Here is a 57,671-nt window from a genome sequence, read left to right as displayed (position 1 = left end):
GCCGCAAGGCGCTTTTTTATTGGCTGAAATTTAATCCCTCCCAACCTCCCTTTTCTAAAGGGAGGAGCTACAGGCATTCTATTTATTCATAAAAGTATAAAAAAGTCCCCCTTTAAAAAAGGGGGACTTAGAGGGATTCATGCAAAAGGGTAATTAAATTTGTGGCTTAAAATAAGGCTTCTTGGTTTTTACTTTCTTTTGAAAGCGGCTCACGCTGAGTTTTTTAACCAGACTTGCCGGAACAGGATAGGCTTCACCCAGAATCTGGGCGGCCAGAATTTCACTACAAAGGGGTGCAAATAAAAAGCCTTTGGAGCCTAGACCGGCAAAACTATAAATTTCCTGTTCAGGCTGCATTTTACCGAGTAAAGGAAAGTAATCCTGACTTTGGGCACGTAGCGCTGCACGGCCATGCCAGGTGTCCATCGGTGCTAATGACGCGGCATAATCTGGAAAGACGCTCTGGAGCAGCTCATGATTATGTGCATGATCTTCTGGGAGCACCTCTGTATCCTCCCGACCAGGATGGAAAGATGCACCGAGAATTAAATGTGTATCATCCAGTTGCATACAATACCCACCGTAGTTATAAGCAGTCTCTTTGCTTAAAGGCTGAGCGCTATTGTTTAGCCAGCTCACTTGTCCACGAATTGGCTTGAGTGCCGGATAATGCTCAAAGAATTGTGCTGTCTCGCGCGCGCTACAAACCAGCACATGATCAAACTGACCCAAACAATTTTCATTTTCAAAAAGTTTGGGTTGAGATAGCTGCTCAATTTTGGTGATTTTTGCTTGGATATATTTAATATTCGGATGCTGTAAAATTTCATCACGCAATTGATGCGGAGAAATAGTTCCTGCTGCTAAAAGTTTTAAACTTGAATATTCAGTATGCAGTTTCTGCTCATCCGCCGTTTGCACTGAAAGAATATGTGCTGGATATTCATTTGCCAGACTTAAAAGAGTCTCGGGATGTTTGAGTGCCAATTGACTGACCTGAATCGGTCGAAAGGCTTTGAATTTTGCATAATGAGTCAGCGCATGTTGCCAAGCCAAGGTCATTAAATGTTCTGCACTCTGCTCAATCGGGCAGAGTTTTGGGTTCAGGAGCGCAAGCGGGTTACCAGAACCACCAGCAAGTGGCGCTGATTGATCGTAAATCGTGACTTGGTGGCCACGCTGCGCAAAGGCCCAGGCAGCACTTAAACCTGCGATTCCGGCACCAATAACCGCAATCTGGCGTACATTAAATTCAAGTTCAGGATTTAATGCTATTTTTTTTTGAGTAATATCCTGATCTGCATCCGAATTGGCTGGTTCAGATAGTTTCCAGATGGCTTTGAGCATTTCACGTTTATGCCCAAAACCTCTTGGACGTGAAATGGAAATCCCATGATTCTTTAGGCCACGTTTCAGGACACCTGCGACACTAAAAGAAGCGAAAGTGGTGCCGATCTCGGATAAACGCACAATATTATTTAAAACATTTTCTTCCCACATGTCTGGATTACAAGACGGCGCAAAACCATCCAGAAACCATGCATTCACAGGTGCGGTTTTTTCCATGATGGGAAATACATCATGGGCATCTCCAAGCCACAAGTCGATTGAGAAACATTCTTCCGGGAAGCTTAAGCGGTGGCAGCCTGCAATTGGCATCGGATATTGGGAAATCAGTTGATCTGCCAATGGCTTGAGTTCAGGCCAGACATTTAAAGCGCGAATCAGATCGGGTTTAGAGAGCGGAAATTTCTCCACTGAAATCGCATGCAAATGACTGTGATTGTCCGGACGGGTCTGCTGCCAGAGCTGCCATAACGCCAGAATATTCAGTCCTGTGCCAAAGCCGGTTTCGCCCACACAAAAATATTCAAACGGTTTTAAGTCAGTCAGGCGGGTCGGCAGGTCATTGCCATTTAAAAAAACATGGCGGGTTTCCAGCAAACCATTGTCTTTAGAAAAATAAACATCGCCAAACTGTTTAGAGACAGGCACTTCAATGCCATCCACCAATTGCCAATCGAGATCGGCGGTTTGAATTGCATGCGACAAAACGACTACAACCTTAAATAAGTCCGAAAGGGGAATAGATTACCATTGACGGCGACGTTTGGTATAAACGTAACTGGCAATCAGAAAGCCCAGCAAAACGCCTACGGCCAACGTGGCAGCACCATACAGGAACATCTGCGCACTGCGTTCGCTTTGTAAAACCTGTACTTGCACGCCAAGATTGTCATTTCTGAGCTGTAGTTCCTGATTTTGTGCTAACGCTTCCAGATTGGCTTTTTCCAGCTGTTGCAGACGTGTCGCCTGATCTTTCACCAAGGCTTTTACTTTGGCATCTTGCTGAGCTTTATTTCTGGCGAGTTCTTCAGCAGTCAGTGGCTTATTTCCAGTTGCCGGAAGGGCTTGAGATGCTGTTGCAGCCACAGGGATGATTGCAGGTTTTGGCGTAGCAGTGGGGGGTGCGACTGCAGCTTGTACAGCGGCGGCGGCGACACTGTTCGGTGTTGTCTGAACTGTGGCAACTTCTACTGCCCATACAGAATGAAAGGTACAACAGAGGCCAATAACACTGGCAAGAACAACACGCATAAACCTTATCCTTGAGGGAATGCTTTGTTAAACGGTTTCACATCAATCTGTGCATATACACCTTCTTTCAGGAAGGGTTCATCCTCTAACCAGGTATCCAGGTCTTCACGGCTGTCAAAATCGACAATGATGGTACTGCCATAAAAGCCGGCTTGTGGATTACTCGGATCTTTCGGCATCGCGCCTGCAACAATCAGACGGCCTTCATCATTCAGCTTTTGCAAGCGGGCAAGATGTTGTGGACGAATGGCAAGACGTTTCTCCACTGTACCTTCCTGATCGGTACAGCTAACGACAAATAACGGCATGATGATTCTCAATCGTTTGTAGTTGGATTTATTCAGCAGTCTTAAAGTATTTACGCAATACAATAAACTGGATAATGATAAAGGAAAACATCACGATCATGTCACCGAATGCCGTAAATTCGCCCCAATATTTTCCATCCAGCCACAAGTAGGCAAAGAAGGTATGTAAAAATGACATCAGTGCAAACATGGCGACCCAGGCATAGTTCAGTTTGATCCAGCCTTTTTCACTTAAGTTGAAAACCGGGCCAAACAGACGCTGAATCAGTGGCTTTTTATCTTTACTAAACCAAGGCGACAGCAGGAATACGCCCGCAAAGACCAGATTCAGCAATACCGCCTTTAAACGGATATAGAAATCGTCGCTCAGCATCAGAGTGATCCCACCAAAAATCACGGTCATAAACAGTACAATCCATTGCTGCTTATCCAGGCGGAATTTTTGCATGACAAATAACGCACCATAGACCACCAGCATAGCAATAATCAGACCAGTGGTTGCCACAAGAATATTATTATTGTCGACACCCCCCGCAGAACCGATCAATTGCAAAAGTTGATGGTCAGTGTCTTTTGGATCTACAGTTTTATATAAATAAAAGAAAATAATGAGTGGCACAAAGTCTAAAAGTGCTTTCATGTTAGAGTATCTAAATCTGATTAAATAAATGTCATAGTATAGAGATGCACGGCGTAGATTTACATACACATAGCAATATTTCTGATGGAACTTTAACTCCACAGCAATTGGTCGAGGCTGCCGTAGAGAAATCGGTGCATACTTTGGCATTGACAGATCACGACACTATGGATGGCTTGGAACTGGCACAAGAAGCCGCTAAAAATCATGAGATTAAGATCATTTCTGGGGTGGAAATCTCCAGCCAGTGGTCACGTCCAGCCACCAAGAAAAATTATGGCGTGCATATTGTTGCATTGGATATGCAAAATCCTGAGCCTTTACAAAAAGCCCTCAATCAGCAGAAGAAAATCCGGGCGGAACGCTCGAAACAGATCTGTGACTTACTGATTCCTTTAATTGGTCAGGATATTTATGCCGATGTACTGGTCAAAGTCGATAATATCCCTGATCGGGTAACACGGACGCATATTGCCAAAACCTTAGTAGAAAAGGGCATTGTGACTCGCCCGCAACAGGCTTTTGATAAGTACATCAAGGAAGGTAAGAAAGCCTATGTCAAATTTGATGGCTTGAGTCTTGAAGACACGGTTCAGGTGATTCATGAAAGTGGCGGTTTTGCAGTGCTGGCACATCCGACCAAATATGACCTATCTGCAACCAACATTCGTTACCTGATCGAGATCTTTGCCAAGTTTGGTGGCGACGCCGTTGAACTGCCGCCAGCGGTAGATCCAAGTTCTACTCGCCAGATGGTCGATCGGATGATTGCGGAGCATCGTCTGAAAGTTTCGATTGGCAGTGACTTTCATGGCGACCATATGCCATGGATCAGACTCGGGAATGTGCCGAGCCTAAAACCGGGACAAGTCGGGATTTGGGAGAGTTTTGTTGATTGAGTGCTTTACTCGAACTTTGTTCTTGCAAAGCAGAAGTGCCCTTTGCTGATAGAAAAGGGCAAGAGAAAAATAAATTACAGTAGGTTATGATCTTTGGCCTGAATCGGTGGTGGCGTCGGTTTACCTAAAGTCCCTAACAGTTCAATTTCAATAGTACGTACCATCGAATCGAGTGGCAAGTCATTGCTTTGGGTGCCGAAAGGTTCCTCAATTTCTGAACTTAAGGCATCTAGTCCTAAAAAGGTATAAGCCAAAATTCCGACCAGCAAAGGCGTAAATAAACCCAATGTTGAACCCAGGCTAAAAGGCAAAATAAAACAGAAAAAATAGACGGTACGATTCAGCAAGACCGAATAGGCAAAAGGCAAAGGCGTTGTCGCAATCCGGTCACAACCAGTCTGGACAATACTTAGTTCTGCCACATGATTATTCATCTGCATATAGATGATGTCTGAGATTTCACCTTCTTTGAGTGCTTGCATTAACTCCCATTGAATCAGGCTTAAGGTATATTGCGGCGCGTTGGCCTGCTGATAGAGTTGAGTCACAGCCTGCTGGCTCATGCCGCTGGTTTCAACCAGTTCAGTTGGATTGGCTGTCTGGTGGCGTAAACGATCGCGGAGTACATTGGCAAAGACAATCACGTGCTGAATCACACGTTCACGGCGACCTTGAGACAGCATCCTGCAATCACGGTCAAAATGACGTGAATTGGCAATCAAAATGCCCCAAAGTTTGCGCGCTTCCCACCAGCGGTCATAACAGGCTGAGTTCTTAAATCCGAGAAAGATCGACAGCACCACTCCAATCAGGGTAAAGCCAACCAGGGGTAATTCTGGAAAATGAAAATAACCAATATGCGACAAGCCACCAATGATGGCTGACATCAGCATCACCACGCCTAAAGGCGGTAAAACTTTAGGTAAAATCGTCCCCCGCCAGGAAAACAGCAGTTTAAAAACAGTCGGCTGGTCACGTACGATCATTTATTGGAATCATCACAGTTTTTTCATGATCTTCTTGACTTGTGCCAGCTTTGTCAAGTGCTAATCACCTGTGTATTTCGGGTTGAATGAGTTGCTGCTCGGCAAAAGAAAAACTGCCCTCTAGGGCAATGATACAGTGGTCGATTAAATAAATATCGACCAGTTGACAGGCTTGCTGAATCTGGCGAGTCAGATGCAGATCTGCTGAAGATGGATAGGCCCGGCCGAGTGGATGATTATGCGCAATTACAATTGAGGTTGCCTGCTGGGTAATTGCATAGCGCAGTAATTGATTAATCGAAATATCACATGCATTCACCGAGCCATAAAACAGTTTTTTAAAGCTGATTTTTCTTAAACTGGCATCCAGACACAGCACTGCAAACACTTCCTGAGTTTCACCGAGCAGTTCAAAACGTAAATAATCCCGTAACCGTTTGGAATTATTGAGCTCCAGTGCATCCTGTTTCAGATGTTCGGAAATATAACGCCGTCCGAGTTCCTTGACGGCCATGAGCTGGGTATATTTGCTAATGCCCATGCCATGAAAGCGACTGACGTCCTCTAAGGGGGCATCCAGTAAGGCAGTGAGATGACCGAAATGCTGAATCAAGAGTCGGGCAAGTTCGACTGCGGAATGTTGCTGTGAGCCGGAACGCAGGAAAATTGCCAGTAGTTCGGCATCGGATAAACTTTCTGCACCATATTGAATTAAGCGTTCGCGCGGGCGTTCTTGTTCAGGCCAGTTTTTAATAGAAAATTGCATAGTTATTAGACTTATTTATTATGAATTATGAGTTTTCCCTGAAGCTGATCTCTTGGGAATGCCATTATTTAATGCTATTGTGAGCCCCACTGCAACAGAAAGGTAGCCTGTTTGTGAGCTTCGACGTAAGTGTAATTCCTCATAAAAATATCATTTTAGCTGTGACTGGCGGCATTGCTGCCTATAAAAGTGCGATTATGGTTCGTCGTCTGAAAGATGCCGGATTTAATGTGCGGGTGGTGATGACCCAAGGGGCACAGGCTTTTATTACACCTTTAACGTTTCAAGCCTTATCAGGCAATCCGGTCCATACGGCATTACTGGATCCTGAAGCGGAAGCAGGTATGGGGCATATCGAGCTGGCACGTTGGGCGGATCTGTTACTGGTTGCACCTGCAAGTTGTGACACCTTGGCAAAGTTTGCAGCAGGTCTGGCAGATGATTTGCTCAGTACTTTATATCTGGCGACCAAGGCACCGGTCTGGGTAGCGCCTGCCATGAACCAGCAAATGTGGGCAGCTAAGCCAACACAACGCAACTTGGCCACTTTAATTGAAGATGGTGTGCATGTGATCATGCCGGATGCCGGATCTCAAGCCTGTGGCGATGTGGGTTTAGGCCGTATGCCTGAGCCGGAAGATCTGGCACGACAAGTCACAGAATATTTCCATCAAGCACAGCGTGCGATCGCAGAAAAATTTGGTCAGCTTGCGGGTAAACGTGTCACCATCACCGCCGGTCCAACCCGTGAAGCGATTGATCCGGTACGTTATATTTCCAATCACAGTACCGGTAAAATGGGCTTTGCTCTGGCAGCTGCCTGTTATGCCGCTGGGGCAGATGTGACCCTGATTGCAGGGCCAGTGACTCTGGATACACCAAATGGTGTCAAACGCAAAAATGTCAGTTCTGCCGTAAAAATGCTCAATGAAAGCATGCAGATGCTGGAAGATGGCTGTGATATTTTTATTGCAACTGCTGCGGTGGCGGATTACCGCGTGGCCGAAGTTGCAGAACACAAAATTAAAAAATCTGGCGATGAGCTGAATGTGGCGCTTGTGAAAAATCCGGATATTGTGGCGACTATTGCCCAGCAAGAGAAACGTCCATTTATGGTCGGTTTTGCGGCGGAAACCCGCAATATTGAAGAATATGCCGCGGGCAAACTGGTCGCGAAAAAACTGGATATGATTGCCTGCAATGATGTCTCACGTGCCGATATCGGTTTTGCGTCGGATGAAAATGCCATGACCGTATTCTTTGCCGAACAGTATCAGATGGATAAACGTGATCTGGAAAAAGCCTCCAAGCAGGAAATTGCCCAGCAACTGATCGAAGCAATTCATGATGCCTTGCATCGTGATCCATCCAGTGATGACGATTTTTAAAAGAATCTTCACAAAAAAAAGCCCTGTTAGACTCAGGGCTTTTTTATGAGTAAATTTTTATCATTTATTTAAAAAGCTGTAGAAATCTTAAATAATTTAGTCATGATTCATGCACTGCTTATTTCTTGTTTTTTCAAAAAAGCATAAAATAGGTCACAGAATAAGCAAGCATAACAATACTGCATATATCAGCTATAAGCAGGAACAGGAAAGAAAAAGAAGGAGGCGCTATGAGAACAATCATTGTGTTATGGATGATCGCCTGTCTGGCTGGATGCAGTTACTTTGTCTCGATGGATGAATTGGCCAGAAATATTCAAGCGCAGATGCAACAGGAATTTAATTCCAATCAGGATTATCAACGCTATCGTTTTACTGTGCAGAAGGTCAAAATTGTCCAGCGGCAGGGCAATCAATTTAAAGCGATTTCTCATCTGAATTATCAGGGGGAGGCATATCCGGTCAATGTCAAAATTTTTAAGGTCGATGGAGGCTATAGGTGGGCGATCGAAGAGGATGCCTTTGCTTTTATTGATGAAATTGAAATAGAGCAATACCGGCAGCAACTGGATCGGGAGTTACAGCAGCTGGCTGCAGCCTTAGATGACCTGGAACCTGTAGATGAGTCAAAAGAACATGAGCGCGGTTCTCTGGTCACACCCATTGCCGAGCCAGAATTTCAAGGTGTTTCTTATCAGGAAGAACCGGTTCCGGTCGGTAATATCACCGCATATACTCAATAACGTCTTCGCTCATCTCTATAAAAAAGCACCGATGATCGGTGCTTTTTTATATCGATTAGACTTTTAAATTCTTTAGGATTCAACTTGCTGATGTTCACGCACATAGTCTTCAGTACGTTGCATTGCTTCTTGAATATTAAACAGCGCATTTTCCACATCTTTCAAGGTTTTGGCATTGCCACCGCTTAGTGCCTGACGCCATTTACGTGCACCCGGCAAGTTCTGGAACAGTCCTAAAATATGACGGCTAATAATTGACAATGGTGCACCTTCTGCCATGCGCTGGGCAATATAAGGTAGCATTTGTTGCATGATCTCGAAACGATCCGGTGCATCCAGATTCCACAATTGGCCCAGTTCAGCCAATAAGTACGGATTATGATAGGCTTCACGACCAATCATCACGCCATCGACATGTTTGAGATGTTCCAGCGTTTCGGCATAGGTCTTGATCCCGCCATTGATTTCAATCAGCAGATCAGGACGATCCTGCTTCAGGCGATAAACATCTTCATAACGCAGGGGCGGCACATCGCGGTTTTCTTTAGGCGATAGGCCTTTTAATAAGGCAATTCGCGCGTGTACGATAAAATTATTGCAGCCGGTTTTGGCTACGGTATCGACAAAATGCAGCATTTCTTCATAAGACTGCATATCATCAATCCCGATCCGGTGTTTTACAGTCACTGGAATATCCACCGCATGCTGCATTTCAGCAATACATTCCGCGACTAAATCGGGTTCAGCCATGAGGCAGGCCCCAATTTTATTATTCTGTACCCGGTCACTCGGGCAACCCACATTTAAATTGACTTCGTTATAACCCCAATCCTGTGCCATCTTGGTACAGATCGCGAGATCTTTAGGATTCGAGCCACCAAGTTGTAGCACGATCGGCTGTTCTTCGGTGTTAAAGTCCAAATGCCGTTTGGCATCCCCATAAATGATGGCACCTGTGGTGACCATTTCAGTGTACATAATCACATTTGGGTTAAACAGACGGGCAAAGAAGCGATAGTCTTTGGTGGTCCAATCCATCATCGGCGCGACACTGATTCGTGGTTGAAGTTTATTTTCAATGGTGGTCAGATCAGTCATTCAAAATTACGCCTTAACGAAATGGAAGAAGAAGGGATGAATAAATCGCCCAAAGATTATTTTTTTGCCCAAGCCCGCTAGGCCAACATCGCAAAAAACGAGGGCGTAATACTAGCATAAAATCAGCAGAACGACCCGGCGAACTTGAGTCAAGCCAGTAAGTCCAGGACATGAAACAAGAAATAAAATTAGAATTCCAAGTCATTCCAGAATGGTATATTTTGATAGTAGAAACACCAATATAAAAAATGATAGAAATAAGGAGAATAATTATGCTGTTATTGGAGGAGATTTATAAAAGCCATAAAGCACAAAATTCAGCACATTTTAACTTAAAAATTCATCGTGGCTTAGGCTGGTTTAAAAAAGCGCTAGACTTGGATCAAGATCTGGATTTTAAATTCATCAGTCTATGGATTGGTTTTCAGGCTATTTATGCAGAAGAGGATGATCGGGTTCAGGGAAAGGATAAGCTGCGTCAATTTCTAGAAATACTTTGCCAAAATGATCTGGACCAGAAGATTAATCATATTGTCTGGGAAAAGTACAGTCAGCCAATCCACTCACTCTTAGTGAACCCCTATATGGAACAAAGTTTTTGGGATTATCGTCACCAGAAAATTAGTCTGGAACGCTGTAATGCTGAACTGGAAACGCAGAAAAAAATCATACAGCATGCTTTAAATGAGCGAAATTCTGTCGAAATTTTAGTCGGGGTATTTCGTCGTTTATATACATTACACCATCAGCTCATGCAGGGCGGAGTTACCTATCATAGTTCCCTGAATCACAAGTCACTCGAGGAAAGCTGCCGGATTCTGGCCGCTTTTCTGCCGGTCTTTATCTGTATTTTATTGGAAAATTCAGTTGCTCTAGATTTAAATAAACCTTTCTATCCAGCGGCTCAAGTCAGCTAAGTATAGTTAAGCATCTAGGCTGCTGTCCGGGCGTGATGCCATTGATCCAGTAAGGCGAATAGGGTAGCGCCTAGGGCCAGCCCGAGTCCTGCAATACAGGTCATGCTCCAGCCCCCATGATGCCAGGCATAAACCCCTAAGGCTGAACCACAGGCACCGCCAATAAAGTACAGGGTCATATACAGTGAATTGACCCGTGATTTGGCATCCGGGCGCAGGCGGAAAATCACATTCTGATTACAGCTATGCGTAATCGCCAACCCCAGATTAATCAGTCCATAGCCCAGAATATAGCTCAGCAGCGATACCGCACCAAAATATAGGAACAGCCAGCTCCCAATCAGGATCGAACAGCCAATCCAGCTCAAGGTTTTGATATGGCCCCGATCGGCCCATTTGCCAATAAATTGAGTCGACAATGCACCAAAGACGCCGACCAGTGTCACCAGACCGACCATGACATCAGACAGCTGGAAAGGTTCTTGGGTCAGCAGCAGGGCAATGGTCGAGAACAGCATGCTCATGGCGGCAAAAGCACAGGCACCGGTAAGAGAGCGCAAGACCAGTCGTGGTTCATGTGTTAATAAGCTCGTCATAGATTTGAAAATCGCTGCATAGCTGATTCTTAGACGTGGCAGACTCGGTAATTTTCCTCGCAGATAAAAACTTAAAGCCAGCATGCTGATGCCACTGACGATATAGATCATTTTCCAGTGAAACAGGTCGGACAATAATCCCGCAATACTGGTCGAGAGCAGAATACCGACCAGCAAGCCGCTCATCAGGAAACCCACTACTTCTCCAGTTTTTTCCGGTTTGACCGCCATGGTGGCCAGGGGAATCAGAATCTGTGCAGCCACGGAAAACAACCCGGCAATGATGGTGCCAACCCACAGCATCGGCAGGTTTATTGCACTGGCACAAATAAATAAACCTGCAGCTGCACCCAGCATGAGAAAGGGAATCAGCTTGGTTTTATTCAGCATATCGCCCAAAGGTACAATAAACAGCAGGCCTAATGCATAAGAGATTTGAGCAAAGGTAACGGTGAGTGCCACTTGTGATTCCGGCACCTGATAATATTGCTGAATCGATGAAATCAGTGGCTGGCAATAATAGTTGGCGCCGGCACATAAACCACAGGCAATCGCCATCAGCCATAATAAGGGCTTGTTTTGACTGATATCGAGGGGCGTGTTCATAGCAGCAACCTTATCTAAGCCGAGGAGAATTTAAAACAAGCAGCGCATTGATGCAGGAATGAAAGGCACTATAAGTGAGAACTTTAGGCTTTAAAAGTAGAAAAATATTACAATGACTCAATGAAAAGATCTTAGAAAACCAGTCAGGAATAATCAGGTTGCCAGATTTTTGATCAATAGCTGGCTTTATTACAATGCATAGGACAAAGAAAGAACGGAAAATCCCCTGAAAATGAAAAAAATTAAATAATGGCTCTCATTTTATGCGCAGATATGGTGCATAAACTTTATTTTAGTCACTTATTCGGTTTATGACATTAATATAATAAATGGTCAGCAAGATTTTTGTTCCTCTTGGTCTGATCATTTTAGAGATAAGTGACCCTTAGACCCACAGATCTCGTTGTGTCACATCCATCAATTCAACCCTAGCTCGATGGGTGTTAAATCATAACTAAATTGAATAAAAGGTATTACTTTACAGATCAGATAGCTTATCGGGAATAAGTTCTTTATTTGTCAATAAAGTCAAATTTAGAAAACTTGGAGAGCTAAAGTGCCGCTGTCCTTAGCAGAGAGACCTATTCAGAAACGGGTAGCATAAAGAACCAAAACAGGAATTTTGGTCAGAAAGATCAATGTAACAAAAAAAATCTCAAGTAGGCGGCTTATCAGCCGAGCGCATTTTCAGGTTTTCATTCAGGTGAATGAATATCGTTTATAAAATAATCAAATATAAATATTTGGCGTATATAAGCCACGCACCAGTACAGCAACATTTTTATGAATCATCAGTTCAATATATAGGCATTTATTAAATAAATAGTAGGTAGTAATTTCAAACAGTTTGATTAGAATCCAAAAATTCAACAAGAACACATCCTGAGGGGAAGCATCGTTTAAGCGATGTTTACTTAAGAAAAATTAGCTTGAGGAACGCTCATGCAGATCGGAATTCCAGCCGAAACTGTTGTCGGTGAAAATCGCGTCGCTGCGACGCCAGAGACAGTAAAGAAATTGATCAGCGCAGGACATAGCGTGATTATCGAACGTAGTGCAGGGCTTAAAGCTGCCTATATCGATAGCGCCTATGAACAAGTTGGTGCCAAAATTACGGATGATGCCTACACCGGCAGTCAATTGATTTTAAAAGTTCGTGCACCGAAAGGTGAGGAAATTCAAAAACTCAATCCGAACACCGCCATCGTGGCGATGTTTGATCCTTACCGTAATACTGAGCTTGACCAATTTGCGGCACAGAACGTGTCTGCATTTGCATTGGAACTTTTGCCACGGACCTTGTCTCGTGCGCAGAACATGGATGTCTTGTCTTCTCAAGCCAACCTTGCAGGATACAAATCGGTGCTTTTGGCTGCGGCTGAATACCAGCGCATGTTCCCGATGCTAATGACGGCTGCGGGGACGGTCAAACCGGCCCGTGTGGTGATCATGGGGGTCGGTGTCGCGGGTCTGCAAGCGATTGCCACTGCAAAACGCTTAGGCGCTATTGTGGAAGCCACAGACTTGCGTCCAACAGCAAAAGATCAAGTGGAATCATTGGGCGGTAAATGGCTGGACGTGCCGATGTCTGCCGAAGAGCAGCAAAAAGCGGCGGATGCGGCCAAGAATGGTTATGGCTGGATGCCGGGTGAGGAATACATCCGCGATCAGGCTGCCATTGTGGATAAAGCCGTATCAAATGCTGACATTGTGATTACCACAGCGCTTTTACCCGGCCGTGATGCACCGCGTTTAATCCGTGCTGAAACAGTGGCGAAAATGAAACCGGGTTCAGTCATTTTAGATATGGCAGTGGAATCGGGCGGTAACGTTGAAGGTTCGAAATGCGGTGAAACTGTGCATACCGGCAATGGTGTCAAAATTCTCGGTATTCCCAATATTCCTTCGACAGTCTCGACTGAAGCATCGGCTTTATATGCACGTAACGTGTTTAATTTTGTCGAAACGCTGTTTGATGCCGATAAGAATTTTGTCCTGAATCCAGAAGAAGAAATTCAAAAAGCCCTACTTGTCACTCATGCCGGCCAAGTGCTGCTGAAACGTGGTTAAGGAGAAGACTCATGGTTGAAACAATTACGATTTTTGTCCTTGCCATTTTCGTAGGTTACTACGTGGTGTGGGGGGTAACGCCAGCATTGCATACGCCGTTGATGGCGGTCACCAATGCCTTGTCATCGATCATTATTGTCGGTGCAATGATCCAGACTGTTGGTCTGCCGGTGATCGGCGTTGAAGGCAGCGTGGATTTCCAGACCATTAACGTGGTGAGCGTACTTGGCGCAATTGCAGTATTCCTGGCGAGCATTAACATTTTCGGTGGCTTTGCCGTGACTGCTCGTATGCTGGAAATGTTTAAACCTAAGCAAAAGAAAAAAGAGGGTTAATCCATGGAAATGATTCGAGAATATGCGGATTGGTTCTACCTGATTGGTGCTGTTCTTTTTATCCTGACGCTACGTGGTTTATCAGGTCCTAAAACTGCAATCCAAGGTAACCGTTACGGTATGATCGCCATGGCGATTGCAGTATTGACCACCTTCTTTGTTGCAGATAATCCTGTGGTGTGGATGATTGTGGGCGCAATGGTAGCAGGTGCGGTGGTGGGTATTGCCCGTGCGCGTACTGTCCCTATGACCCAAATGCCAGAAACTGTGGCGCTGATGCACTCATTGGTGGGTCTGGCTGCGGTCTTGATTGCGATTGCTGCAATTATTCATAACAACAAACTGATTGAACTCGGTCCAGACCTTTTGGCGGCCAATGGCGTCAATTTCCATGAAATGAGCCGTGTTCATTTATTTGAACTGTTCGTGGGTTGTTTTGTCGGTGCAATTACCTTTACAGCATCAGTCTTTGCTTATGGAAAACTGGCTGCGAAGAAATGGGCAAAAACCATTTCTGGCGCATGGGTAAAACCTGTTCAGGCCATCATCTTTATTGCCATGTTGGTGTTTGGTTTCATGTTCTTCTCAACAGGGAATATGACCGCATTCTGGGCAATGACAGCACTTGCACTGGTCTTTGGCTGGGTATGGATTGCACCTGTCGGCGGTGGTGATATGCCGGTGGTGGTCTCGCTACTCAACTCATTCTCTGGTTGGGCTGCAGCCGGGATTGGTTTCACGCTTGAAAACAACATGCTGATTGTGGCAGGTTCACTGGTCGGTTCTTCAGGTGCGATTCTGTCTTATATCATGTGTAAAGCCATGAACCGTTCAATCATCAACGTTCTGTTTGGTGGCGCAATGGGCGGTACAGCTGCGCCGACAGCAGGTGCGGGTGAGCAGGTACAACGTAACCACCGTTCTGGTTCAGCAGATGATGCGGGCTTCCTCATGTCAAATGCGGACAGCGTGGTGATTGTACCGGGTTATGGAATGGCGCAAGGTCGTGCACAGAATGCGGTCAAAGAACTTGCGAACATCTTAAAAGAGCAGGGCGTAACCGTACGTTTTGCAATTCATCCGGTGGCAGGTCGTATGCCAGGTCATATGAACGTATTGCTGGCTGAAGCTGATGTGCCGTATGAAGATATTTTAGAGATGGATGAGATCAACTCTGACTTCCCGGCAACGGATGTGGTGCTGGTGATTGGTGCAAACGACGTTGTCAACCCAGCAGCCAAAGATGATCCAACATCGCCGATTTATGGCATGCCGATTCTGGAAGCGCATAAAGCACGTACTATTATGGTAATCAAACGTTCAATGGCGACCGGTTATGCAGGTCTGGACAATGACTTGTTCTATAACGACAAGACCATGATGATCTTCGGTGATGCCAAGAAAGTGGTGGAAGATATGACCAAAGCGATTAATGGTACGGGTCACTAATCATTTAAATCCCCCTAAGTCCCCCTTTAATAAAGGGGGATTTTTTATTTTATATTTTATATTTTATATTTTATATTTTGGAAAAAAGATGATTGAGCGGTCATCGAACGTCTATGTTTATGATGAATTTATCCTAAAATACCCATCAAATCGGTGCATAAGACAAGATGAAAATTAAAGAAAAATAGCTGTAGCTTGAGTTGTATTAACGCTTATAAAGTCCGATGAACAGGCAATAAAAAAGCGACCTACACAGGTCGCTTTTTTGAATATTCGATTTTACGCTACAGAGTTTGTATCTGCAGGATTGCGCCATAAGCTTTCTAGATCATAGAATTTACGCGCTGTTGGAAGCATACAATGAACCACTACATAACCGAGGTCGATGAGGATCCATTCAGCATCACGTTCGCCTTCAATACCAAGCGGACGGAAGCCAGCTTTACGTGCTTCTTCAGCAACGTTATTGGCCAGTGATTTGATATGACGTGTCGATGTGCCGCTTGCAATGACCATAGCATCAGCCACATTACTGATACCGCTGACATCAAGCTCAACAATTTCTTTTGCTTTTACATCTTCAAGTGCAGCATGTACGACTTTTAAGCAGTCCTGTACAGCTTGAGAATTTGAATTCATAGTAAGATCGTGAGAATTAGAAGCGCTGGGCGATGGTTCTAAATTCATGGGGTGTGTAATTTCCTAACAATTATGCATGGTCTAATATAGCGGTTTTAGTGCTGAATTTCAAATGAAGCCGCAGTCCACTCAGTCATGCTCCGGAAAGAACTCAGCTTTCCAGACAAAGGAGTCATTGGAATGCTGCATCGGCTTATATTCGGCAGCGACATAAGCTTGATATTGACTATGTTTTAACCACTGAAATATATCATGATATTGAATAGACGCCGTATTGGGTTGATGTCGTCCCGGACAATCCGCAAACTGGATATGACCAATCAGGTGAATATTTTCTTTTAAATTTTCCAGTACATCTTCGCCCATCATCGCCATGTGATAGCAGTCATACTGCATTTTTAAGGCCGGATGATTGACCGCTTCCAGCATTTCCTGAGCTTGTGCAACATTTTGAATCAAAAAATGTGGCATATCGGTGCCATTGACCATTTCAAAGACCGGTTCAATTTGATGCTCGAGCAGCATTGAACAGGCTATTTTCAGATTACTTGCCAGCGTATTCAGGCAGGGCAACAGGTCACAATCCAGAGGCTGTTTGCCGGCCAGAATATTGACCCGAGGTACATTTAAGGCCGTGGCATACTGGATAGCTTGTTCAACAGCATGACGGAACTCGATTTCCCGCCCCGGGATACCGGCCAGGCCATGGCCGCCCTGCATTAAATCACCGGCAGGCACATTAATCAGGCATAAGTTCAGTTGATGGATGCTGAGCTGATTTTGAATCTGGCCAATCGTCAATTCATAAGGAAACTGGATTTCGACATGATTAAAGCCCTGTGCTCGAGCCAGCGCGAAGCGTTCGATGAGTGGCACTTCGGTAAAAATCATCGACAGGTTAACGGCAAGTTTAATCATGTATTTTCCTTATACATTCAGGGTATTACAAAAGTAAAAATTATGCGTGCTTGAGCTGTTGAATCACAGTGGCCAGATCGGCCTCGGCAAAGCCCTGGGCCTGATGGATTTGCAGCTGTGATAAGGCCTGAGTCGCGACCGGAACATTCAGATCAAAGCTTTGGGCCAGTTGCACGGCATTGTTCAGATCTTTAGATAAGGTCTGCACTTTCCATTGCACCGGTTCGAAAGTTTGTGTGGCCATACGTGGTGCCAGAATCTGGAAAGGTTTGGAATCGGCAAAACCACCTGCCAAGGCAGGTGCCAGTAGGCGTGTATCTACACCTGCAAGGCCCGCCAATGCCACTGCTTCCGCGATCAGGGTACTATTGGCTGCGACAATGAGCTGATTACAAATTTTGGTCGCCTGACCAGTACCGGTGTCGCCCATACGGGTGACGCGCTGTGAAAGTGCTGCATAAATTGGGTCAAGATGTTCAATCATTGCGGCATCACCACCGGCAAAAATCACCAGACTGCCTTGTTCAGCACCTGCGGTACCGCCTGAAACTGGGGAATCAATCCAGCTCACCTGTTTGGCCTGTGCTTGTGCTGCAAGCGCGTGAGTTTGCTGCACCGAAAGGCTGGAAAAATCCACAATGATTTGATCGGCAACCAAATACGGCGCGATCTGCTCAAAGACCGATTGCACCGCCTGATCATCTGCCAAGCAAGTCAAAATCACTGGATAATCCGCAATCTGATTCAAAGACAGCGCAGTTGCACCCAAGTCGATTAAGGGATGGCAAGCCGCCGGGGTACGGTTCCATACCGCAACCTGAAAACCTGCATGTAGTAGACGGGTCGCCATCCGGCGTCCCATCAGGCCCATACCCAAAAAGGCAATCTTAGTATCGCGATTTAACTGCATGCTTTTTCTTATTCCTTGCTTGGACTCTAACTCGATTTAGTTATATTGGCGTGGCACGAACTGGACTTCCGGATTCTTGTCCTTTTTACGAGCCAGCTGGCTGTTTTTACCTAGCAATAATTTCAGCTGCCAGATTTTTTCCATACGTAAAGATTTATTTGGACGATGCTGCATGGCATCCAGTACAAACTTAGAGGCCATCAGGGCATCCGGAGAGCGTTGCAGCATTTCCTCAGCCAATGCTTGTGCGCGTGCCAGTGGTTCTTGATCCACATGGGTAACCAGACCAATCTCTTTGGCATAGGCACCGTCAAAAATCCGGGCAGTCAAAGTCAGTTCTTTGGCCAGATCAATCCCAATCAGGCCTTTCAGCGAACGGCTGAGCCCCATATCTGGTACCAGTCCCCAACGGGTTTCCATAATCGACATTTTGGTATCAGGATGTGCAATACGGATATCTGCGGCCAGAGCAAGCTGCATACCAGCGCCAAAACAGAAGCCCTGCATCGCAGCGATCACCGGCACCGGTAATTCCTGCCAGACCAGAAAGGCTTTCTGGAACAGGCTCTGACCCGGACGGATTAACTCCCAGGCCGCATAGGCACGATTTTTAGGATTATTTAAATCGGCCAGATCAATGCCGGCACTAAACACCTGCGCTTCACCGGTTAAAATGACGCAACGGATACTTTTATCTTTTTTGATTTTCTGCGCAGTCGCAACCAGTTCACGCAGCAGGGCAAAGCTCATGGCATTGCGTTTATCCGGGCGATTCAGTGTAACTGTGGCAATGCCGTTATTTTTTTCCAAGCGCACGAGTGACATGGCATTCTTCCTTATTTTCCTGAGCCGAGCATAACATGCGGCCCGTGAGCTTACATGACAGCTCAGTCATACTTTCTAAGTCACGGACTGAGCAGCTTCAAGTTTTAATTCAAATGTTGTTTCAGAATTTGCTGGGCGGCCTGTTCAACTTGTTCGACCACGGCTTTAAGTTCATCAAAATGTTTCAGCACGTCTTGAACAAAGTTTTCGTCGGCCTTGCGACGTTCTTTACGCAGGGTTGAAACGAACTGTTCAAATCCGCCCGTGACTTTCTGCAAAGTCGGTGCGCCGACATAGCGGGTTGCACCATATAAACGATGCAAGACATGTTCCAGTTGCGGGAAATCTTCCAGTTCAATTAACTGCTGCATTTCAGTGAGTTCATCGGCAAAACTGTCGACCAGCATGCGCAACAGGTCTACTGCCAGATCTTCCTTATTGGCTGCCAGTTGCAGGCTTTGCTGCCAGTCCAGAATATTCGGATCCAGTGCATCAATCACATGGGCGCGTTCCAGCACTGGAAGCCGTTTAAAATGTTCGGTGGTCCAGTGGGTCAGAATCTGCACAATCTGCTCGATCTGGATCGGCTTGGTGACATAATCATCCATGCCATTTTGCAGCAGCTTATGTTTTTCATCTGACAGCGCATGTGCAGTCAGGGCAATAATCGGCAGTCGGTTATGGTTTTCAAAGGTCGATTCCAGTGAGCGAATCGCACGTGTGGTATCAATTCCCGACATCACCGGCATCTGAATATCCATAAAGACCAGATCAAAAGCCGGCTGTTTCTGCTCATAACGGCGCTGGATGATATCAATCGCTTCCTGTCCGCTCAGGGCTTTGCTGGTGGTGACATTCAGTTCAGCGAGTAATGCTTCCAGAACAATCAGGTTGGGCAAATGGTCATCGACGGCCAGAATATGCAGACCCTGACCATTAAAGTCTTCATGCTGTTCCTGATCGAAGACCGGTTGATTGCCCAGCAGCTGAATCAAGGCACTGCGGCTGAGTGGCTGATGCAGAGCACGGGCACGATGGTCGTTCAGCATGCTTGGATCGAGTTGCATCTGATAACCATATACGGCCAAATGACCCTGATAACGCGAGCGGATCTCGCGTAACAGGACTTCGCTGTCGCCACTATGATCGACGATGAGCCAGGTGTTTTCAGAATTCTGTAGATGATTCAGGCGGCTAAACAGATCCAGAATCGATGCGCATTCAATATGCTTGACCTGATAATTTTCCAGATAATGACGCAAGACGTTCGCGGTTGCCGGATGGGCCAGATAAGACACCACCGTCAATTCATTGAAATCTGGATGTTCAATTACAGTATCTTCATCGACCAGGAATTGTGCAGTAAACCAGAAAGTTGAGCCTTTTTCGGTTGGGGCACGTTCCTGATTATCTTCAAAACCAATCTGGCCATGCATCAGGCTGACCAGCTGTTTGGAAATGGCCAGCCCCAGCCCTGTACCGCCAAACTGACGGGTGACCGAAGTATCGCCCTGTGAGAAAGACTCGAATAATTTTTTACGATCGGTACCACTCAGGCCAATGCCGCTGTCCTGTACACTAAAATGCAAGACACATCGATCGATGCCATCATGTTCCATGCGTGCCCGGACAATAATTTCGCCATCCGGAGTGAACTTGATTGCATTGGAAATCAGGTTGGTCAGAATCTGCTTAAAACGTAAGGCATCGCCAATCACATGTTTCGGTACACTGTCCGCATAGTAAAACGCCATATCAATATGTTTTTGCGCGGCCAGTGGCGAGAGCATGTCCATCACATCAAAAATGGCTTCTTCCAGATCAAAAGCTGCTGTTTCCAGTTCCAGTTTGCCGGCATCAATTTTGGAAAAGTCCAGTACATCATTAATCAGTGCCAGCAAATGCGCCGAAGATTTACGAATGGTCTGCAAATATAAGCTTTGCTCATTGCTGAGATTGCCCTGACGCAAGAGCAGATGAATAAAGCCATCAATACTGTTTAGCGGGGTACGTAGCTCATGGGAAATGTTGGCCAGAAATACCGACTTGGCCTGATTGGCCGAGATTGCCTGGTCACGTGCCTGACGGTAGGTAATATTCTGGACTTCCAACGTGTCCAGAGTACGGCGTAAATCATCTTCGGTCTGTTCGGTATGTTCGCGCAGTTCCAGAAAGCTGAAATGCAGACGTTTCACCACATTGGCGATATCACGCTGCAATAAACGCAGTTCTCCAGTGCTGTTAATCACCATATGCTGACCCAGGGTGTCGGCATTCAGGCGTTGCAGCTGCATGCGAATTTCATACATCGGTGCAATCCAGCGCCGTGAGTAGAAATTCAGACAGAGTAATAACAGCAATAAGGTCAACAGACCGGTCGCAATCAACACGATCAAGACCCGGTAACGGGCAATTTCCAGCGGCTGATTATCCAGTTCAATTGCCAGCCAGCCTTTAGAAAAACTGTTTTCATTCACTTTAATGGCATAAATATGATTGTCTTTATGCAGAATCGGGCCAATAAAGTTACCGCTTTTATCAAAATCGGGCCAAGCGGCCTGTTCCTGAAAGCCGATACCTAAACGATTCTTGCCACTGTCATCCAGAATGGCTGCCCGAACCAGATGTTTTTCATTGAGCATATTCTGCATGGCATTGTGGGCCTGATCATATTGCCAGGGATACAGGCTTAAAATATCCAGTGCATACTCAGACGTGCCTTGAAAACGCGTCATAATGGCAATTGCCATCTGCTTTTGCTGGGCACGTGCGGCATTCGAGGTTTCAGTCAACACCAGCATCGCGCCAACACAGGCCAAAATAGTAATCGGCACAAAAATCAGCGCAATCAACTGTCCATAGGCGTGATTTAAGTGTAGGCGTTTAAACAGCTTTTTATTGATCGTTGACATGATTTAAGCAGTATTTTCTTTATGTCTGGCATATTAGCATGCTTTAAATCGACAGTTAAAATTTAAGCATTATTTTTATAAGGGTTCAGATCAACCTTTAAAAATACAAGAGATTTCAGTTAAATGATTGCTGAAATACAGTGAAAAGCGGGCGATGAAGACTTCAGTCGTCTGAAAGTCCGGGGCTGAAAATAACGCTTTTATATTCACAGCTGAGCTGCTTGATCTTGCTAAATCACAGGGAAATGAAGTTTATAGCAGGATACTGAGTCTGTTTTAGAGAGTTTCCTGAAAAAGCAGTGCTAAATGGATGCAGGGAAAAGCATTTTTTCATACAATAGCCGCACCTCGATATAGGTGCACACAATGAGTAATACCACCCCCGATTTTCAAGCAGATGAATTTTTGTTAGACCACTATGTCGGCAAAACGCCACTGGTGCGTTTACAGCGTCTGGTAAGTCACACTCAAGCTACAGTACTCGCGAAACTCGAAGGCAATAATCCGGCAGGATCGGTCAAAGACCGTCCGGCCTATAATATGATCATGCAGGCCGAGAAGCGTGGACAGATCAAGCCGGGTGATACCCTGATTGAAGCAACGAGCGGAAATACGGGGATTGCATTGGCGATGGTCGCAGCGATGCGTGGCTATAAAATGAAGCTGATCATGCCGAACAATATGAGTCAGGAACGTAAGGATGCGATGCGTGCTTATGGTGCCGAGCTGATTGAAGTTACCAAAGAACAAGGCATGGAAGGTGCACGTGATCTGGCCGCTCAAATGCAAAATGATGGCGTGGGTCTGGTACTGAATCAGTTTGGCAATCCGGATAATGTCGAAGCACATTATCTGACTACAGGTCCTGAAATCTGGCAGCAAACCGGTGGCAAGATTACCCACTTTGTCAGTTCTATGGGTACAACCGGCACTATTATGGGTGTCTCGAAATATCTGAAGGAAATGAATCCGGAGATTCAGATCGTGGGTTTACAGCCATCTGATGGTTCAAGCATTGCCGGAATCCGTCGCTGGCCGGAAGAATATCTGCCGACCATTTTTGATCGCAGTCGCGTGGATCGTATTATCGATATTCCACAAATTGAAGCTGAAAAAACCATGCGTAAGCTGGCGCAGAAAGAAGGCATCAGTGCTGGTACTTCATCTGGTGGTGCAGTGTGGGCTTCCATAAAGCTGGCGGAAGAACATCCGGATGCCGTCATTGTGTGTATTATTTGTGACCGTGGTGACCGTTACTTGTCTACAGGGTTATTCTCTGTGCAAGATTCTGAATAATTATTTGAGCACTGTGTTATGCGCCTGCCTGTTTTAACTTTCGATATTGAAACCCAAACCGATCTCAAATCAGGCGCGCATTTATTTGGTCTGGACTTGCCTGAAGCAGATCTGGATCAGGCCCTGACCAAACTGCGCCGTCAGGATTCAGGCTCTGATTTTCAGCGTCCGCCCTTGCATGAAATTGTCTGTATTTCCGGTTTATGGATCGATGAGCAGGGCATGAAGCTGTTTTCTTTTAGCCGGGAACAGCATTCTGAAGCGGAAATTTTAAGAAAATTCTTATCGATTTTTGATAAGCGTCATCCGACGCTGGTCAGCTGGAATGGTTCACAGTTTGATTTACCGGTGATTTTATACCGTGCCATGTATCATGGACTCTCTGCACCGAGTCTATTCGATCAGGGCGAAATTGACACGCAAAAGCGTTATAATAACTACCAGAATCGTTACCATCATCGTCATGTCGACTTAATGGATGTGATGGCCATGTTCCATGCGCGTCATTTCCAGAAGCTGGACGATGTTGCACATTTGCTGGGTTATCCGGGTAAACGCGGTGACGGGGCCTATCGGGTTCCTGAATATGTCCGCAATCAGCAATGGACCGAACTGACCTCTTATTGTGAAGGCGATGTGCTGAATACCTGGCTGGTCTATATCCGCTGGCTGTTGTTAAAAGGACAGCTGTTATTGCCGGATTATCAGCATTTGCTGCACAGTACGATTCAATATTTGCATACCCAACCGCAGCATGCGGACTTTTTATCGGTTTGGCGTGAAACGTCACAAAGAACTGACTTTACCCGTTTTGATTTTCCAACTCCCACATCCTAGGTTTTCATGAAGCATCGAGCACACACACGTCCTACCCAGCAACCCGAGTACATTTTTCAGGTTGAGTCACTTTCGCATGAGGGACGTGGCATCGCTCATTATGGTTCACACCCGGATCATCCACCGCATAAACACGGCAAGAAAGTCTTTATCCGTTATGCCTTGCCCGGTGAAACCGTGCGTGCTCGCATTACCCGTGAAGTTAAAAAACTGGAAGAAGCTGACAGTCTTGAATTACTCAGCGAAGCTTCCGAAATTCGCGTCAAGCCGATCTGTGCACATTTTGGGGTCTGTGGCGGCTGTAATATGCAGCATATCGCAGCCGATGCACAGATTGAACTAAAACAGAATGTGCTGAAATCGCATTTACAGCATTTTGCTGGCATCCAGCCTGTGCAGTGGCTTGCACCGCTACGTTCCGAGCGTGAAGATTATCGCCGTAAAGCCCGGATCGGAGTGCGTTATCTGCCGGCTAAAGACACATTGGTGGTGGGTTTTCGTGAGAATCAAAGCAATAAATTAACCTCGATTGATCGCTGCATGATTCTGGATCGTGAATTTGGATCGCTTACAAGCCTTAAACAATTGCTGCAAAGTCTCAATGGCAAGGCTGACATTGGTCATATAGAATTGGCCATGGGGGATCAGGATATTGCCTTACTGGTGCGTGAAACTGCAAAATTATCAGTGGCTGATGTCAACCAATTGCGCGAATTTACGTTACAGAAAGGCTGGCAACTGTATGTGCAGCCTGCCGGCAAAGATACACTCTCGCGAATTGATGCTCCAGATGCCGCGGCGCGCTTGCACTATAGTCTTGATGACTTTGATGTGAAATTCGGTTTTAATCCTGTGGACTTCACTCAGGTGAATTCGACTATCAATCCGCAAATGGTAGCGCTGGCATGTAATTTGCTACAGTTGCAACAGGGTGAGCGGGTTCTGGATCTATTTTGTGGATTAGGAAACTTTTCTCTAGCACTGGCACGCTGTGTAGGCACATCCGGTCAGGTGATTGCGGTGGAAGGGAGTGAAGAAATGGTGCAACGCGGTGCGGAAAATGCCAAAAATAATGGTATTGCCCAAGTTGCTTTTTATTCACAAGATTTAACCAAAGATTTCTCGCACCAGACTTGGGCAAATCAAGGTTTTGATGCATTATTGATTGACCCGCCACGTGCTGGCGCAGAAGAAGTCATGCATTATCTTCCTCAGTTTGGCGCAAAAAGAATCGTTTATGTGTCATGTAATCCTGCGACACTCGCAAGAGATGCAGGGCTCTTGGTACAACAGGGTTATCGCCTCACTCAAGCCGGAGTGATGGATATGTTCACGCATACTGGGCATGTTGAATCGATTGCATTGTTCGAAAAAGAAAATTAAATGAACGATTGAAGAAATGATGTATTTACAAGTAGGAGAAGGGTATGGTCACAGTACGTGAGCAACTCCCTGGACGACTCAATGAGTTGTCACAGGAGACGACTGTAGAACATGCCGAACAAGCACACCACGATCTGACTGAGTGGTTGGATCGGGTTCGTGGCATATTAGATGGGGCACCTTTACAGCAGCTCGAAGAAGTCGCCCACTTAACATTAGAAAGAGAGCTGCAAAGTACGGTTCAGCATCGTTCCAATACCTTTTATACCGGTATTGAGATGGCAGATATTTTGGCACATCTGCATGTCGATGAAGATACCCTGTCTGCGGCCATGCTCTATCGTTCGGTGCGTGAAGGCGTCATGCCACTGACTGAAGTGTTAGAAAAATTTGGTGAGCAAGTGCATAGCCTGGTCAAGGGCACGCTGGCCATGGGTAAACTGTCTGAACTGATCGAAAAAAATAAACGTCTGGAAGACCATTTCGATAATAATCAGCGTGAACATCTGTCCGGCATTTATAAAATGCTGATTTCAGTGACTGAAGATGTGCGTGTGGTTCTGGTGAAGTTGGCAGAGCGTACCTATGCCTTGCGTGAGCTGACCAATTCCTCGCGTGAACGTCAGGAGCGGGTTGCCCGAGAAATTCTGACGATCTACTCACCACTGGCGCACCGTTTAGGCATCGCCCAGTTAAAGTGGGAACTGGAAGACTTGGCCTTCCGTTATCTTGCGCCAGAACGTTATAAAGAAATTGCTTCTTTACTGAATGAAAAACGTTTAGAGCGAGAGCAATATATTCAATTCGTGATTGATAAATTACGCAATGAATTGTCTGAATATGGCATCGAAGCTGAAATTAACGGACGCGTAAAACACATTTATTCGATTTATCGAAAAATGAAAAGCAAGAGCCTGAGTTTTGACCAGCTCTATGATATTCGTGCCTTAAGGGTATTGGTCAAGAGCGTACCGGAGTGTTACCACAGTTTAGGGATTGTACATCAGATCTGGCGACATATTCCGCATCAGTTTGATGACTATATTACCAATCCAAAAGCCAATGGCTATCGTTCCCTGCATACGGCTGTAATTGCCGAGAACAAATCACTTGAAGTGCAGATTCGTACTTACAGCATGCATGAAGAAGCAGAGCTGGGGGTGTGTTCGCACTTTAATTATAAAGAAGGCTCGAAAACCACCGATCATTCTTTTAACCATCGTTTGCATTCCTTACGCGCAGTTCTCGAGCATTATCAGGAACGCAATGAGTCCAGTGCACATAAAGAAGCAGAAGATGAAATCGAAAACTTCGAACATATTCAAGACTTCGAAGGCTTCGAAAAAATTTATGTGTTTAGTCGTGATGGTGATATCAAAGAGTTGCCGCGTGATTCAACTGTGCTCGACTTTGCTTATCATGTGCATACCGAAGTTGGTAACAAATGCTATGCCGCGCGTGTCAATCAGCGCTATGTGCCACTGACCTATACCCTGAAAACCGGGGAACAGGTCGAGATTCTGACCAAAAAAGACCGTGAGCCGAATCGGGACTGGCTGGTTAACTCTCTGGGTTATATCAAGACTGCACGTGCGCGCGACAAGTTGCGCCACTGGTTCCGTCAACAGGACCGCAGTAAAAACCTGGAAGTCGGCCGTGAAGTGCTGAATAAAGAATTGTCACGTCTGGCGATTCATCCAAAATCGATCGATTTGAGTGATTATTGCAATCATTTTAATGTCAAAACTGGTGATGACATTCTGGTGAATCTGGTCAATGGTGATATCAGCCTGCATGCCTTGATTAATCAGGTGAATCGTCATATGCATCTGGATCAGGATGAACCTGAGCTGGTGCTGAAGCCAGCGCTGAATCCGCGTGCCAGTCATACCCTGTCAGCGCACGGTATTCTGATTGACGGGCTGGATAACGTAGAGCTGCATGTCGCGCAATGTTGCCAACCGGTGCATGGTGAGTCGATCGCTGGCTATATCACCCTGAATCGTGGGGTAAGCATTCATAAGGTGGCTTGTCCGGACTATGTGCGCATGATCACCCAAGAGCCTGAACGTGCGGTAGAAGCCGACTGGGAAATGCAGCCGACTCGTGGCCAGAGCGTACAGATTGTGGTGGAAGCCTATGATCGACGTGGTCTGCTCAAAGATTTGACGCAAGTGATTTTCTCCGATCAGATCAATATCCGTCAGGTCAATACCATTTCGGAAGCGGATGGTATCGCCAATATGAAGCTGTTGATTGAAGTCAAAGGCCTGGCGCAACTTTCCAAGCTGCTGGCTCGTCTTGAGCAGCAACCGGGGATTATTAGTGCCCGTCGTCTGGTACAGGGTACTTAAATTCCTATGAAATCAGTTGAAAAGCCTGCAATTTGATTGCGGGCTTTTTTATTGTAAGGTATTTGAATAAAATGGATAAAAAAAGATCAGTAGATGGATATGAGTGCGCCAGAAATATTTGAACGAAGACGACATCATCTGACAAAAGTGATTGATCAGCTGATTGACACCCAGCAATTTAAAACCGGCAAAGAGATCTGCGAGCATTTTGGCTTGTCTGCTGCCTATATCGCACAGTTACTGAATAGCAAACGTCAGATCGGGGAGAAGGCGGCAAGGGAACTGGAACAGCAGCTTGGCTTAGCCCGTTTAATTCTGGATCAGACGGTCGAGCCGAAGATTGAACTTGCTACAGCTATAGAACAGGTCGCTTTGTTTCAGATGCAGGTGGTACAGCAGCAGGCCTTTAAACTCAATCCCATAGATTCTACGGTTTCGTTCAATCCGGATATTTTTCATCTGCAAGCACAGCATTATGCGATTCAGGTGGCAGAGCGCTATTATTTTCCCAGTCTGAAACCGGACTGGTGGCTGGTTTGTGATAAAGAGTTGCCAGTTTTGGGGATGTGCTGTGTGTATCTGGCCAACGGCTTGCAGCTCATTTTAGAAGAGTTGGGCGAAGCTCAGGATGTTTATGAATTTCGAAGTCTGGATGAAAATCGGAAAGTCATTTTCCAAAAAACAGATATTGAAAAAATCCATCCAGTGATTGCGATTCTGCCGGCTACTTCAACATTCAAACAGCAGAAATAATTCAGCCCATCCTAGGACGGGCTGAACGATGAAAATGAAATATCAGATTAGGGAATCTGGTTTTCGTCTTCAAATTCTGGCTTGACTTGTACGATAAAGTCCTGACGGTTTAAACCACGCCAAAGTGCAAATCCAGTCCCGATATAGATTGAAGAGTAGGTACCGACAAAAACGCCGACAAACATCGCAATCGAGAACCATTTCAGGCCATCACCACCCATGAGCATCATTGCAACAACAACCAGCAATAGCGTCATAGAGGTATGAATGGTACGGCGTAAGGTTTCGGTCAGGGCAATGTTAATCACTTCAAGCGGTTCTGCACCCCGAATCTTACGGAAGTTCTCACGGATACGGTCAGAGACCACGATATTATCGTTCAGTGAGAAACCAATGATCGCAAGGAGTGCCGCAAGTACCGTCAGGTCAAATGGCCACTGCGTCATGGCAAAAATCCCGAGGGTCACCACGATGTCATGGAACAGCGACAGTACTGCACCGATCGCCAGTTTGAGCTCAAAGCGGATGGTGACATAGACCAGCATCAGTAAGAGCGCCAGTGCTACAGCACCAGCAGAACGAACATAAAGCTCGTTACCCACCTGTCCGCCGACCACATCAAGCTTCGGTACCTCTGCCGCATTATTTGGCAGCTGAACCGCTGCTGTGACCGCTTTGGTCAGGTCTTCAGCTTCAATGTCTTCCTGAACGGGCATACGTACCATCAGGTCGCGTTCTGAACCCAAAGTCTGCACCACGGCATCGTTGAAGCCAGCCTGGCTGAGTGCCTTGGAAACATCCTCCGGTTTGACCGGATTGGTATAGTTCAGCTCGGCTGCCACACCACCGGTAAAGTCCAGACCCAGGTTCAGACCTTTAGTGGCAATAAAGAACAGACTCGCAACCGTTAAGAAGATAGACAACAATGCCGCAGGCAAAGCAATCTTCATAAACGGAATGACGCGTTCGTCTTCAGGGCGACCATACTGTTTCTGATTCAGTTGAGTATTTTCAGTCATCATCGATCTCCTTAAATGCTCAACTTTTTCAAGTTACGTTTTTTGCCATAAATGATCTGTACCACGGCACGGGTCACTGTAATGGCAGTAAACATCGAGCAGACGATACCAATCATCAGGGTCACGGCAAAGCCTTTGATCGGACCTGTACCAATCGCGAACAGAATAAATGCAACCAGGAAGGTGGTGAGGTTCGAGTCGAAAATGGTGTTATAGGCTCGATCATAACCCGCCACGATCGCCTGTTTCGGCGAGGCACCCCATTTCATCTCTTCCCGTATTCGTTCACAGATCAGTACGTTGGCATCGACCGCCATACCGATGGTAATCACGATACCGGCAATACCAGGAAGGGTCAGAGAAGCACCAATCCATGACATGACGGTAAGAAGCATGGCCAGGTTAAAGACCAGAGCAAAGTTGGCAATCACACCAAACAGACGGAAGAATACCACCATCCAGATCGCCACCAGAATGAAGCCGATTTGCGTTGAAAGTACCCCTTTGTCGATGTTTTCCTGACCCAGACTTGGACCAATCACACGTTCTTCGACAAAGTACATTGGTGCAGCCAAAGCACCTGCACGTAGCATCAAGGCAAGTTCAGCAGCTTCCTGCGGAGAATCCAGACCAGTAATACGGAACTGAGAGCCGAGTACCGCCTGAATAGTTGCAGCATTAATCACGACAGATTCAGTATATGGGGTACGAACTTCAGTTTGAGTACCGGTCGCAGGGTCTTCCACATAGCTAATGCGCTGTTTGTTCTCGATGAACAGTACCGCCATACGTTTGCCAACCGCATTACGGGTCGCATCCGACATCAGTTTGCCGCCTGCGCTGTCTAGCGTAATGTTGACTTCAGCACCGCCGGTGTCCTGACTAAAGCCAGAAGATGCATTCTGAACACGTTCACCAGTCAAGATCCGGTTGCGGTTCAAAAGCAGCTGACGACCACTGTCCAGGGATTCATAAGCGAATACTTCTGTACCTGGTGGCAATGTGCCAGTCGCCTGACCGGTATATGGATCAATATATTGATCATTCAGGTCAGAAACCAGACGAAACTCAAGGTTTGCGGTACGACCCAAGACACGTTTTGCTTCTGCAGTATCCTGTACACCCGGCAATTCAACCACAATACGGTTGCTGCCTTGGGTTTGCACCAATGCTTCTGCCACACCCAACTCGTTAATACGGTTACGTAAGGTGGTCAAGTTCTGGTTGACTGCATAAGACTCGATTTCTTGCTTACGTACATCAGTATAAGTCAAACGTAAAGTCGAGCCGGTATCAGTCGCAACAGCCTGCTGGGTAAACTCATTGCCATTACGGCGCAAGAAGTCCATTGCTGCAGCACGATCATCGTTGCTGGCAAACTGCACCACAATGGTGTTGCTGCTTAAGTTCAGGCTATTAAATTTCAGGTTGTTATCACGCAACTGACGACGTAGGTCTGTCGCAGAGGTTTCCATGCGCTGCGCAATCGCTTTGTCCATGTCCACTTCGAGTAAGAAGTGAACACCGCCACGTAAATCCAGACCCAGCTTCATTGGCTTGGCACCAATTTTTTGCAGCCATTCCGGCGTGGTCGGGGCAAGGTTCAATGCAACCACGTAATCATCACCTAATCCGCGACGTAAAGCTTCTTTGGCTTTAAGTTGCAATTCACTTGAATCTACACGTAATAAGGCAGCATTGTTGCTAAAGCTATTGTCATGGGTGGCAATATTTTCAGTTGTTAAAATTTGCTCTGCTTTTTGTACGATGCTTGCATCAATTTGAGTACCGGCTTTGGCACCCGAAATCTGTACAGCAGGTTCATCTGGATACAAACTTGGCAGGGCATATAAGGTACTGATGACTAGTACAACTAGAATCAGTACATATTTCCATGCTGGGTAACGCATTTATTTTCTTCTTAAAATGAAAAAGTCGTGCAAGGGCACGACTATTTTTGATTAAAGGTTATTTAAAGTGCCTTCAGGAAGGACTGAAATCACACTCGCACGCTGAACTTTAACTTCTACGCCACGGTTCAATTCAACCACTGCGAAGTCACCTTCAATCTTGGTGATTTTGCCCATTAATCCGCCTGCAAAAACGACTTCACTGCCAACACCAAGGCTTTCAACCAAAGCACGATGTTCTTTGGCACGTTTAGATTGAGGGCGCCAGATCAAAAAATAGAAGATTGCAATAAAAACCGCAATCATCAAAAGGTTCGCCATCATGCTGGGTTGTTGTGCAGCTTCACCTGCAGCGTGAGCAGTCGAAATAAAAAGGCTCATTACATTTTCCTAAAATAAAAAAACTGGTGATCAACTTGATAATAAATTGACATATTCTTGCAATTTACATTGTCTTTTTCCTCAGCGCAAATGCTGATGGATTAATCTTGCGGGCAAGGGGGTACTTCCAGGCCACGACGGGCATAAAAGTCCTGCACAAACGCATCAAATGTACCGTTGTCCAAGGCATCACGCATGGATTCAGTCAAGCGCAGGTAATAACGCAAGTTATGAATGGTACCGAGCATCGAACCAAGCATTTCCCCACATTTTTCGAGGTGGAATAAATAAGCACGAGTGAAGTTGGTACAGGTGTAGCAATCGCAATGTGGATCAAGCGGGCTTTGATCGTGACGATATTTTGCATTACGGATCCGTACCAGACCATCTGTGACAAAATAATGACCATTACGTGCATTTCGGGTTGGCATCACGCAGTCAAACATATCGACACCACGGCGCACCGCTTCCACAATATCTTCAGGCTTGCCGACACCCATCAAATAGCGCGGTTTATCTGCCGGCATTTGTTCTGGAAGATAATCCAGTACCTTGATCATTTCCTCTTTAGGCTCGCCAACGGACAGACCGCCAATCGCGTAACCATCAAAGTCAATATCAAGCAGGCCTTTTAACGATTCTTCACGTAAGTCTTCATACATGCCACCCTGAATAATCCCAAACAGTGCATTACGGTTTTTCAGAACCTCATGATGTTGGGTTTTACAGCGCTTCGCCCAGCGCAAAGACAGTTGCAAGGATTTTTGCGCTTCTTCATGCGTCGCAGGGTAGGGCGTACATTCATCAAAAATCATCACAATGTCAGAGTTCAGCGTGTGCTGAATGTCCATTGAAATTTCAGGCGATAAAAATACTTTTGAACCATCGATGGGTGAGCGGAAGGTGACCCCTTCTTCTTTAATTTTACGCATTGCACCCAGACTGAATACCTGGAAGCCACCGGAATCGGTCAAAATGGGATTATTCCACTTCATAAATTCGTGCAGGCCACCATGTTCACGAATCACATCGAGTCCTGGACGTAAATACAAATGGAAGGTATTGCCCAAAATGACTTGAGACTTGATCTCTTTAATATCACGCGGCAACAGGCCTTTCACCGTACCGTAAGTGCCGACAGGCATAAACATCGGGGTTTCAACCACACCATGTTCAAGCGTTAAACGACCACGACGGGCGCGACCCGACTGACCTAATTTTTCAAACTTCATAGGAGTTCCACATCCAGGCGAAAAAACAGTTCGCTGCTAGTTCATAGCTAAAGGGCGCTATTTTCCTTGATTCTTACGCTAAACGCCAGCATTGTAGAGCATTCGCTCTGTAATTTTATTTATCGTTGAATAAATGCAAGATCAGGTGAAATAGTCGAATTTGCAGAAAACTGTTGCAAGCGCTGCTGGATATCTTCCCGGCTAAGAGCACAGCTGCCATCCGGTTCAGAGGCCATGGCGGCAATATGCTGGATCAGTTTCTGGATATAGATATTGCTGTCGATAAAGTAGGATTCCAAGGTCAGCAAATAGGCATCGTGCGCCACTTGCAGATAATCATAAGGCTCCATCACCAGCATTTGCTCCAGATCAATCAGAATGTCTTTGTCATTTTGCGAGAGTTTTAATCGCTTACTGATTTCAGAAAAAGGCTGGGCATGTCGGGAGGCTAGAAAGTTTTGCAATAAGGCACTTTCTGGGTTGAGTTCCAGTGCAGATCGGCGTTCAAATTCGGCCTGGTTTGGCAGGCTCAGGAAAAAAAGTATATTGCCCAGATCCAGACCATAGGCTTCGGAGAGGCGATATTTGGCCTGTTTGAATGTTTGCAGTAATAAATCCAGATGTGTTGTGTGGAGCTGTTGCTGTTCTAATAGCGGATGACCAAAACTATGCTGGGTTTTAAAATAATCAGCCAGCAAAGTTTTGAAGGGGATCAGTCCAGAGTCGGGCGCAGCTTGTGCCCGATAACGCCATTTTGGGACATTCCAGCGATCTTGTTCAGCCAGATATTGCCGCTGATCTTCCGGATCTTTAAAAATATGCATTCAGTCGAAATGGCCAGATCATCCAGCAGTAAAAATTCGTCAAAGACCAGACTACAGGCATAGATTCCATCGTCCTGATAATGGTCATAAAGCTGATAAAATTCTTCCACCAGCGTCTGCTCTAAGCGCTCTACATAATTCAGCATAATTTTTATTCTTTATTTTATTGGTTTTATAAAGGTGTAGCTTCATCCTGGGTCATTTTATTATAAGTTGAGTACGCCAGGATGAGAAAGTCGATCAGATGAGATAGTTGCTCAGTGAAAATTTGGACGATAGTCAAAACTCTGGGTTGCGCTCTGATCGCGAAAAGGGCGAACTGCTTTTTTTCCTAACAGCATATTATTAATCACATTGTGTGGAAAAATCTGGATCTGGTTATTAAACAGTTCCACATTGCGATTATAAATGGTAATTGCCGCACCGACATTTTCATTCTGTTCTTCAATTTCAGCCATCATTTTCAGATAAATGTCATTGGCTTTTAGCTCGGGATAGTTTTCAACCACTACATTGAGGCTATGCATGAGTTGTTTGTTCAGGCTTTCAATGCGCTGTAACTGAGAAATGTCGGCATCGTTGATATTTAAATTCATGATGTTCTGACGCAGTTCGGTGACTTTTTCCAGTGTGCCTTTTTCAAAAGAAGAATATTGCTCGACCAGCGGCTGCAGTCCATCCAGAATTTTCAGTTTCTGCCGTTCATAACTGGCAACATCCGACCAGGCGCGAATCGTCGCGTTGTGATGACGGACAATACTGTTGCGGATCATAATGATCAGCACAATCAGCGCAATAATAATCAAACATAAAACCAAAAATCCCATGCGAGATATCCCCAATTCATATTTATATTCTGAAAATATTGATTTAAAAAAAAGCAGTTATTTTAAAAACTGCACAAGATCATGTTGTAACTGTTCGAGTTGTCTTAATTTAAACGTTCTGAGATGGCCGCGCAATGTCGAAATATCATTGATATGACGATGCTTGCTCGACACCTGAAATAAATCATGAGGCCCCAGATAGCAGAGCATCCGATTTTCCGGATGAAACAGTAAATCCCCCTGACGCTGTGCAAAAAAATCGGCCAGACGCAGTACAAAACCCGGACTGAGTAATTTGGCGGTTTGCATCGGATCACTGCCATAAAAGCTTAAGCGTTGATTGGTACGAATATCGCTACTATGCCAGGGATGGTTATAAGGATAATAAAATTTACGTCGAGAAGTCGTGACCGCCAGTCCCTGAATCTGGATATCAAAGACAAACACGCCCCACAGGTCTTTGTGAACCTGCATTAATTTAACCGGCTGCCCTTGCTTGTTGCGAACCTGTACTTCATCAATATAGTGATATTGAAACAGCAGCACCTGATGTTGCTGGCCGTTTTCATCTTCCCATACCGTGCTGGCATAACGTGTAATCTCATTACTCAAAGAACCTTGATTGAATAAGGGGAATAAACGTTTTAAATGTCCAATAAAATGCAGGGGATTTAAAGGAATTGAAATATGCTGTGGCTGTTGCTGAAAGGCAAGCTGATATTTTTTGGCCAGTGCTGCATCTTCCAGAAAGCCAATAATTTCATCTAATGGTTGTTGTTGCTCATAGCAAAGATAGGCCCAGAACAGCAGCAGACCGCCCAGAAAAACGCCACTTTGAATCCAGATATTTTCCGGTGCAATAAAAATGCTGACGATGAGCAACAAACCAATACCAGCCAGCGCCAATGGCAGATTATTTTCAAATTTTAGCGTTATCGGGCCATTCCAGGGATGCAATCCGTCCAGCAGGTCTTGATGACTCTTGGCTTGACGGCCCAAATCCCACAGCCGGGCGATATTCTGAAACACCACTGCATTTTTCTTGCGGCGAATATGAATGGACTGTTGTACAGACTCGATCGGCATGGGCAGCTATTCTCGCTATTGTGCCTGATCAATCAGCATGGCATCGCCATAACTGAAGAAACGATATTGGCTGTCTACTGCATGCTTGTAGGCATTCAGAATGTTGTCACGATTGGACAGGGCAGACACCAGCATTAACAGGGTCGATTCTGGTAAATGGAAGTTGGTAATCAAACGATCGATCACTTTAAACTGATAACCCGGATAAATGAAAATCTGGGTATCACCGGTCCAGCCTTTCAGCTCACTGCCATTGGCCTGCGCCGCACTTTCTGTGGCACGGGTAGCCGTTGTACCAACGGCAATGACTTTATTGCCACGCGCTTTAGTTGTTTTGATGAGTTCCATCGACTCATCGGACACCTGGCACCATTCGCTGTGCATGATGTGATTTTCAATATCGGTAGTGCGGACTGGTAAGAATGTACCTGCGCCCACATGTAGTGTGACAAAGGTGGTCTGAATCCCTTTGGCTGCTAACTTTTTCAATAAGTCTTCATCGAAATGCAGAGAAGCCGTAGGTGCTGCGACACTGGCCAGCTTGGTTGGATCATTAAACACAGTTTGATAACGTTCGGTATCAATTTCTTCTGCTTCACGGTTGAAATAGGGCGGAATAGGGAGGGCGCCATATTTGTCTAAGACATCTAAAATCGGCTGTGAAAATTCCACAATAAACAGGTTTTCATGACGACCTTGCACGGTCACTTTTACTGCATCTGGGCCAATAAACAGTTCTGCACCGGCTTTCGGTGAGTTGCTGGCCTTGATATGACAATGTGCAATGAACTGATCCATCATGCGTTCAACCAGTACTTCTATGGCACCGCCTGAGGCACGTTTGCCTTTTAGACGTGCTTTCATGACTTTGGTGTCGTTCAATACCAGTAAGTCGCCGTCTTCAAGCAAGTCCAGAATGTCGGTAAATTGATGGTCGTGATATTGACCGTGTGCGTCGAGGTGCAGCAGGCGAGAGGCACTGCGTGTTTCCAGAGGATAGCGAGCAATCAGCTCATCGGGGAGATCAAAATTAAAATCAGAAAGTTGCATGATGATTTACGCTAAAAAAACTGCGGCTAGTATAAACTTTTTTCTTTTTTATAGCGGGAATTGCTCGATTTTAAAACGAAAAAATGCCATTTGTTTTAAAAATAAACAAATGTAAATATTCTGCGTTGACAGTGCCGAGAAATCGCGTATTATACCTTTCATCCACTCCCGAGGTGGTGAAATTGGTAGACGCGGCGGACTCAAAATCCGCTGTCAGAGATGACGTGTCGGTTCGAGTCCGACCCTCGGGACCAAAATTCTAGAAAACCCCAAGCACATTCAGTCTTGGGGTTTTTTATTGTCTGTATATTTAAAAGTATTTATTTTCATCATTTCTTAAAATGGTTTTTGACTGAATTTGAGTGGTTTTGTCAGTAAGATGATGATTTATATCTATAGCGAAAAATAGATTAATTGAATAACTTTGATACATCAATCAGACATAAAAAACCGGCGCCTAGACGCCGGTTTTTCTACATCACTGACTGAGTCAGTTCTGCAAAAGCTTAGATCGTAGCAAGTGCTGCATTCAAAGTAGCACTTGGACGCATCACTGCATTTACTTTCTCTTGATCAACAGCGTAGTAACCACCGATGTCTACTGATTTGCCTTGAACTTCAGCAAGCTCAGTAACGATTTTTTCTTCATTTTCAGCTAAAGTTTTTGCAAGTGGTGCAAATTTCGCTTTCAATTCAGCATTTTCGTCTTGAGCAGCAAGTTCTTCAGCCCAGAACTTCGCCAGGTAGAAATGGCTACCACGGTTGTCGAGTTCGCCAGTACGACGAGAAGGTGACTTGTCGTTATCTAGCAATTTGCCAGTTGCACGGTCTAAAGTTTTAGCAAGTAACTTGATGTTGTCATTGCCTTCTTTAATACCCATTTCTTCTAGAGAAACTGCAAGCGCCATGAATTCACCGAGTGAATCCCAGCGTAAGTGGTTTTCTTCAACTAACTGCTGTACGTGTTTAGGCGCAGAACCGCCTGCACCTGTTTCATACATGCCGCCACCCGCCATTAACGGCACGATTGACAACATTTTCGCAGATGTACCCAATTCCATGATCGGGAACAAGTCAGTCAGGTAGTCACGCAGGATGTTACCTGTTACAGAAATGGTATCTAGACCGCGCGCAACACGTTCAAGCGTATAACGCATTGCACGTACTTGTGACATGATCTGGATATCAAGACCGGCAGTGTCGTGATCTTTCAGGTATTTTTCAACTTTCTTGATCAGTTCATTTTCGTGTGGACGGTACGGGTCAAGCCAGAAGATTGCCGGCATGCCGGAGTTACGTGCACGCGTTACTGCAAGTTTCACCCAGTCGCGGATCGGTGCGTCTTTCACCTGACACATACGCCAGATATCGCCTTCTTCCACGTTTTGTGACATCAACACTTCGCCAGTTTCAAGATCAACGATGTTAGCAATACCCGCTTCAGAGATCTCGAAAGTTTTGTCGTGTGAACCGTATTCTTCCGCTTTTTGTGCCATCAAACCAACGTTCGGTACTGTACCCATTGTACGTGGATCAAAATTGCCATTCCACTTACAGAAGTTGATCATTTCCTGGTAAATACGTGCGAATGTTGATTCAGGCATGACGGCTTTACAGTCATAAGGTTTGCCATCAGCGCCCCACATTTTACCGCCACCACGGATCATTGCAGGCATAGAAGCATCTACAATCACGTCGTTTGGTGAATGGAAGTTCGTGATGCCTTTGGCAGAATCAACCATCGCAAGTGCTGGACGATGTTCTTGGCAAGCATGTAGATCTGCAATGATTTCTTCACGTACAGAGGTTGGTAGAGTTTCGATCTTTTCATAAAGACCAGCCATACCGTTGTTTACGTTCACGCCAAGCTCATCAAATAACTTGCCGTGTTTTTCAAATGCGTCTTTGTAGTAAATTCTCACACAGTGACCGAATACGATCGGGTGTGAAACTTTCATCATGGTTGCTTTCACGTGAAGTGAGAACAAGATGCCGGCTTCTTTACAATCATCTAATTCTTTTTCATAGAAATCGCAAAGCGCTTTTTTGCTCATGAACATTGAATCGATGATTTCGCCATCTTGAAGCGCAACTTTTGGCTTAAGAACGATGGTTTTACCAGACTTGGTGATCAATTCCATTTTCACATTACGTGCACGGTCTAAAGTCATCGACTTTTCGCCATGGTAGAAGTCGCCTTCGTCCATGTGTGAAACGTGAGTTTGAGACCACTGTTTCCACTCGCTCATAGAGTGTGGGTGTTTTTTCACATAGTTTTTAACGGCAGCAGGTGCACGACGGTCTGAGTTACCTTCACGTAGTACCGGGTTTACTGCTGAACCAAGACATTTGCTATAACGTGCCTTGATTGCTTTTTCTTCTTCAGTGGCCGGGTTTTCAGGATAGTCAGGAAGGGCATAGCCTTTAGACTGGAGTTCCTTGATACACGCTGTTAGCTGGCCAACAGAAGCACTGATATTTGGGAGTTTGATAATGTTCGTGTCTGGATCTTGTGTAAGACGACCTAGCTCAGCTAGAGTGTCAGGCACCTTTTGCTCTTCGCTTAGGTAATCTGTAAATTCAGAGAGCACGCGCACAGCTACAGAGATGTCACTTTTGACGATCTCAACGCCAGCTGGCTTAGTAAAGGTCTCAATGATCGGCAGCAGAGAATAAGTCGCCAGTAATGGCGCCTCGTCGGTCAGTGTGTAAATGATAGTTGACTTTCCACCAGCCATATATAGCCCCTTGCGTTGGATTGAGTTTCTGAGGGCCGAACTTTTGGTCCAGCCTCATTGAACCGATTTGCTTAAATAAAAACATTGAGAGTATCGTCTTTCAGCGCATTTCAGTCAACGAAATATGCTTTTAGATTGAAATTTGGGCGAAAATTTGTACAGATTTGTATGGTTTAGCTGTGTTTGTATTTTGTACAAAAAAATAATTTTCTGCGATTAGAAATCATTATGGTGCTGGAAAGAAATTTTATGCTACCAGATTGTATTCACTGAAGATGAGTTTTTGAGCATTGGGCGGGATCATGATGATCTCGAAATACAAATGAATGTTGAGTAATCAGATACTATTTCGGGACAATTTCTTCGGGTCAATTGAGGAAATTTGTCTTGACGAATCATCATCTCAATATCATGGAATTACTTTGCGATATACTTCTAAGCATTGATCAAATCATTCTTAAAATTGCAGCGAAATAAGGAAATCGAATGCCCAGTTTATTTATTGTGATGCTTGGTGGCCGTCATGCCCGTGCCAATACAGAAGTTCATGATGTGGTACTGGCAGTAGGCGAAACTCTGGAAGAAACCTATCCTCAACTGAAAAATGCCTGGTTTGCCGAGCAAAAAGGGCTGCATATTGATGCCTGGGCGCAAATTAATGGACTGGAGTTCGAGGGCAAAAATTATCACGTTCAATTTAGCGATGCTGCCCCGAATCAGGCTGCCGAAAAGCTTTGGCTGATTAATTTAGGGGGGTATGATGCACGTGAATTTGGTGAGCTGCACCGTTATGTGCTGGTGGTGGCACAGAATGCCATGGTGGCAAAACAGCGCGGTAAAGCTTATTTCGCCAAGCACTGGCAAAAACAGCATACTGACCGGGTGCTGGATGTCGATGATTGCATTGCGATTGATCAGGTGTATGGCCGATATGTACAGCTGGTGGAGGGACATTTTAGTGCGAATCGCTGGGAAAATACCTATCTCACGATTTAAAACTGAAGCATAGGGCTATAGCGTGGCTGAGGGTCAGGATTCGACGAGTGACTTAAAAAAAATCTTTATCAAAGTTCAATAATCTGCATAATACCGGAAAGGAAAAACAGCTTTTGACTGAGATGGAACATCTTAAATGGATTTAATTCAGGCAAATGGACAACCGCACTATGGACGTTTCAAGGAACTTCCAAAAAGTATTGACTATCAGGCATATCAATACAAGAACCCTTATGGTCAGGTGCTGTCAGGCTGGCGTAAGCATCTAAAATATAAGAAATTCAAATTTTGTAGTATTCAGCACGAACATTATACCATTGGGCTGGCGATTGCCGATATTGCATGGGCAGGGCACAGTTTTGTCTATGTCTACAATCATATGACCAATGACGTTCTGGAATGGAATGCGATTAATTTCCTGTCTCGCCATACTGTGCTGGATGAACAACCATTATTCAATCACAGTTATTTTCATAAATCGCCTTTTCAGGTCGATATTCAGCATGCCAACGGTGTGCGCTATATCAATGTCAGTAAATACGGCGAAATTCAGCTCAGTGCACGAATCTTTTGTGCAGGAACCGATCCTTTAAGTATGTGTAGCCCAACTGGTATTAATGGTTGGACTTATACGCAAAAGCTCACGACCTTAGGTTGCGAAGGCTATTTTTTAAATAAACAAAAACAAAAGATTCAATTTAACGAACGAACTTTTGCCTTGCTGGATGACACCTGTGGCTTTTTACGTCCAGAAACTGCCTGGTTTTGGTTGTCGTGTAACTTTTGGGATGCGACCAATCAGCGGATTGGAATTAATTTAGCATCCGGTGTTAACGAAAGCTTTGGTAATGAAAACTGTTTATGGATCAACGGAAAAATTTATCCATTGGCTGATGTGCTCTTTCAGCAGGCATCCGAAACTCAATGGACGATTCAATCGCTAGATGAAAAGCTAAATCTGACTGTAAGCACAGGCTGGCGACGTTATGAAAATCTGAATTTGCGTCTGGTCGGCAGCCAGTTTAGCCAGTGGCAGGCCAAAGTCTGTGGCACCATTCAGCAGGATGATCAGGAAATTATTTTACTGAATGAATATGCCTTGCTTGAGCAGCATTATGCCAAATGGTAAATCATCTTAAATCAAAAAGCCTTCAAGTTAATGAAGGTTTTTTGATTTAAGCGATGCTCACGTTTAGTCTTTCGCGGCCTGCCAGAAGGCTTCACCGGCTTGAATCGGATCGCCGGTTTCATTTAGGGTGTTGATCCAGACATCGTATTGGGCAATCACTGGGTGCTGACTCGGATGAAAGTCTTTTTTAAACCAGTCTCGATACTGTTTGCCCATTCGGGTCAATGTGCCTTTTGGGCCAAAAAACCAGGGTAAGCTCTTGAGATTCATCTGCAAGCGTTGCAAGAGACTAAAGCCATCATGTTTCAGCATGACATTGGCACGGTAGACGGTAAAACTAAACATTAAAATGGTCGTGCTGACTAAGGTGGCTCGACGGGTAAATTCTGGGGTTTTAGCCACATTTTTCATCACATCAAAAGCTACATCGCGGTGTTCCATTTCCTCAATGGCATGCCAGGCCAATAATGCCCGTACAAAAGGATGGGCATCTTTCAGGGTCTGTTTTTGTCCATAAAAAGTTTCTGCCATAAGCGCCGTTAAATGCTCTGCCGCAGCGGTAATGGCAATATTAAACTGGGGTGAGCGGTGCTTCAGATCATAATTGAAAATTTTATTTAAACGTTCAATAAATTGGTCTACAGGCATGCCTTGCTCGCGCATCAACTGATTCATTTTGTCATGCGCGATGCCGTGCTGGGCTTCCTGGCGGATAAAATCCGCGACACGTTGTTGCAGCTCCGGGTCCTGGATCTGATCGCGGAACAGGCGGACACTCTGAATAAAATAACGCTCGCCGTCTGGAAAGGTCAGGCTCAGGGCATCGAACATGCGCGTCATGAAGGGGTCGCCGCCGAACCAGTAACGTGGAATTTCATCCAGTTTAAAATCAAGTTGGGTGCGAACCACAGGCTGTAGGGCGGATTTTAATATGGCGTTCATCTTGTAGATTCTTTTTTATGACGATGCGAACAGTATGTCGGGGAATCCTGTAATTGTTTTGACAGCGCTTGCCAATTTTTATACATTTTATGCCAAATGAAAATAAAAACTGCTCAGACTAAAGCAGGTAGCGAGAAGCGCGCATGCAAGACATAAAAATATCCAATGGTTATATTCAACTCTGGGCGACCTATCTGCGTGGTCTGCAAATTGAGCCTTTGGAAGCTGACTTTCTGCAAGATGTACATGAAGCGCTTGTGACCCTGATTGATCAGCCTTTTGCCACGCAAGTGTCGCTGGAATTATTGAATCAGCTTCTTTTAACAACCCGGCTGTATTTAAACTGTCCGCAGCTGATTTTCGAGATTGTACAGGTCATTCGCCCAGAACATTTTGGTGTGCTCGGTTATATGGCTTCGCGGAGCAGTAGTGTTTCGGAAATGATCGGCTATAGCATGCGTTTTCAACGACTGGTGGTTGATGGCGGTGAGTTTGTACCTTTGCAGTTGAAGCAGCATGAACACAGTATTGAATTATACTGGGCCTATCTGGACGAAAAATATAATCTGCTAAATGAACTGACCATGGCCGCGATGGTGCAGTTGGGACGTGTCATTTTACAGGATCATCAACTGTTACTGCACTGTGTACGTTTTGCCCATGCGCCCGATAGGGGACAAATGCATTATCAAAAGTTTTTCGCCAGCGAGGTGAGATTTTCCCAAGCCTACTATGGCATAGAACTGGATCTACAAGGACTGGCACATCGGTCTGAGCATGCTGACCCCATATTATTGCAGTTGCTGACTCTTCAGGCGGAACAGGCGATTGCAGCAAAAGTACCTGTTGAAAATACCTTGCAGCAAGCACAGCAAATCATTGCCGAACAGTTGCGAACCAGGCAACAGGCGATCAAAATTGAGCAGCTTGCCCAGCAGTTGTGGATGTCGACCCGAAGCTTGCAACGCTTATTCAGCATATATCAAACTTCATTTAAAAAACTGCTGCAACAGCAGCGCATCAAACGCTGTGAGATTTTGTTACAGCAGGGGCTTAGTCTGAGCGAGATTGCTGAAGCGCTGGATTATTCCGACCAGTCGGCCTTGGCCCGCGCCTATAAAGCAGCCACCGGACAGACTTTGTTCCAGCGCAAGAAACAGTTAAAGCATGCACAGCAATAAAAAAGCGACCCAATCAGATCGCTTTTTGATGTGAGGATGATACAGAGATTAAGCGGTTGCTTTAAGGTTGGGGAATCTCAACGCAATCGCAGCAATTGCGAAGATGGCCAGAATCCAGCAATAGTACAAGCCGCCAATCAGTTCAACCGGTGAGATTTTTGCAATCGAGCAGGCGAGGAGCAACTGTGCACCATAAGGAATCAGACCTTGTACCACGCAGGAGAAAATATCCATCAGTGCTGCAGAACGCTTGGGATCCACGCCGTATTCTTTGGCGACTTCACGTGCCATATCACCCGACAGAATAATTGCGACGGTATTATTGGCCACAAAGATATTTGAAAATACCACCAGAAAGCTGATCCCGATTTCGCCGGCCCTTTGCTGCCCAACTTTAAACAGACGGGTCAGGCTATAAATGCGCTCGATTAGCCAGCGTAAACCACCTTCACGTTGCATGATCGCTGACAGACCCCCCAGAAACATGGACAGTAATGCCACTTCAAACATGCCGACAAAGCCGTCATAAATCGAAGTATTCAGCTTGAGCAGGTTAAATTCAGGCGTCGCAAACAGACCGAACAGACCCGAAAGCAAAACACCAATGGTCAGTACTGCGAGGACATGCAGGCGACTAAAAGCCAAAACAAAGACCGCAATATAAGGTAAGACCAGTAACCAGTTAAAATCTTTATATTCTACGGGGCTGGAGCTGCCTGTACTTAAAATATAAATCACAATGGTGCTGATAGAGGCCGGTACAGCAATCCAGACATTGACTTTAAACTTGTCACGTAATTGCACCCGCTGGCTGGTGGTGGCTGCAATGGTGGTATCTGAAATCATGGAAAGGTTGTCACCGAACATGGCACCGCCTACGACTGCACCAATGGCGTAGATCACATTAATATCGGTGACCTGGGTAAAACCAAAGGCAATCGGGGCACAAGCTGCAATGGTGCCCATGGAGGTGCCCATCGCCGTGGCAATAAATGCCGAGATGATAAACAGCATCGGCAAGATAAATTCAGGCGGAATAATCGACAGGCCCAGTTGTACCGTGGCATCCACACTGCCAATCGCACTGCTGACACTGGCAAAGGCACCGGCCAGCATAAACACCATAAACATCAAAATTAAGTTCGGATGACTGGCCCCTTTTAGAAAGGCTTCAATGCCCTGATTGAGTTTGCCGCGATACACCAATGCAGCCAAAATAATCGCAGGCAGGGCAGCAACAGGCGCTTTCACCTGATAGAACGCGAATTCGGTTCCAATCAGGGAATGATAGATCCCGCTACCCAAAAACAGGGTTAAAAATACAATAAGCGGCAGCAGTGCAATGGCGCGTGCCTGCACTGTAGCCTCAGAATCAGTCTGCATAGGAGATAAAAAAGTAAGAGAATAGGACTAGTATAAAGCAGGTTTTGCAATTTCAGAAAACTTTAAATGAATGCGCTAACATCTGCATTTTTATTAATTTTTGCATGATAAAAATAAGTTTATCTAAATATTCAGGATTTTGGCTAATAGCAAAATTAGGCATCTTTGATCATTGTGAAAAAAATCAAAATAATCGTAAATAGACCCTTCCGAATTGTTTTGAAATCTTCGTACAGGAAATGAAATACTCGAGGTCGGTATCGCAGACTGTTCATTGGACAAAAAATAGCGTTACAATGCGACGTCTTGTATTTTTACATAGTCAATGCCTCAAGTTTGAAACACGTTAAGGAAAGCTCAGCCCTATGTCACGTTTAGCCACACGATTTGAACAACTTAAATCTCAACAGCGTAAAGCTTTAGTTTCTTATGTGATGGCTGGTGATCCGCATCCAGAGGTCACTGTACCTTTGCTCCATGCAATGGTAGAGGCGGGTGTCGATGTGATTGAGCTGGGTCTTCCTTTCTCCGACCCGATGGCAGATGGTCCCGTAATTGCTTTAGCGGCTGAACGTGCGCTGGCAGGCGGAACCAATACTTTGGACGCACTGCACATGGTGAAAGAATTTCGCTTGAAAGATCGCGAAACACCTGTGGTGCTGATGGGTTATCTGAATCCGGTCGAAGTGATTGGCTATGAAAAGTTTGTGGCTTATGCTTACGAATGTGGAGTAGATGGCGTGCTGCTGGTGGACTTACCGCCAGAGGAAGCACAAAGTCTGGGTGAAGTACTGGAAAAATATGACATGGATCAGATTTTCCTGCTGGCACCCACTTCAACCGATGCACGTATTCAACACGTAGCGAAACAGGCCACTGGCTTTATTTACTATGTATCCTTGAAAGGCGTGACCGGTGCAGCAACTTTAGATGTCTCTGAAGCCGCTGCCCGCATTCAAAAGATTAAAGCTGTGACTGATGTTCCTGTAGGCGTAGGTTTCGGTATCAGCGATGCTGCATCTGCGAAAGCGATGGGTGTTGCTGCCGATGCAGTTATTGTGGGAAGTGCGTTTGTAAAGCAGTTTGCAACGCTTGCACCAGAACAAGCCGTTGTTGCGACGGTGAATAAAGTCAAGGAGCTTCGAGCAGCGCTCGATGAGTTATAGTATGAGTCAACCCGTGAAATCAGGCAAAATTCTGAGCCCATCGACCCCATGGACGGAACGCATTGTTCCAGGCATTCATGTACCCGATGAGCAAACGATCTACAAAGCGACATTTACCGAGCCTACGGTCGAGTGTCCTGAATGTCATGCTTTGGTGACCCGTACCGCGATGTCATTCAATGCCTATGTTTGTCCGCAGTGTGATGAGCATTTACGCATGAAAGCCCGTGATCGCCTGAACTGGTTCTTTGACCAGGTACAGACTGAACTGGGTCAGGAGTTTAAGGCTAAAGATCCGTTAAAGTTTGTCGATAGCAAAGCTTATCCAGAGCGTATGGCAGAAGCGCAAAAGAAAACCGGCGAAACCGAAGCGTTGGTCGTGATTCAAGGCCTGCTAAAAGATGTCCCAATGATTGCCTGTGCATTTGAATTCGATTTCATGGGCGGCTCTATGGGGACAGTGGTCGGTGACCGTTTTGTTCAGGCGGCAGAGCGTGCGATTGAAGCCCGTCAGCCCTTGATCTGCTTTGCTGCTTCAGGCGGTGCACGTATGCAGGAAGGCATGTTGTCCTTGATGCAAATGGCACGTACTTCGGCTGCTATCCAGCGTTTAAAAGAAGCAGGCCTGCCTTATGTGGTGGTATTGACGCATCCGGTATACGGTGGTGTCACTGCATCATTGGCGATGCTGGGTGATGTACATCTGGCTGAACCGAAGGCGATGATTGGCTTTGCCGGTAAACGAGTGATCGAACAAACTGTCCGTGAAAAACTGGAAGAACCGTTCCAGCGCGCGGAATATTTGCTTGATCATGGGGTAATCGATCAGATTGTTCACCGTCACGCATTACGTGATACAGTTTACCGTATTGTTACGAAATTGATGAACCTGCATTGAACACAGCACCGCTAGCAACAGATTCTTTAAGTACATGGCTCGATTATTGGAGCCATGTTCACGTTACGGGTATTGATTTAGGTCTGGAACGGGTTATTCCGGTGGCTGAAAAGCTCGGTGTGACACGTCCGGCGGCCAAAGTGCTGACGGTGGCTGGAACCAATGGTAAGGGTTCAACCACCACCACACTGGCTGCGATTTTGAATGCACAAGGCTTCAAGGTCGGACTGTATCAATCTCCACACGTGTACCGTTTCAATGAGCGGGTAAAACTGCGCGGCATTGAAGTTGAAGATCAGTTGTTGGTGGATGCTTTTGTTCAGGTGGATCAGGCTCGTCGCGAATGTGATTTGAGCCTGTCTTTCTTTGAAGCGACCACTTTGGCCGCTTTTGTGATTTTTAAAGATCAGTTATGTGATGTCTGGGTGCTGGAAGTCGGTCTGGGCGGTCGTCTGGATGTGGTTAATGTGGTTAATCCGGATGTAGCAGTGATTACCAATATTGGTCTGGATCATACCGATTGGCTCGGTGATAGCATCGAGAAAATTGCCTTTGAAAAAGCCGGAATTATCCGGCCGAATATTCCGGTGGTGTTTGGTGGACAGCAACAGATTCCACAAGCCATTTTAGCTAAAACTCAGCAATGCAACGCGCCCTTATATGCGGTGAATCGTGATTATTTCTATGAAGTATGTGCAGATGGCCAGTCTTGGGCCTTTGCCTCTTCGGGTACGACCTTAAAACTTCCTACAGGATCGTTGGCGCTGGATAATATTTCCACCGCTGTGGCTGCAATTTTGCTGAGCGGTTTAACGGTCAGTCAGCAGGCGATTGCACAAGGGATTCAGACTGCAAAGTTGCCGGGACGTTTTGAAGTCTGTCAAATCCAGAATAAAACCGTGATTTTTGATGCCGGACATAATCCGCATGGGGTCGAGTTTCTGCTGAAACAGTTGCGAAACTATTTAAATTACAATCAAAACTATAAAAATATCGTTTGTGTGTTTTCAATGTTGGCAGATAAAGATATAAATTCTGTCACCAAGTTATTGAAAGACACGGTTCAATTGTGGAAAATTGCACCATTATCCGTCCCACGTGCGGCAGAGCTCACAGTTTTGGCTGAAGCTCTAGGCGGTGAGGCGGTAGAACAATTTGACAATGTGAAATTAGCTTTTAAATCAGCACTGGATCAAACAGATAATAATCAGCTGATTTTGGTATGTGGATCATTTCATACCTTAGAAGCGGTATGGGAGTATTTGGAAGAATGTCAATGAATAACAAACAGCGCTGGATGGGCGGTGTTGTTTTACTCGGTGGTGGTGTTTTATTGGCAGCATTACTCCTGAAAGGTCAAGATGAAATCAAGCAGGATCGTCAGCAGAAACCGGCACAGGTTGCGGAAGTGGAAACTAAGGATGCAGTGAATCATTCGCTGGGTTCCTTGACGGTCGATGTGGAAACAGAAAAGCGTTTACTTGAACAGCAACGCCGTGATCGGGAAAAATCTGTGGCAGAGCAGGAGGCTCGTGCGGCTGAATTTTTAGCGATGCAGCAGCAGGCAGAAGCAGATGCGGCGCGTAAAGCGGCTGAAGAATATGCTGCACTTAATGCGCATCGTATGGGACAGCAAAGCTCGGATAATATTCCACCAGAACTGGTCGAAGACGAACAGGCCAAACAGAAACGCTTGGCTGAAGAAAAGGCTGCACAAGACAAAAAGCTAGCCCTGCAGAAGCTTGAGCAGCAAAAAGCCAACAGTTCAACTGAAGCGGCCAAGAAAGAAGCGGAGCGTAAAGCCGCTGAAAGCAAAGCGGCTGAAGAAAAACGTAAATTGGAGCAACAGCAAAAAGCCGAAGCAGAACGTAAGACGGCTGAGGCAAAACGTAAGGCTGAGGAAGAGCGTAAGGCAGCCGAGAAGAAAGAAGCTGAACGTAAAGCCGAAGACAAACGTAAGGCTGAAGAAGCCAAGAAAAAGGCAGCAGAAGACGCCAAAAAGAAAGCAGAAGCTGAGCAGGCACGTAAATTGCTGGAAGGTGAAAGTGACAAGCAGTGGATGGTGCAGGTCGCACTGGCAGCCAATGAAGCCAATGCAGATGCGGTTGCGGCAAAACTGCGTGCCAAGGGTTATAAAGTGACCAAGAGTCCAACCTCTAAAGGGATTCGTATCATGGTCGGTCCATCAAAGGATCGGGAAACTGCTGATGCTTCGCGTAAAAAAATCGCTGCAGATGACAGTCTGAATATGAAATCTGCCTGGGTGATTGACTGGGTGCCTTTAGATAAGCGTAACTAAGACGGCGTATTACTGTACTTTGGTTTAAAATGGATTCAGGTTATGCCTGAATCCATTTTTATTGGGGAGCAAAAATTAAAAAGGTGACAAAGCTCTCAGGATTAAAAAAGCCTATCTAAAGATAGGCTGGTGATGAACTTCGAAACCGGCACGTCATTCGGGTTAGAAATTCAGTTTTAATCTTGCTGCTTTTTATATAGATACATCAACGTTAAGAGTGGATGTACTTATACATATTCTTTATGAACAGAGCAGTGCTCTGCTTATCTATTACTGCGCACTTCACTTGTGTTGCGCAAAATTAAAAAGGAATCGTTTTAATTTGTTGCTCGAAGCATAGCTTCTCGTCTTCTTGCGGAATATATTCCTCAGGGCGAAGCAGTGTCTTGCTGATCCTCACTCAGGATGTGGCGTTAAGCGCAGGTAAGGCGTGATCGCGGTATACCCTTTAGGAAAACGTTGTGCAATTTCAGTCTCATCTTTTAGGGAAGGCACAATCACCACATCATCGCCATGCTGCCAATTGGCAGGTGTTGCGACTTTATGGCTGTCGGTGAGTTGCAATGAATCCACCACACGCAAGATTTCATGGAAATTACGACCCGTCGATGCCGGATAGGTAATAATCAAATGGACTTTTTTGTTTGGATCGATGACCACCAAAGAGCGAACTGTGAGCGTTTCACTGGCATTCGGGTGAATAAAGTCATATAGTTCAGACACTTTACGATTCTGATCGGCAATGATCGGAAAATTGACCGTGGTATTTTGCGTTTCATTGATGTCTTTAATCCAGCCATGATGCGATTCAACATCATCAACCGATAAGGCAATGGCTTTGACACCACGTTTTTCAAATTCATCTTTCAACTTTGCGGTATAACCAAGTTCAGTAGTACATACCGGCGTATAGTCCGCCGGATGTGAAAATAAAATGCCCCAGCTATCGCCCAGAAAATCATAAAAATTAATCAGGCCTTCACTGGATTTCTGTTCAAAATTCGGTGCGGTGTCGCCTAGACGTAAACTCATCTTTTTGCCTCAATTGGTCTTTTAATGTAGAGATGAGATTTAATATGAACTAATTTTTTTATGATTAAAAATAGTGTTTTTAGCTTTCTTTATGAATAAATAGCATAAGTGATTTGTTTTATCTATCTAGAATCAAACAAATCAGTCGTCTAATTGACTATATTGCACAGCTAAAGTTTGCTACATTACTTTGCCTTAGATCTCGGGGCTAGAACTCAGGATCAGATTTTTTTCAGCGGTTTTATAGCAAAACCCTTGTAGTTCAAATTTCTAGCACCATAATAACGACTAAGAACATATTCATTTGACAAGCAAGATTTAGAGAGTCTATTCATGTTGGCAAGTCTGATCGGAGGAATCTTCGGTACCAAAAATGAGCGCGAACTCAAACGCATGCGTAAAATCGTAGACAAGATTAATGTGCTCGAGCCGACGATATCTACCCTTAGCGATGCAGACTTATCTGCAAAAACTGAAGAATTCAAACAACGATATAATAAGGGTGAAAACCTCGATAAATTATTGCCTGAAGCATTTGCAGTCTGTCGTGAAGCCGCCAAGCGGGTCATGGGCATGCGTCATTATGACGTGCAGCTGATCGGTGGTATTACCTTGCACGAAGGTAAAATTGCAGAGATGCGTACCGGTGAGGGTAAAACCCTGATGGGTACCTTGGCCTGTTACCTGAATGCCATCAGCGGTCAGGGTGTGCATGTCATTACCGTGAACGATTACCTGGCACAACGTGATGCCGAGCTCAACCGTCCATTATTTGAATTTTTGGGTTTAAGCATCGGGATTATTTATTCCATGCAAAATCCGATGGAAAAAGCGGAAGCTTATCGTGCCGATATTACCTACGGTACCAATAACGAATTTGGCTTTGATTACCTGCGTGACAACATGGTGTTCTCGCTGGCTGAGAAAAAGCAGCGTGGTTTAACCTATGCGATTATTGATGAGGTCGATTCGATCCTGATTGATGAAGCACGTACTCCGCTGATTATTTCCGGTCAAAGTGAAGATTCTTCACAGCTTTATGCAGCCATTAATAATATTCCACCAAAATTACAGGCACAGAAAGAAGAGAAAGTGCCGGATGGCGGTCACTTCTGGATTGATGAAAAACAGCGTTCAGTTGAAATTACTGAAGTGGGTTTTGAAACCATTGAAAGTGAACTGATTGAAATGGGCTTGTTGGCAGAAGGCGAGAGCTTGTATTCAGCGTCGAACCTGAATCTGTTGCATCATGTGACTGCGGCAATTCGTGCCCATTATTTATATCAACGTAACGTGCAATACATCATCAATGATGGTGAAGTGATTATCGTCGATGAAAATACCGGTCGTACCATGCCGGGCCGTCGCTGGTCTGAAGGTTTGCATCAGGCGGTAGAAGCCAAAGAAGGTCTGGAAATTCAACCAGAGAACCAGACCCTGGCAACCACAACCTTCCAGAACTATTTCCGTCTGTATAAAAAATTATCGGGTATGACCGGTACCGCTGATACTGAAGCCGCGGAAATGAAAGAAATTTATGGTCTGGATGTGGTGCTGATTCCGACCCATCGTCCAATGATCCGTGATGACCAGAACGATTTAATCTATTTAAATCGTGAAGGCAAATATAACGCGATTATTCAAGAAATTCAGCGTGTGCATGAAGCCGGTGTTGCGCCAATCTTGATTGGTACGGCAACCATCGAAGCATCTGAGATTCTATCCGATAAGCTGAAAGCTGCGGGCATTACCCACGAAGTACTGAATGCCAAACAGCACGAACGTGAAGCGGATATTATTGCGCAAGCTGGTGCGCCGCGTGCCGTAACCATTGCCACCAACATGGCGGGGCGTGGTACCGATATTCTGCTGGGTGGTAACTGGAAAGCATTGCTGGCCAAAATTGAAAATCCGACAAGCGATGACGAAGCGCGTCTGAAAGCGGAATGGGATGTTAATCATCAATCTGTTCTGGATTCGGGTGGCTTGCATATTATCGGTTCTGAACGTCATGAATCACGCCGTATCGATAACCAGTTGCGTGGTCGTGCAGGCCGTCAGGGGGATCCGGGTGTATCGCGTTTCTACCTGTCGCTTGAAGATGACTTGATGCGTATTTTCGCCGGTGACCGTGTGGTGGGTATGATGCGTGCCATGGGCTTGCAGGAAGATGAAGCGATTGAACACAAAATGGTGTCTCGCTCGATTGAGAATGCACAGCGTAAAGTCGAAGCACGTAACTTCGATATTCGTAAGAACTTGCTGAAATACGATGACGTGAATAACGAACAGCGTAAGATTATTTATAGTCAGCGTGATGACATTCTGGCAGAAAATTCGCTGCAAGATTATATTGAAGAAATGATCCGTGAAGTGATGCAGGGTGTAATTGCCAATTATATTCCGCCTGAGTCGATTCATGACCAGTGGGATATTGAAGGTCTGGAATTGGCCTTGCGTGAAGACATGTCACTGGATCTTCCTATCGCACAATGGCTGGAACAGGACCGTCGTCTCGATGAAGAGGCATTGGTGGTGCGTATTAGCGATGAAGTACTGAATCGTTACCGTTCACGTCGTGAACAAATGGGTGCGGAATCTGCAGCATCGCTTGAACGTCACTTTATGCTGAATTCTCTGGATCGTCACTGGAAAGAACATCTGGCAGCGATGGATTACTTGCGTCAGGGCATCCATTTACGTGGCTATGCACAGAAAAATCCAGAGCAGGAATATAAAAAAGAAGCCTATAACCTGTTTGTGAATATGCTGGGTGTCATCAAATCGGATGTCGTTACAGATTTATCGCGTATTCATGTTCCAACACCTGAAGAGCTGGCTGAAATGGAAGCGCAGCAGCTGGCACAGGCTGAGGCAATGCGTTTGCAGTTATCTCATGATGAGTTCGACGGTTTACTGGCAGATGAACATGAAAATACGACTGAACAAAATGCTGAGGCAAATCCGGTAGCGCCAGTCTTTGAAGCGCCGGCAAGCCGTAATGCACCTTGTCCATGTGGTTCAGGCCTGAAATATAAACAGTGTCATGGCAGAATCTAAGCGATATTGAAAATCAGAGCCACATGGCTCTGATTTTTTATGTATAAAGATTTTTCAGAAACTGAATACTATTTGCAGTCCTGCGGATTAAATGGTATTTAATGGCTCATTCAACACCGAAAAGTGGAATAACCTGAATGAAAAAAGTATTAAAAACGCTCATGATTGCCGCTTTGGCCATGCCTGCTTTAAGTTTTGCAGAAACTGCAGCCACCACGACACTTGATAAAGTTCAGCAAGCAGTGGGTTCTACTACAGCTCAAGTACAACGTACAGATGAACAAGTGACCGTGGTCAGCCCGCGTACCGGGATTCGTTATACCTTTGCCAATCAGAATCGCCCGATTGTGTTGCAGACCGCTGCGATTGCACCGGCCAATGCGGCCAATGCAGATCGTATTGTGGCATCTAATCCGGCACTTTCTGCCGCGAGTCAGCAGCAAGCGAAGCAGGCTTTATTAAATGAAGCAGGGCAACTTGCGAAAAATTAAAATCTCCGATTTTTTAAAATGCAGAAACCAGTCTTGATGACTGGTTTTTTATTGTGAAAATCCATCATAAATCTCAAGCTGACTCAGGCTTTGGCTCGATTTTTTGTTGCAGATCAACTAAGCTGTATTTTTCCGAAACTTCAATATTGGACTTTAAAATGGCAGTTGGTGACGTATCTATGCCACAGATGCATGTGGTAAAAGGGGTTAAAATTGGTTCGGCTGAAGCCTATGTGCGCTATCAGAACCGACGTGACCTGGTGATATTTGAACTGGCTGCAGGCTCCAATGTTGCAGGGGTATTTACTCAAAATGCCTTCTGTGCAGCCCCTGTGCATGTATCTAAAGCGCATTTACAGGTAGGGAATCCGCGTTACCTGGTGATCAATACCGGTAATGCCAATGCAGGAACCGGCCCTACAGGCATGGCAAATGCAGAAGCCACCTGTGCCAAGCTGGCTGAACTGGCAGGGGTACAGGCTGCTGAAGTCTTACCATTCTCTACGGGTGTCATTGGCGAGCAATTGCCAATGGAGCGTTTGCTCAGCGGTTTACAACCTGCGCTAGACTCATTGCGTGATGATGCCTGGGTCGATGCTGCAACGGGAATCATGACCACAGATACTACACCGAAAGGCGCTTCAGAGCAGTTCGAGCTGGATGGTGCCACCTATACCATGACCGGTATTTCCAAGGGTGCCGGCATGATTCGTCCAAATATGGCGACTATGCTGGGTTATGTGGCAACCGATGCTCCAATCAGCCGTGAACTGGTTCAGCAGTTATTAACAGAAACAGTAAATGTGTCGTTTAACCGCATTACCATCGATGGTGATACTTCAACCAATGATTCCTGCATCTTGATTGCCACAGGTCAAGGCGGGGGGGCTGAAATTACTTCGACTGAAGATCCACGTTATGCAGTCGTGCTTGATGTGTTAATGCGTACCATGAAACGCTTGGCGCAACTGATTGTGCGTGATGGTGAAGGTGCCACCAAATTTATTACAGTTGCGGTAGAAGGTGGTGCTAATATTCAGGAATGCTGTGATGTGGCTTATAGCATTGCACATTCGCCATTGGTTAAAACTGCGATTTTTGCTTCTGATCCAAACTGGGGGCGTATTCTGGCAGCGATTGGTTATGCTGGTGTGCCGAATTTAGACGTTGCAAAAATTCAGGTTTGGTTAGATGATGTACAAATCTGTAAAGATGGTGGTGCGGCGGCAGACTATACTGAAGCAGCTGGTGCAGGTGTGATGGCCCAAGCTGAAATGACGATTCGTGTTGATCTTGGACGTGGTACAGCGAAAGACACGGTCTATACCTGTGACCTGTCTTATGATTACGTCAAGATTAATGCAGATTATCGTTCATAATTCAGATCGTTTCTAAAGCCTCCGTTGTGGGGCTTTTTTTATATCTTATGATTTTTAATGACTGGTCAAAAATGGCATTTTGCCAATTGTGATTAGGGTGTAGGGTAAATGTCCGTGTCATAACGGATAATTAGGGTAGAGTAAGAGTTGTTATGAATAGTGCGACCAAATTAATAGCCAATGAAGCAAAGTCGATTGTGCAGGCGCATTTAGATCGTTTAGGCGTTCCTCAAGAACATCAAATGAGCCAGCAGGAAAAATTAGACAAATTTGCACAAATCAAGGCTGAGCTGGAAAAACAGGATGCCGTTTTGGTGGCGCATTATTATTGCGATCCTGAAGTGCAAGAACTGGCTGAGTTGACCGGTGGTTGTGTTTCGGATTCTCTGGAAATGGCACGTTTTGGTCGCGATCATCCAGCCTCTACGTTGGTGGTGGCAGGAGTGAAATTTATGGGTGAAACCTCAAAAATTTTATCTCCAGATAAAACCGTGCTGATGCCAACCCTGGAAGCAACCTGTTCACTGGATCTTGGTTGTCCGGTTGATGAATTTACAGCTTTTTGCGATGCGCACCCCGATCATACCGTGGTGGTGTATGCCAATACTTCCGCAGCGGTGAAAGCGCGTGCCGATTGGGTAGTGACTTCTAGCTGTGCAGTGGAAATTATTGAACATCTGGATAGTCTCGGTGAAAAAATTATCTGGGCGCCGGATCAGCACTTGGGCCGATATATCCAAAGCAAAACCGGTGCAGAAATGTTGCTCTGGGATGGTGCCTGTATCGTGCATGAAGAATTCCGTTCACGCGGTATTGTCAATATGAAAGCACTCTATCCCGATGCTGCGGTGTTGGTACATCCGGAATCCCCCATGTCTGTAGTCGAGATTGCCGATGCAGTAGGCAGTACCTCGCAACTGATTAAAGCCGCACAGACTTTGCCACATCAGCGTTTAGTTGTGGCTACGGATCGTGGTATCTTCTATAAAATGCAGCAAGCAGTTCCCGATAAAATCCTGATTGAGGCACCAACTGCGGGGGAAGGGGCAACCTGTCGTTCTTGTGCGCATTGTCCGTGGATGGCAATGAATGAGCTGGATGGTATTTTGCATGTATTACAGCATAAGGATCAGGAAGTACATGTCGATCCTGTACTGGCTGAACGCGCAAAACTGCCTCTAGATCGCATGTTGAATTTTAGTGCCGGACTAAAACGTTAAAATTTGTATAAAAAATGTCTGAAGCGCTTGATAAATAAACGCTTGGCGCGTTTTTTAGGTTTTTTTTTAAGATAGGTGTTGACGTCTCCGGGCGTCACGCCTAGAATGCACACCGTACCGAACGATGTTCGATACGAAAGCTGAGATGAATCGGAGCATAGCACAGCCTGGTAGTGCACCTGGTTTGGGACCAGGGGGTCGTAGGTTCGAATCCTACTGCTCCGACCAATTCTTCAAGGCAAATGATGTTTGCATCAGTAACGCGCTTGTAGCTCAGTTGGATAGAGCATCCGCCTTCTAAGCGGATGGTCACAGGTTCGAATCCTGTCAGGCGCGCCATTTGGTCGCTTGATGTTAAGAATCAAAATGATGGTGGATGTAGCTCAGTTGGTAGAGCCCTGGATTGTGATTCCAGTTGTCGCGGGTTCGAATCCCGTCATTCACCCCAACTTTTAAAGTTGAAATCGGAGCATAGCACAGCCTGGTAGTGCACCTGGTTTGGGACCAGGGGGTCGTAGGTTCGAATCCTACTGCTCCGACCATCTCCTTAAAGATGGTCGAGATAAAAGATACCGCGTTAAGCGGTTTTTTTATGCCTAAAATTTAATAAATATAAAAAATACACAATATTATTTATAGTCGCCTTTTTAATAATTGTTTATGTAATCACTTGTATCTCTATATCAATTTATTTTTCACTCAATATAGCTATGCAGGTGAGATGGGTTTTTTATTTTATGTCTTTTGCTGAAGAAGGATTATGATGCGTTTAAGGATGGGGGAATATTGAGGCATTCTCATTTTCATACTATTTTATTTTGGTGAAGTGTATGCGTTCCTCAGCATTTATATAAAAGGGAAATATAAATAATTTATCAGTCTTGATATCTATATTTTTCTTACTAAAGAAAAGATGAATTACAATATAAATCTGAAATCCACCAGAAATATCTTTTATAAGTAAATAAACACTATAAACCTCCTTGGAATGTATATTTTTTACTCAGGAAATAGGAAAACCTGCACTTTTTGTAGAATAAATAAACAGTCGTTGGGTTTTTGCTGAATTATTTAGAAATAGGGGTTGTATTGGGTTGGGGATCCTGTAGAATGCACATCCATCGGCGGTGATGAAGATTAAAACTTCTGATAAAACAGTGACTTAGTTAAGACTGATTGAGTTGGGTTTTAGAAAGAAAGTT

The 57,671-nt window shown here is 45.3% G+C and carries 47 protein-coding genes, 5 tRNA genes and 1 pseudogene; 28 read left to right on the top strand and 25 right to left on the bottom strand.

Going from position 1 to position 57,671, the window contains the following annotated elements:
* Nucleotides 1-153: 153 nt before the first annotated feature.
* From mnmC to FTV29_RS12895, 4 genes are read right to left on the bottom strand one after another with little or no spacing between them, the layout of a single operon-like run.
* Nucleotides 154-2,052: an FAD-dependent 5-carboxymethylaminomethyl-2-thiouridine(34) oxidoreductase MnmC gene (mnmC, locus tag FTV29_RS12910; RefSeq protein ID WP_159138800.1), complete on the bottom strand. Its 1,899-nt coding sequence runs from the start codon at nucleotides 2,050-2,052 to the stop codon at nucleotides 154-156.
* A gap of 39 nt (nucleotides 2,053-2,091) precedes the next feature.
* On the bottom strand, nucleotides 2,092-2,598 hold the full coding sequence (locus FTV29_RS12905) for a hypothetical protein (protein WP_100329844.1): 507 nt from the start codon (nucleotides 2,596-2,598) through the stop codon (nucleotides 2,092-2,094).
* A 5-nt stretch (nucleotides 2,599-2,603) separates the two neighbouring features.
* Complete coding sequence (locus tag FTV29_RS12900) at nucleotides 2,604-2,906, bottom strand: YciI family protein (protein ID WP_005098111.1); 303 nt, start codon at nucleotides 2,904-2,906, stop codon at nucleotides 2,604-2,606.
* Nucleotides 2,907-2,934: 28 nt separating this feature from the next.
* A complete protein-coding gene (locus FTV29_RS12895; RefSeq protein ID WP_005168649.1) occupies nucleotides 2,935-3,546 on the bottom strand; it encodes a septation protein IspZ in 612 nt (203 codons plus the stop codon).
* A 44-nt stretch (nucleotides 3,547-3,590) separates the two neighbouring features.
* Here FTV29_RS12895 and FTV29_RS12890 point away from each other — a divergent pair, with 44 nt between their 5' ends.
* Nucleotides 3,591-4,445, top strand: coding sequence for a PHP domain-containing protein (locus FTV29_RS12890; RefSeq protein WP_180075585.1), 855 nt, complete (start codon nucleotides 3,591-3,593; stop codon nucleotides 4,443-4,445).
* Nucleotides 4,446-4,519: 74 nt separating this feature from the next.
* Here the strand turns inward: FTV29_RS12890 and FTV29_RS12885 are convergent, their stop codons facing one another.
* Together FTV29_RS12885 and radC are read right to left on the bottom strand one after the other, a co-directional pair.
* A complete protein-coding gene (locus FTV29_RS12885; RefSeq protein ID WP_004281608.1) occupies nucleotides 4,520-5,431 on the bottom strand; it encodes a bestrophin family protein in 912 nt (303 codons plus the stop codon).
* A 64-nt stretch (nucleotides 5,432-5,495) separates the two neighbouring features.
* Nucleotides 5,496-6,197, bottom strand: coding sequence for a DNA repair protein RadC (radC, locus tag FTV29_RS12880; RefSeq protein WP_159138801.1), 702 nt, complete (start codon nucleotides 6,195-6,197; stop codon nucleotides 5,496-5,498).
* A 113-nt stretch (nucleotides 6,198-6,310) separates the two neighbouring features.
* Here radC and coaBC point away from each other — a divergent pair, with 113 nt between their 5' ends.
* Both coaBC and FTV29_RS12870 read left to right on the top strand, forming a co-directional pair.
* Nucleotides 6,311-7,585, top strand: coding sequence for a bifunctional phosphopantothenoylcysteine decarboxylase/phosphopantothenate--cysteine ligase CoaBC (coaBC, locus tag FTV29_RS12875; RefSeq protein WP_159138802.1), 1,275 nt, complete (start codon nucleotides 6,311-6,313; stop codon nucleotides 7,583-7,585).
* A 230-nt stretch (nucleotides 7,586-7,815) separates the two neighbouring features.
* Nucleotides 7,816-8,328: a hypothetical protein gene (locus FTV29_RS12870; protein WP_180075584.1), complete on the top strand. Its 513-nt coding sequence runs from the start codon at nucleotides 7,816-7,818 to the stop codon at nucleotides 8,326-8,328.
* Between the two features lie 72 nt (nucleotides 8,329-8,400).
* Here FTV29_RS12870 and dusA read toward each other — a convergent pair whose 3' ends face one another.
* Complete coding sequence (dusA, locus tag FTV29_RS12865) at nucleotides 8,401-9,426, bottom strand: tRNA dihydrouridine(20/20a) synthase DusA (protein WP_373683611.1); 1,026 nt, start codon at nucleotides 9,424-9,426, stop codon at nucleotides 8,401-8,403.
* Between the two features lie 272 nt (nucleotides 9,427-9,698).
* Between dusA and FTV29_RS12860 the strand changes: the two genes are divergently transcribed.
* On the top strand, nucleotides 9,699-10,343 hold the full coding sequence (locus tag FTV29_RS12860; protein ID WP_180075583.1) for a hypothetical protein: 645 nt from the start codon (nucleotides 9,699-9,701) through the stop codon (nucleotides 10,341-10,343).
* A 14-nt stretch (nucleotides 10,344-10,357) separates the two neighbouring features.
* Here FTV29_RS12860 and FTV29_RS12855 read toward each other — a convergent pair whose 3' ends face one another.
* The gene (locus FTV29_RS12855) at nucleotides 10,358-11,545 is read right to left on the bottom strand and encodes an MFS transporter (RefSeq protein ID WP_180072741.1); all 1,188 of its coding nucleotides are present in this window, start codon (nucleotides 11,543-11,545) and stop codon (nucleotides 10,358-10,360) included.
* Between the two features lie 942 nt (nucleotides 11,546-12,487).
* Here FTV29_RS12855 and FTV29_RS12850 point away from each other — a divergent pair.
* Genes FTV29_RS12850 through FTV29_RS12840 form a run of 3 tightly spaced genes read left to right on the top strand, consistent with a single transcriptional unit; the run spans nucleotide 12,488 to nucleotide 15,399 of the window.
* Nucleotides 12,488-13,615, top strand: coding sequence for a Re/Si-specific NAD(P)(+) transhydrogenase subunit alpha (locus FTV29_RS12850; RefSeq protein WP_180072739.1), 1,128 nt, complete (start codon nucleotides 12,488-12,490; stop codon nucleotides 13,613-13,615).
* Nucleotides 13,616-13,626: 11 nt separating this feature from the next.
* Nucleotides 13,627-13,950 (top strand): proton-translocating transhydrogenase family protein, encoded by a 324-nt coding sequence (locus tag FTV29_RS12845; RefSeq protein ID WP_004281642.1) that lies wholly within the window; start codon nucleotides 13,627-13,629, stop codon nucleotides 13,948-13,950.
* Nucleotides 13,951-13,953: 3 nt separating this feature from the next.
* Complete coding sequence (locus tag FTV29_RS12840) at nucleotides 13,954-15,399, top strand: NAD(P)(+) transhydrogenase (Re/Si-specific) subunit beta (RefSeq protein ID WP_005098093.1); 1,446 nt, start codon at nucleotides 13,954-13,956, stop codon at nucleotides 15,397-15,399.
* A 279-nt stretch (nucleotides 15,400-15,678) separates the two neighbouring features.
* On the opposite strand, the gene rsfS is transcribed toward FTV29_RS12840, so the two are convergent.
* From rsfS to FTV29_RS12815, 5 genes are all read right to left on the bottom strand, one after another.
* Nucleotides 15,679-16,086 (bottom strand): ribosome silencing factor, encoded by a 408-nt coding sequence (rsfS, locus tag FTV29_RS12835; protein WP_005098092.1) that lies wholly within the window; start codon nucleotides 16,084-16,086, stop codon nucleotides 15,679-15,681.
* Nucleotides 16,087-16,167: 81 nt separating this feature from the next.
* Nucleotides 16,168-16,956 carry a hydroxypyruvate isomerase family protein gene (locus FTV29_RS12830; protein ID WP_180072737.1) on the bottom strand — a complete coding sequence of 263 codons (789 nt, stop codon included), beginning with the start codon at nucleotides 16,954-16,956 and terminating at the stop codon, nucleotides 16,168-16,170.
* Between the two features lie 40 nt (nucleotides 16,957-16,996).
* Nucleotides 16,997-17,866 carry an NAD(P)-dependent oxidoreductase gene (locus FTV29_RS12825; RefSeq protein WP_159138805.1) on the bottom strand — a complete coding sequence of 290 codons (870 nt, stop codon included), beginning with the start codon at nucleotides 17,864-17,866 and terminating at the stop codon, nucleotides 16,997-16,999.
* A gap of 36 nt (nucleotides 17,867-17,902) precedes the next feature.
* Nucleotides 17,903-18,691 carry a crotonase/enoyl-CoA hydratase family protein gene (locus tag FTV29_RS12820; protein ID WP_100329837.1) on the bottom strand — a complete coding sequence of 263 codons (789 nt, stop codon included), beginning with the start codon at nucleotides 18,689-18,691 and terminating at the stop codon, nucleotides 17,903-17,905.
* A gap of 104 nt (nucleotides 18,692-18,795) precedes the next feature.
* Complete coding sequence (locus tag FTV29_RS12815; RefSeq protein ID WP_159138806.1) at nucleotides 18,796-21,603, bottom strand: ATP-binding protein; 2,808 nt, start codon at nucleotides 21,601-21,603, stop codon at nucleotides 18,796-18,798.
* 366 nt (nucleotides 21,604-21,969) lie between these two features.
* On the opposite strand from FTV29_RS12815, the gene cysM reads away from it, so the two are divergent.
* From cysM to FTV29_RS12790, 5 genes are all read left to right on the top strand, one after another.
* Nucleotides 21,970-22,899, top strand: coding sequence for a cysteine synthase CysM (gene cysM / locus FTV29_RS12810; RefSeq protein WP_005098086.1), 930 nt, complete (start codon nucleotides 21,970-21,972; stop codon nucleotides 22,897-22,899).
* An 18-nt stretch (nucleotides 22,900-22,917) separates the two neighbouring features.
* Nucleotides 22,918-23,736: a 3'-5' exonuclease gene (locus FTV29_RS12805; RefSeq protein ID WP_005098085.1), complete on the top strand. Its 819-nt coding sequence runs from the start codon at nucleotides 22,918-22,920 to the stop codon at nucleotides 23,734-23,736.
* Between the two features lie 6 nt (nucleotides 23,737-23,742).
* A complete protein-coding gene (gene rlmD, locus FTV29_RS12800) occupies nucleotides 23,743-25,119 on the top strand; it encodes a 23S rRNA (uracil(1939)-C(5))-methyltransferase RlmD (RefSeq protein ID WP_005098083.1) in 1,377 nt (458 codons plus the stop codon).
* Between the two features lie 44 nt (nucleotides 25,120-25,163).
* Nucleotides 25,164-27,473: a bifunctional (p)ppGpp synthetase/guanosine-3',5'-bis(diphosphate) 3'-pyrophosphohydrolase gene (locus FTV29_RS12795; protein ID WP_005098082.1), complete on the top strand. Its 2,310-nt coding sequence runs from the start codon at nucleotides 25,164-25,166 to the stop codon at nucleotides 27,471-27,473.
* 99 nt (nucleotides 27,474-27,572) lie between these two features.
* Complete coding sequence (locus FTV29_RS12790) at nucleotides 27,573-28,226, top strand: hypothetical protein (protein WP_159138807.1); 654 nt, start codon at nucleotides 27,573-27,575, stop codon at nucleotides 28,224-28,226.
* A 47-nt stretch (nucleotides 28,227-28,273) separates the two neighbouring features.
* Here the strand turns inward: FTV29_RS12790 and secF are convergent, their stop codons facing one another.
* The 8 genes and pseudogenes from secF to queA all read right to left on the bottom strand — a co-directional run bounded on the left by secF (nucleotide 28,274) and on the right by queA (nucleotide 36,555).
* The gene (gene secF / locus FTV29_RS12785) at nucleotides 28,274-29,248 is read right to left on the bottom strand and encodes a protein translocase subunit SecF (protein ID WP_171509130.1); all 975 of its coding nucleotides are present in this window, start codon (nucleotides 29,246-29,248) and stop codon (nucleotides 28,274-28,276) included.
* Nucleotides 29,249-29,256: 8 nt separating this feature from the next.
* A complete protein-coding gene (gene secD, locus FTV29_RS12780) occupies nucleotides 29,257-31,155 on the bottom strand; it encodes a protein translocase subunit SecD (RefSeq protein WP_005168609.1) in 1,899 nt (632 codons plus the stop codon).
* Between the two features lie 51 nt (nucleotides 31,156-31,206).
* Nucleotides 31,207-31,536, bottom strand: coding sequence for a preprotein translocase subunit YajC (yajC, locus tag FTV29_RS12775; protein ID WP_005098077.1), 330 nt, complete (start codon nucleotides 31,534-31,536; stop codon nucleotides 31,207-31,209).
* Between the two features lie 101 nt (nucleotides 31,537-31,637).
* On the bottom strand, nucleotides 31,638-32,768 hold the full coding sequence (gene tgt / locus FTV29_RS12770) for a tRNA guanosine(34) transglycosylase Tgt (RefSeq protein WP_005098076.1): 1,131 nt from the start codon (nucleotides 32,766-32,768) through the stop codon (nucleotides 31,638-31,640).
* 119 nt (nucleotides 32,769-32,887) lie between these two features.
* Nucleotides 32,888-33,738: pseudogene (locus tag FTV29_RS12765) on the bottom strand (hypothetical protein).
* Nucleotides 33,739-33,849: 111 nt separating this feature from the next.
* The gene (locus FTV29_RS12760) at nucleotides 33,850-34,419 is read right to left on the bottom strand and encodes a LemA family protein (RefSeq protein WP_005098074.1); all 570 of its coding nucleotides are present in this window, start codon (nucleotides 34,417-34,419) and stop codon (nucleotides 33,850-33,852) included.
* Between the two features lie 57 nt (nucleotides 34,420-34,476).
* Nucleotides 34,477-35,505, bottom strand: coding sequence for a hypothetical protein (locus FTV29_RS12755; RefSeq protein ID WP_180072735.1), 1,029 nt, complete (start codon nucleotides 35,503-35,505; stop codon nucleotides 34,477-34,479).
* Nucleotides 35,506-35,520: 15 nt separating this feature from the next.
* Nucleotides 35,521-36,555: a tRNA preQ1(34) S-adenosylmethionine ribosyltransferase-isomerase QueA gene (queA, locus tag FTV29_RS12750; RefSeq protein WP_180075582.1), complete on the bottom strand. Its 1,035-nt coding sequence runs from the start codon at nucleotides 36,553-36,555 to the stop codon at nucleotides 35,521-35,523.
* Nucleotides 36,556-36,722: 167 nt separating this feature from the next.
* Between queA and FTV29_RS12745 the strand changes: the two genes are divergently transcribed.
* A tRNA-Leu gene (locus FTV29_RS12745) sits at nucleotides 36,723-36,809 on the top strand.
* 252 nt (nucleotides 36,810-37,061) lie between these two features.
* Here the strand turns inward: FTV29_RS12745 and FTV29_RS12740 are convergent.
* Complete coding sequence (locus tag FTV29_RS12740) at nucleotides 37,062-39,293, bottom strand: NADP-dependent isocitrate dehydrogenase (protein ID WP_159138812.1); 2,232 nt, start codon at nucleotides 39,291-39,293, stop codon at nucleotides 37,062-37,064.
* Nucleotides 39,294-39,779: 486 nt separating this feature from the next.
* On the opposite strand from FTV29_RS12740, the gene FTV29_RS12735 reads away from it, so the two are divergent.
* The gene (locus FTV29_RS12735; RefSeq protein ID WP_005098068.1) at nucleotides 39,780-40,289 is read left to right on the top strand and encodes a DUF1543 domain-containing protein; all 510 of its coding nucleotides are present in this window, start codon (nucleotides 39,780-39,782) and stop codon (nucleotides 40,287-40,289) included.
* Nucleotides 40,290-40,425: 136 nt separating this feature from the next.
* Nucleotides 40,426-41,418 carry a DUF2804 domain-containing protein gene (locus FTV29_RS12730; RefSeq protein WP_074383514.1) on the top strand — a complete coding sequence of 331 codons (993 nt, stop codon included), beginning with the start codon at nucleotides 40,426-40,428 and terminating at the stop codon, nucleotides 41,416-41,418.
* Between the two features lie 63 nt (nucleotides 41,419-41,481).
* On the opposite strand, the gene FTV29_RS12725 is transcribed toward FTV29_RS12730, so the two are convergent.
* Entirely contained in the window at nucleotides 41,482-42,360 is an 879-nt protein-coding gene (locus tag FTV29_RS12725; protein WP_180075581.1) for a metal-dependent hydrolase, read from the bottom strand.
* 143 nt (nucleotides 42,361-42,503) lie between these two features.
* On the opposite strand from FTV29_RS12725, the gene FTV29_RS12720 reads away from it, so the two are divergent.
* Nucleotides 42,504-43,541 carry an AraC family transcriptional regulator gene (locus FTV29_RS12720; protein WP_180075580.1) on the top strand — a complete coding sequence of 346 codons (1,038 nt, stop codon included), beginning with the start codon at nucleotides 42,504-42,506 and terminating at the stop codon, nucleotides 43,539-43,541.
* Between the two features lie 48 nt (nucleotides 43,542-43,589).
* Here FTV29_RS12720 and FTV29_RS12715 read toward each other — a convergent pair whose 3' ends face one another.
* Entirely contained in the window at nucleotides 43,590-44,924 is a 1,335-nt protein-coding gene (locus FTV29_RS12715) for a Na+/H+ antiporter NhaC family protein (RefSeq protein WP_005098063.1), read from the bottom strand.
* A gap of 365 nt (nucleotides 44,925-45,289) precedes the next feature.
* Between FTV29_RS12715 and trpA the strand changes: the two genes are divergently transcribed.
* The 4 genes from trpA to FTV29_RS12695 are packed head-to-tail and all read left to right on the top strand — an operon-like array spanning nucleotide 45,290 to nucleotide 49,287.
* Complete coding sequence (trpA, locus tag FTV29_RS12710; RefSeq protein WP_159138815.1) at nucleotides 45,290-46,090, top strand: tryptophan synthase subunit alpha; 801 nt, start codon at nucleotides 45,290-45,292, stop codon at nucleotides 46,088-46,090.
* A 1-nt stretch (nucleotide 46,091) separates the two neighbouring features.
* Complete coding sequence (gene accD / locus FTV29_RS12705; RefSeq protein WP_034608357.1) at nucleotides 46,092-46,988, top strand: acetyl-CoA carboxylase, carboxyltransferase subunit beta; 897 nt, start codon at nucleotides 46,092-46,094, stop codon at nucleotides 46,986-46,988.
* Entirely contained in the window at nucleotides 46,985-48,268 is a 1,284-nt protein-coding gene (folC, locus tag FTV29_RS12700; RefSeq protein WP_159138816.1) for a bifunctional tetrahydrofolate synthase/dihydrofolate synthase, read from the top strand. Before accD ends, folC begins: the two co-directional genes overlap by 4 nt.
* Entirely contained in the window at nucleotides 48,265-49,287 is a 1,023-nt protein-coding gene (locus FTV29_RS12695; protein WP_180075579.1) for an SPOR domain-containing protein, read from the top strand. Before folC ends, FTV29_RS12695 begins: the two co-directional genes overlap by 4 nt.
* 396 nt (nucleotides 49,288-49,683) lie before the next feature.
* Here FTV29_RS12695 and FTV29_RS12690 read toward each other — a convergent pair whose 3' ends face one another.
* A complete protein-coding gene (locus FTV29_RS12690) occupies nucleotides 49,684-50,319 on the bottom strand; it encodes a peroxiredoxin (protein WP_180075578.1) in 636 nt (211 codons plus the stop codon).
* Between the two features lie 333 nt (nucleotides 50,320-50,652).
* Between FTV29_RS12690 and secA the strand changes: the two genes are divergently transcribed.
* From secA to FTV29_RS12650, 8 genes are all read left to right on the top strand, one after another.
* Nucleotides 50,653-53,379: a preprotein translocase subunit SecA gene (secA, locus tag FTV29_RS12685; RefSeq protein WP_005098055.1), complete on the top strand. Its 2,727-nt coding sequence runs from the start codon at nucleotides 50,653-50,655 to the stop codon at nucleotides 53,377-53,379.
* A 137-nt stretch (nucleotides 53,380-53,516) separates the two neighbouring features.
* Nucleotides 53,517-53,870 carry a hypothetical protein gene (locus FTV29_RS12680; RefSeq protein WP_180075577.1) on the top strand — a complete coding sequence of 118 codons (354 nt, stop codon included), beginning with the start codon at nucleotides 53,517-53,519 and terminating at the stop codon, nucleotides 53,868-53,870.
* A gap of 158 nt (nucleotides 53,871-54,028) precedes the next feature.
* On the top strand, nucleotides 54,029-55,249 hold the full coding sequence (argJ, locus tag FTV29_RS12675) for a bifunctional glutamate N-acetyltransferase/amino-acid acetyltransferase ArgJ (protein ID WP_074383508.1): 1,221 nt from the start codon (nucleotides 54,029-54,031) through the stop codon (nucleotides 55,247-55,249).
* A 152-nt stretch (nucleotides 55,250-55,401) separates the two neighbouring features.
* Complete coding sequence (gene nadA, locus FTV29_RS12670) at nucleotides 55,402-56,469, top strand: quinolinate synthase NadA (protein ID WP_159138818.1); 1,068 nt, start codon at nucleotides 55,402-55,404, stop codon at nucleotides 56,467-56,469.
* Nucleotides 56,470-56,620: 151 nt separating this feature from the next.
* Nucleotides 56,621-56,697 (top strand) — tRNA-Pro (locus tag FTV29_RS12665).
* Between the two features lie 34 nt (nucleotides 56,698-56,731).
* Nucleotides 56,732-56,808 (top strand) — tRNA-Arg (locus FTV29_RS12660).
* Nucleotides 56,809-56,841: 33 nt separating this feature from the next.
* Nucleotides 56,842-56,917, top strand: a tRNA-His gene (locus FTV29_RS12655).
* A 17-nt stretch (nucleotides 56,918-56,934) separates the two neighbouring features.
* A tRNA-Pro gene (locus tag FTV29_RS12650) sits at nucleotides 56,935-57,011 on the top strand.
* The last annotated feature ends 660 nt before the right edge of the window (nucleotides 57,012-57,671 follow it).

The organism is Acinetobacter sp. YH12254, assembly GCF_013417415.1.
GTDB lineage: Bacteria > Pseudomonadota > Gammaproteobacteria > Pseudomonadales > Moraxellaceae > Acinetobacter > Acinetobacter pseudolwoffii.
This window is presented reverse-complemented; position numbering and strand designations above follow the sequence as displayed.

Excerpts from the sequence above, each read along its gene's own strand:
- FTV29_RS12905 (WP_100329844.1), bottom strand. The coding sequence starts at position 2,598 with ATGCGTGTTGTTCTTGCCAGTGTTATTGGCCTCTGTTGTACCTTTCAT.
- FTV29_RS12900 (WP_005098111.1), bottom strand. The coding sequence starts at position 2,906 with ATGCCGTTATTTGTCGTTAGCTGTACCGATCAGGAAGGTACAGTGGAG.
- FTV29_RS12895 (WP_005168649.1), bottom strand. The coding sequence starts at position 3,546 with ATGAAAGCACTTTTAGACTTTGTGCCACTCATTATTTTCTTTTATTTA.
- FTV29_RS12890 (WP_180075585.1), top strand. The coding sequence starts at position 3,591 with ATGCACGGCGTAGATTTACATACACATAGCAATATTTCTGATGGAACT.
- FTV29_RS12885 (WP_004281608.1), bottom strand. The coding sequence starts at position 5,431 with ATGATCGTACGTGACCAGCCGACTGTTTTTAAACTGCTGTTTTCCTGG.
- radC (WP_159138801.1), bottom strand. The coding sequence starts at position 6,197 with ATGCAATTTTCTATTAAAAACTGGCCTGAACAAGAACGCCCGCGCGAA.
- FTV29_RS12870 (WP_180075584.1), top strand. The coding sequence starts at position 7,816 with ATGAGAACAATCATTGTGTTATGGATGATCGCCTGTCTGGCTGGATGC.
- dusA (WP_373683611.1), bottom strand. The coding sequence starts at position 9,426 with ATGACTGATCTGACCACCATTGAAAATAAACTTCAACCACGAATCAGT.
- FTV29_RS12860 (WP_180075583.1), top strand. The coding sequence starts at position 9,699 with ATGCTGTTATTGGAGGAGATTTATAAAAGCCATAAAGCACAAAATTCA.
- FTV29_RS12855 (WP_180072741.1), bottom strand. The coding sequence starts at position 11,545 with ATGAACACGCCCCTCGATATCAGTCAAAACAAGCCCTTATTATGGCTG.
- FTV29_RS12850 (WP_180072739.1), top strand. The coding sequence starts at position 12,488 with ATGCAGATCGGAATTCCAGCCGAAACTGTTGTCGGTGAAAATCGCGTC.
- FTV29_RS12845 (WP_004281642.1), top strand. The coding sequence starts at position 13,627 with ATGGTTGAAACAATTACGATTTTTGTCCTTGCCATTTTCGTAGGTTAC.
- FTV29_RS12840 (WP_005098093.1), top strand. The coding sequence starts at position 13,954 with ATGGAAATGATTCGAGAATATGCGGATTGGTTCTACCTGATTGGTGCT.
- rsfS (WP_005098092.1), bottom strand. The coding sequence starts at position 16,086 with ATGAATTTAGAACCATCGCCCAGCGCTTCTAATTCTCACGATCTTACT.
- FTV29_RS12830 (WP_180072737.1), bottom strand. The coding sequence starts at position 16,956 with ATGATTAAACTTGCCGTTAACCTGTCGATGATTTTTACCGAAGTGCCA.
- FTV29_RS12825 (WP_159138805.1), bottom strand. The coding sequence starts at position 17,866 with ATGCAGTTAAATCGCGATACTAAGATTGCCTTTTTGGGTATGGGCCTG.
- FTV29_RS12820 (WP_100329837.1), bottom strand. The coding sequence starts at position 18,691 with ATGTCACTCGTGCGCTTGGAAAAAAATAACGGCATTGCCACAGTTACA.
- FTV29_RS12815 (WP_159138806.1), bottom strand. The coding sequence starts at position 21,603 with ATGTCAACGATCAATAAAAAGCTGTTTAAACGCCTACACTTAAATCAC.
- cysM (WP_005098086.1), top strand. The coding sequence starts at position 21,970 with ATGAGTAATACCACCCCCGATTTTCAAGCAGATGAATTTTTGTTAGAC.
- FTV29_RS12805 (WP_005098085.1), top strand. The coding sequence starts at position 22,918 with ATGCGCCTGCCTGTTTTAACTTTCGATATTGAAACCCAAACCGATCTC.
- rlmD (WP_005098083.1), top strand. The coding sequence starts at position 23,743 with ATGAAGCATCGAGCACACACACGTCCTACCCAGCAACCCGAGTACATT.
- FTV29_RS12795 (WP_005098082.1), top strand. The coding sequence starts at position 25,164 with ATGGTCACAGTACGTGAGCAACTCCCTGGACGACTCAATGAGTTGTCA.
- FTV29_RS12790 (WP_159138807.1), top strand. The coding sequence starts at position 27,573 with ATGAGTGCGCCAGAAATATTTGAACGAAGACGACATCATCTGACAAAA.
- secF (WP_171509130.1), bottom strand. The coding sequence starts at position 29,248 with ATGATGACTGAAAATACTCAACTGAATCAGAAACAGTATGGTCGCCCT.
- secD (WP_005168609.1), bottom strand. The coding sequence starts at position 31,155 with ATGCGTTACCCAGCATGGAAATATGTACTGATTCTAGTTGTACTAGTC.
- yajC (WP_005098077.1), bottom strand. The coding sequence starts at position 31,536 with ATGAGCCTTTTTATTTCGACTGCTCACGCTGCAGGTGAAGCTGCACAA.
- tgt (WP_005098076.1), bottom strand. The coding sequence starts at position 32,768 with ATGAAGTTTGAAAAATTAGGTCAGTCGGGTCGCGCCCGTCGTGGTCGT.
- FTV29_RS12760 (WP_005098074.1), bottom strand. The coding sequence starts at position 34,419 with ATGGGATTTTTGGTTTTATGTTTGATTATTATTGCGCTGATTGTGCTG.
- FTV29_RS12755 (WP_180072735.1), bottom strand. The coding sequence starts at position 35,505 with ATGCCGATCGAGTCTGTACAACAGTCCATTCATATTCGCCGCAAGAAA.
- queA (WP_180075582.1), bottom strand. The coding sequence starts at position 36,555 with ATGCAACTTTCTGATTTTAATTTTGATCTCCCCGATGAGCTGATTGCT.
- FTV29_RS12740 (WP_159138812.1), bottom strand. The coding sequence starts at position 39,293 with ATGGCTGGTGGAAAGTCAACTATCATTTACACACTGACCGACGAGGCG.
- FTV29_RS12735 (WP_005098068.1), top strand. The coding sequence starts at position 39,780 with ATGCCCAGTTTATTTATTGTGATGCTTGGTGGCCGTCATGCCCGTGCC.
- FTV29_RS12730 (WP_074383514.1), top strand. The coding sequence starts at position 40,426 with ATGGATTTAATTCAGGCAAATGGACAACCGCACTATGGACGTTTCAAG.
- FTV29_RS12725 (WP_180075581.1), bottom strand. The coding sequence starts at position 42,360 with ATGAACGCCATATTAAAATCCGCCCTACAGCCTGTGGTTCGCACCCAA.
- FTV29_RS12720 (WP_180075580.1), top strand. The coding sequence starts at position 42,504 with ATGCAAGACATAAAAATATCCAATGGTTATATTCAACTCTGGGCGACC.
- FTV29_RS12715 (WP_005098063.1), bottom strand. The coding sequence starts at position 44,924 with ATGCAGACTGATTCTGAGGCTACAGTGCAGGCACGCGCCATTGCACTG.
- trpA (WP_159138815.1), top strand. The coding sequence starts at position 45,290 with ATGTCACGTTTAGCCACACGATTTGAACAACTTAAATCTCAACAGCGT.
- accD (WP_034608357.1), top strand. The coding sequence starts at position 46,092 with ATGAGTCAACCCGTGAAATCAGGCAAAATTCTGAGCCCATCGACCCCA.
- FTV29_RS12695 (WP_180075579.1), top strand. The coding sequence starts at position 48,265 with ATGAATAACAAACAGCGCTGGATGGGCGGTGTTGTTTTACTCGGTGGT.
- FTV29_RS12690 (WP_180075578.1), bottom strand. The coding sequence starts at position 50,319 with ATGAGTTTACGTCTAGGCGACACCGCACCGAATTTTGAACAGAAATCC.
- secA (WP_005098055.1), top strand. The coding sequence starts at position 50,653 with ATGTTGGCAAGTCTGATCGGAGGAATCTTCGGTACCAAAAATGAGCGC.
- FTV29_RS12680 (WP_180075577.1), top strand. The coding sequence starts at position 53,517 with ATGAAAAAAGTATTAAAAACGCTCATGATTGCCGCTTTGGCCATGCCT.
- argJ (WP_074383508.1), top strand. The coding sequence starts at position 54,029 with ATGGCAGTTGGTGACGTATCTATGCCACAGATGCATGTGGTAAAAGGG.
- nadA (WP_159138818.1), top strand. The coding sequence starts at position 55,402 with ATGAATAGTGCGACCAAATTAATAGCCAATGAAGCAAAGTCGATTGTG.